The following is a 57,671-nucleotide window of genomic DNA, read 5'->3' on the forward strand; positions in this document are numbered from 1 at the left end:
GCTTTGCCCCCAAAATAATGCCTTATCCGTCTTGATTTTCTGCCTGAAAAGTCTCCTCTTCTGCCCCTGTCCTGTATGCTAAGGCTCTCAATCACTATGGCTTTTTGCTTCTCTTTCGCCATTTGTACTATCATGTGTGCATACTGCCACCTGTAATACTCTCTTTTTTCAAAGCTGCCACTTTCAAGCTTCTCAAGTGGTATCCTGCCATATCCCAGAAACTGTCCGTACTCGTCTGTTTCTACCCATGCAACATTCTTTGGATATGCATTAGTGTCTATCCCTATAACTCCATTCGCTTTTGTTATCTTAGCCTTTGGAAATTCCTCTTCAACAGTGAAATAGGCGTATACTACACCACTTTTAAGTTTCAGCTGGACAGAATAAGGCTGTCCAGAAATACTTATCGCCTCAAGAAGTTGATTTCTATCAATGTACGTTCCATCTTTTATCTTCCATCCAGGCTGTATCGTTGCATATACGTACTCCTTTTCTCCTACGTTGATTCTAAGTTTTGTACAATCTTCATCTATCTCAATCCTTGTATTGAGATTACCTTTCTTGCTCCTGTCTCCTCTTGAATACAAATTCCCCTTCCGCTTCTCCCGCCACTTACGTTGAAGTTTCCTGTATTGTTCGCCGTTTATGTGCCTCCTCTTTAGCTTTTCAAAAAGCTGCCTGCCACCAAAAATGACCTTCCTGGGATTTTCTCCTCTTTCTTTGCATGAGGTCAAAATGCTTTTTGCTTTCATTATCGCATCATCCACATACCTCGAATTTAAATTAAAAACCCCCTGCAGCTCTCTTTTTATTGTGTTTCTATCCCAGCCTTCTAAAAGCCTGTTATATGCGAATCTTACGCAGGATGACCATCTTCTCATTAAATCCAACACTGTTTGTTTGTCTTCCCTGCTTGGAAAAGTAAGTTTAGCTTGTATTGTTATCAACTCTTTTTGCCACCTCTTTTTATCTTGTTCAAAAGCATAAATTACCCTCTTCTCTTTTCATTTACCCCCACTTGCTATTTCATGTATGACTTCATGCTGCCATCCCTGGGAATTAGTGTATTCTTCAAGCCTTCTAATTTGATTCTTAAGATACTCTTCCTGTTTCTTTGTAAATACTCTTGCATACAAAACTACTTTGGTTTTTTGTTTTTCTTCCAGCATGCCTAATAATTTCTCTATATCTTCTTTTTTGTACCTTCTTCTCCCTTTTGGTGTCCTAACCGGAGTTATCAACCCTTCCTTTGCCCAATTTATTTTAATGTACTCCTGCTGATGCTGTATGTTTCTTTAACTCTTTGTATACTCTACAATATCTATAATCACCCAATCAAAATTATGTCATTTTGGTTATTTTCAACTGTTGTTACCTTCTGTCAAAAAACTCACATAACTATTTATTTCGACAAACTTCGTAAAACTCCTTTAAGAAAAATAGCAAAAAAAGAGGGCTTATAGCCCCCTTTTTTTGAATTATATACCAAGTTCAGCTGCTTCTAGTGAATTTATTGCCTAAACAAATCTTTTACTCGCGGATATATACTATTGTAGAGCTTGTAAGTCTTTCTGTAAACATCAAACAATTCTTTATTAGGCCTGCATACATCTACTTTTTGAATCATTGCATCACATGCTTCTTCAACTGAAGTATACTCCCCTGCACCAACAGCCGCCAAGATAGCTGCACCAAATGCAGGACCTTCTTTGGAATTTAACGTCCACACATCCATTTCAAATATGTCTGCCTGCATCTGTCTCCAGAGTTTGCTCTTTGCACCACCGCCAGAGACTCTTATTTCTTTTATCTCAATCCCCATCTCAACCAAGATGTCAAGACAGTTTTTAAGAGAAAATACAACTCCTTCCATAACAGCTCTTATAAATTCTCTTCTTGTATGCTTTGCTGTTATCCCAAAGAAAATCCCTTTTGCAAAGGGATCTAAGATTGGTGTTCTCTCTCCCATAAGGTATGGTAAAAACACAAGTCCATCTGCTCCTGGGTTTGCAAGCTCTGCTTCTTGGTCCATCAAGATGTATGGGTCTTTGTCAATAAACTCAAATGCAGCCTTTTCGATGTGAGCAAAGTTGTCTCTAAACCACTTTAAAGAAAGCCCTGCACCCTGCGTCACGCCCATAACATGCCACTTGCCGGGCACAGCATGACAAAACGTATGAACTCTACCCTCAGGGTCAATTCTAAAGTCATCTAAGTGTGCGAAAACAACACCGGATGAACCAATTGTTGACGATACAACACCTGTTCTTACAATTCCATTTCCAACAGCACCTGCTGCCTGGTCTCCTCCACCTGCAACAACAAGTGTTCCTTTCGCAAGACCTGTTATTTTGCTTGCTTCTTCTGATATCGTCCCTGTTACCTCTGGTGATTCATACACTCTACCTAAGAGTTCTTTGTCTATTTCAAGTTTTTGCAACACCTCATCAGACCAGCACCTATTTTTGATATCTAAAAGCTGCATACCAGAAGCATCAGATACATCTGTTGCAAATTCGCCTGTGAGCTTAAATCTTATATAGTCCTTTGGCAATAAAATCTTATAAACCTTTTCATAGTTTTGTGGTTCATTGTTTCTTACCCACAATATCTTAGAAGCAGTAAAACCTGTTAAAGCAGGGTTTGCTGTTATCTCAATAAGCCTCTGCCTACCAACTCTTTCTGTTATCTCATCACATTCTTTTGCTGTCCTCTGGTCACACCAAATGATTGATGGTCTTATGACGTTGTAGTTCTTGTCAAGCATCACAAGCCCGTGCATCTGCCCGGTAAGTCCCACAGCTTTGACTTCCTTGGGGTTTACCTTGGACTTTTCAAGCACAGCTTTAATTCCTTTAACACTTGCATCCCACCAGTCTTCAGGGTTTTGCTCAGCCCAACTAATCTGAGGCTGGTAAAGAGGATACTCAAAAGTAGCTGTAGCTAAGATGTTCCCTTTTGAATCCGTCAAAATGGTCTTCGTACCTGATGTTCCGACATCAATTCCAATAAAGTACATTTTGAACAACCTCCCCTTTCCAAAATAATTTCTTTTTAAGCAGACTCTCTCACAACCAGCTGAGTATCCAATACATACTCGCTTTCAAATTTTTTCTCAGGGTTATTTATTTTGTCAAAAAGAATATCACAGGCAGTTTTGACCATTAAATCAATTGGTTGACGAACTGTTGTGAGCTTTGGCATCTTGCTAAGTCTCAACCCAAATATATCTACATCGTCAAAACCCACAACTTTGATTTGCTGGGGAACCTTAATGTCCATCTCATTTAAAGCATATATGCTTGCATATGCCATTACATCATTTGCTGCAAATATGCCATCAATCTGCTGTAGGCAAACAAGCTTTTTTATATTCTCATATGCCTTTTGAAACATAAAATCTCCTTCAATGCAAAGTCTTCCATCAAATTCAATTCCAGCATCACTCAAGGCTGCTTTATATCCTTCAAACCTTGCAAGGCTTTCAAAAGAATCTGAGGGGCCTAAAATATGAGCAATCTTTTTACAACCTTTGTCTATTAAGTACTTTGCTGCCATGTATCCACCTTGGAAGTTGTTTACATTTATCCGCGGCACATCTGAATATTCGGTGTTATTCTCTGCAAGTACCACTGGCACATTGTTAGCTTTTAAAAGCCTCAGTGACTCTCTGTTAATGGTTTTGTATCCAAACACAATTATTCCATCAACCCTGCCGACAAGAAATTTAAAATAGTCTATATTGTCTGAAATTTGGCAAAATATTGCACCATAACCTCGTTTTGATATGTAATTGTTAAGAAGGTCAACCACCTCACCGTAAAACCAACCGCTCAGCGACTGGATTATGATTCCCACAGTTTCAGTTTTTCTCTTTGCCAAGTTCTTTGCAGTGACGTTTGGAGTATAGTTCAAAGCCTTTATTGCATCAAGCACAGCCTTTCTCTTTTTTTCTGATACATTTGCACTGTTGTTCAAAACCCTTGAAACTGTGGCTTTTGACACACCAGCCCTTTTTGCAACATCTTCAATTGATGGCAAAAATTTCACCCCCTAATTCTCTTTGTTTTCTCATCTTTATAAACATCAGATATTGTAACCGATTTCGATTTCTCTTTGTTATATACTTTATCACATTGGTAGTTGGTTTATCAACAAAATTTTTAAAAATAGCAAGTTAGGGTATTTTAATTTTTAACTATATATTACTAAAACATCCATTGATGTTTCTTTCTTTGATAAAGTGGAAATAAAGGTTATGGAGGTGATTAAGATGGAAAGCGAATGGCTTCCAATTGGAAGTGTAGTCGTTCTAAAAGGTGGAAATAAACCATTAATGATTTATGGTCGAAAACAGTTCAATTCACGAACGGGTCATGAATTTGATTATGTTGCTTGTTTTTATCTTGAGGGAAACTTTTCGGCTGATTACAACATTTTCTTTAACAAGGAAGACATTGATAAAGTACTATTCAAAGGTTACGAGAATGAACTTGAATTTGAAATGAGAAAAATGCTAAAATAAGGGGAGATAGACAAAGTTTTGAGTTTAGTATTGGTGGCATTACTGTCGAAGTTGGTGGAAAAGGTTATGCTGGTGCGTGGGGAGCAGAAGGTAAACTTAAATTTTTATCAAGCGGAATATCAATAGGTGGCGGGCTTGCTGCTAAAGTAGGTGCTGGAGTTTTCATAAATATTAGATGGTAATAAAGTTCTTTGGAGGAAAACTGTAAAATGAATGAAAAATTGTTGAGAATTTATAGGATTTTCTTTTACATACTTGTTATATTAGCTACTATTGGCTCTGTAATCAGTTCAATTCTTGAAAAAAATGCTTTTTATATAGTTGGAACAATTGTTCTTGGTGTATTTTTGATTTTAATTGTAGAGTTTATTCTTTTCCCCTTTGTTTTTGGAACAAAGTCTGCGAAAAATTTTAAAAAATTTTTAGGGCTATTTTTAGCTTTTGGTATAATTTTGAGTATTATTGTGTTTTTGATTGTAGGAATTACAAGCAAGAAATTTTGAGATAATATATTTTGGCGTTCCATTATTGGTCTTAAGCCTTGCTGTAGTCTACAAAGTTTGGATAAGGTAAATTTTGCTATTGAAATTTCGTAAATTTACGAATATAATGAAATGTAAAATTGAACATAAATCTCTGTTCAATGTCCATCCTTCGGGGCGGGGTGAAATTCCCCACTGGCGGTAAAAGCCCGCGAGCAAAAGCCTTTCTGGCTTTTGCAGAACCGGTGGAATTCCGGTGCCAACGGTTACAGTCCGGATGGGAGAAGGAATGGATGTGTAAGGATGATTTTCTTATACATCTTGTAAAAGATTGCAAGCCTCGAAGGTGGAAAAGCACTTTCGAGGCTTTAATTTTTTGTGTATCAATTTTCGTTGGAGGGGAGGATATTATTGAAGTGCCTATCGCACAGCTATTACATGCACATAGCACTTGAGCTGGCAAAGAAAGCTTCTCCTTTGGTGCTGCCAAACCCAAGAGTTGGATCCGTGATTGTAAAAAACGGAACAATAATCGGAAAGGGATATCACCAAAAGTATGGTGAAAAACATGCTGAAGTTTTAGCAATCGAGGATGCAATAAAAAATGGCCATAGTCTCAAAAACTCAACAATGTATGTCTCTTTAGAACCCTGTTGTCATTTTGGTAAACAGCCACCTTGTACAGACGCAATTATAAAAAGTGGCATTAAAAAAGTTGTGGTTGCCACCAAAGACCCAAATCCTCTTGTCAATGGCAAGGGCATACAAATTTTAAAACAGCACGGAATTAAAGTTGTAGAGGGCATTTTAGAAAAAGAAGCAGAAAGTGTAAACAAAGAATTTTTTAAATATATGAAGACAGGCATTCCTTATATCGCTATAAAAGTTGCCCAGAGTATTGACGGCAAAATTGCAAAACCGTCAGGTGAAAGATTTATATTTAACACAGAAGATGAAAACGTCTTTGTACACAGTCTTCGGCAAAAATATATGGCAACAATGGTTTCTGTAAATACTGTAATTTCAGATAACCCAATTTTAAATGCAAGGTATGGCCAGATTGTAAGACAGCCCATAAGAGTTGTGCTTGATTCAAAGCTTCGAATTCCTGTTGAATCCAATATTGTAAAAACTTCTGATGAATATTCTACCTACACTGTGTGCAGCGAAAATGTAAATGATACTCAAAAAATAGAATTTCTTTCTCAAAAAGGAATAAAAATTATCTTTGCAAAGTCATCAGAAGATGGCCATCTTGACCTTTTAGATGCACTTTCAAAACTTGCACAGCAAAAGATAGTATCAGTACTTGTTGAGGGAGGAAGCTTTCTTAATTTTTCTCTTTTGAAGCAAAGAATTGCAGATTACTGGTATTCATTGATATTCAATGTTTTCATAGGTGGACAGAACACAAAAGGTGTAGTTGGTGCAGAAGGCTTTGAACAGTTTTTCCCAAAGCTTGCAAATACAAAAGTTACAACATTTAAAAACTCAACTATTATTGAAGGAGAAATAAGTTATGTTTAGCGGCATTGTTGAAGAGGTTAGCAGGGTTGTTCTAATGAGAAAAATTGAAGATATTGTAAAGCTGAGTATAGAAGTGAAAAAGATAGATGCAAAAATTGGTGACAGCATAGCAGTTGATGGTGTGTGCCTGACTGTTACAAATATCTCGAGTGGCAAATTTGACTTTGACCTGTCACCTGAAACAATTGAAAGGACCACGCTTAAATTTTTAAAAGAGGGGATGCCTGTAAACCTGCAGCCTGCTTTGAAGATGGGAGACAGAATTGGCGGTCACATTGTCCTTGGTCATGTTGACTGTATTGGCACAATCTGCATGCAAAAAATTCGGGGAAAAAGTAGAATAATTGGAATAAAACCATCTGAAGATTTTAAAGGCCTTGTTATCAGAAAAGGTTCTGTTGCAATTGATGGTATTTCTCTTACAGTTGTAGATGTCTTTGACACATACTTTACAATATCTTTGATTCCACACACTATCGAAAATACTACCTTGAAGTACAAAAAGGTAGGTAGCTGGGTAAACATTGAATTTGACTACATTGCAAAGATTGTAAAGGAGAATTTGAGGTGATAGACATGTATGATTTAAAAGATGTAATACAGAACTTTAAAAGTGGAAAGTTTGTAATAGTATTTGACAGCCAAAACCGTGAAGATGAGGCAGATTTAATTTTGCCTGCTCAGTTTTCAACACCAGATAAAATAAGCTTTGTTTTAAATCACGCTAAAGGAATGTTCTGTGTGGCCATAGACAAAGAAATTCAAAGGCGCTTGAATTTATACGTTCCTTACAATACTCAAAACACCTGCACTTTTACAGTTACTGTTGACCACAAAGACACAAAAACAGGTATAACTGCTATCGAGAGAAGCAAAACAAGCAAAGAACTTGCAAACCCAAAAGCAACGGCTTCTGACTTTAAAATTCCTGGGCATGTAAATCCTGTTGTTGCTCATGAAGGAGGTGTTCTTGCAAGAAAAGGTCATACAGAAGCTGCTGTTGAACTTTGCAGAATCTCAGAGCTTTTTCCTGCTGCAGTGATGATTGAAATCTTAGACGAAAAAGGAGATAGCCATAACAAAGAGTATGTAAAAAATTTAGCAAAGAGATTTTCAATACCTATTACCACAATTGATGAGATTGAAAAATATATTTTATTAAACCGGCCCACAGTCCAAAAAGAAGCTGAAGCAAACCTTCCCACACAGTATGGAAAGTTTAAGATTTTTGTTTTCAAAAACTATTTTTCGCAAAAAGAACATGCTGTGCTGATAAACCAGACTTTTAACCCAAGCCAGCCTGTAAATGTTAGAATACATTCTTCGTGCAAAACAGGAGATGTTTTTCACAGTTTGAGGTGTGATTGTCACCAACAGCTTGAATTTTTCTTGCATTTTATGGCAGAGAATAAAAACTGCATGCTCATTTACCTTGACCAGGAAGGAAGAGGAATTGGATTTGCCAATAAGATTAAAGCTTACGCACTTCAAGAGCAAGGCTTTGATACCTATGAGGCAAACAATCTACTTGGCTTTGACGACGATTTGAGAGATTACTTTGATGCTTTGCATATTTTAAGGTTCTTTGGAATAAAGAAAATAAATCTTGCAACATCTAACCCTGAAAAAGTTTCTTTTTTGCAAGACTTAGGAATCGAGATTTTAAAGAGAATATCTATTCCAATCGTGATAAATCCATATAACAGGAAATATATACATTCGAAAATATTAAAGAAAAAGCATGAAATCTTAATAAAAGGAGAGGATGGCTTTGAGAACTTTTGAAGGAAGCTTTTGTGGAAAAGATTTGAAATTTGCAATTGTGGTCTCAAGATTTAACTCATTTATTACAGATGAACTTTTAAAAGGGTGCTTGGATGGTCTTTCTCGGCATGATGTTGACAGTGAAAATATTGATGTGTATTATGTACCAGGTGCTTTTGAAATACCACTTGTTGCTAAAAAGCTTGCAAAGTCAAAAAAATACAATGCAATAATTGCACTTGGTGCAGTAATTCGCGGCAGCACACCACATTTTGAGTATGTAAGCGCAGAAGTATCAAAAGGCATTGCAAACGTCTCTTTAGAACAAGAGGTTCCAGTTATATTTGGTGTTCTGACATGTGACACAGTCGACCAGGCAATAGAAAGAGCGGGTACAAAAGCAGGAAACAAAGGATTTGACGCAGCCCTCTCTGCCCTGGAGATGGCAAATTTGATGAAAAATATTTCTGAATCTTAATTTGGCAATAGATTTTTTACAAATTCACAAATTTTTTGAGCAATTTCAAATGCTCTTTCTGCATCATCTTTGTTCGGCAAACCATCCGGAAGGCTTCCAAGAGGCGCGTTGGGATACCTTGAGGGAATGTAGAAAACATCTATTATGCGCGCCTCTTCTTTAAATTTTTCAAAATCTTTTTCAATATTTGCACACATCTCTATTAAATTTACTATACTATGTGTTCGGGGTGGATTTACACCATTATATACCAAAAACGCTTTCAAATATTTCTCAATTGCCTGCTGAGAATGGAAACATACTATATTATAAAGTTTTGAGTTTAACAGCTTTTCAGCAGCTTTTAGATCATTTTCTGCATACATTACCCATTGTTCAAATTCAGTTTTTCCTTTTTTCATAGAGTATAACTCCTTTTTTTAAAATTTCTTCTGTGTAAAATAAATGGTTATTTTTTATAAATTCTTCTTCCTCTTCTGGAGTATAGACCAAAAAATCTACAGGTACTTCAGGTTTTACAGTCTGTGCAAGATGTAATAATCTCTCCATAAACCTAAGATTAGTAGGCATTATCACCACCAAGTCAATATCGCTCGATTCATTAAAATTTCCATTTGCCATTGACCCAAACAGTATCACCTTTTCAGGATTGAAATTTTCAATAATTATGTTCAATATTCTATCCAACTCATTCTTCAAAGAACTATTGAGAACCGAGATTGCCGGCATTGCAATCATCTCCTATTATTTCTTCAATTATTAGTATACCACAAAACTTATGTAAAAGTTTACAAGTTATCTTTAGACACTCAGTCACTTTGGAAAGTATTTCATTTGAGCTGAGTAAAAACCTGGCTTTATAATGAAAATATATTAAAACTTTTGAAAGAGGCGGGGTTTTTATGAAAAGTCTATTAAGGTTTTGGCTGTTTGTTACTACTGCTATAGTCTTATCCTTAGTCATAGTCTCTCCTTCGCTTGCCTCTGATATTAAAAAAGAAGAGGCTCTGTTTTTTGATTCAAATGGCAAGCTATCTTATATCACCATTATTAACAAAAGCTCAGTAGCTTATCTCTCTCCTCATGAACTTTCAAGGATACTGGGCGGAAGTTTTGCTTTTGATCCAAAAGACTATAACTTTCTTCAGTCAAAGCTTATCATTGACCAAAATGAACTTATATTCAAACTCGATAGCAATGTTGTTATGTTCAATGGGAAATATTTTTATATGGAAGGACCAATGCAAATTATACAAAATAGAATTTTTGTACCTTATTCTACTTTCAAAACTTACTTAAATTTATTTGAATTTCGTCATTATACATCCGGAAAGCGGATGATATTCAAGCCAAATGGAAATTACATAGTCTACAGTGTTCAAAGCGGTGATTCACTCTGGATATTATCACAAACGTTTAGAACATCTATTGAAGCTATAAAGAACTTTAATAATCTTACAAATGATACACTCTATGTGGGACAAAAGCTAATTGTAAAAAAAGTGAACCTCAATTTAGCTCAAATTACTGGAACAATAAAGTGGTGGACGTACGTAAAAGCTGCGCCTTCTTCATCTTCGCAAAACCTATTTTATCTTACTCAAGGGCAAACTGTAAATGTTGTTGGAAAGCAAGCAGATTTCTATAAAATTTCCACACAGAAAGGAACTGGCTATGTTTCAATATGGGCAGTAGATATAAAGCAAGACATTGCAGATACCTCAAAACCAAGCAGCTACTTTTACTCCTTTCTACCTGTTGATACTTCAGGTGACTATGTAAGCTATACATATTACAAGGTGCAAAGTGGAGATACAATATGGTCGATTGCAGTAAAATTTGGAATACCAGACTATGAACTTATGCAGGCAAACAATATAAACCAAAACTCATACATCTATGCAGGACAAACTTTAAAAGTGCCGGTTCATACAGTTGCTATGCATTCAAACGAAAATGGTGTCGAAATGCTTGATTGGTTTTCACAAGGCAATTATGTATTTCCCATCGGCAGTGTTGGTAAGTTTATTGACATCCAGACAGGAAAGTACTTTTTTGCAAAAAGAACAATGGGTGCAAGCCATGCAGATGTTGAAACCTTGAGCTTTAAAGACACTCAAATTATGAAAGAGATATTTGGTGGCAGCTGGAGTTGGGAAAGACGTCCGTTCATAGTTGAAGTAAAAGGAAGAAGAATAGCTGTGTCAGTTTCTGGTATGCCACATGCAGGAGTAGATGGTGTGCCTTACAACCAAAATGTTGCGAACAGAAGCGGTGGATATGGCTACGGTCCAAACCTTGATACAATTGTAAATGGAATGAATGGACACTTTGATGTGTATACATTCAACGGTCTTCGTCACAAAGATGGTCAAATTGACCCTCAGCATCAGCTGACAGCCTCGATTGCTGCAGGGCTTAGGTAAAAAAATTACTAAAAATGGGCTGCATAAAAATGTAAAATCCATATATGCAGCCCCATTTTGTTAAAGCGCTTTATTTTCATCTTAACAAGATTAAATCTGTGGCTCTGGAAGCATTCCATTTTGCGCAAAGCTATAGTATTCACCTTTCGCCACTATAAAATGGTCATTGACAGCAACGCCTATTGTCGAAAGAGCATTTACAATCTTTTGAGTTGTCTTGATATCATCCATGGAAGGCTTTACAGAACCACCTGGATGATTGTGAGCCAAAATCACGCTGCTTGCGTTATATCGCAAAACGCATTCAACCACCTTTCGTGGATATACAACAGCTTCTTTTACTGTTCCTTCAAAAAGTGGCACAGAATGAATAACGTTTAATTGAGTATCTAAACATATTACATAGAATACCTCATTCTTTCTTCCCACAAACAGACTTTTTATGTACTCTGCTGCCACTTCTACATTTTTAAGCTGAAATGTCTTTCTCGTTTTATCAGCAAGATACCTTCTTGCTATTTGGGATATAAGAGAGATTAAAATTGCTGAGTTTTCACCAACTCCCTCTACTTTTTGAAGCTCTTTTGGGTGAGCCTCAAATACATTTGAAATACTTCCAAAGGTAGAAATTAACCTGTGTGCTATTTCGTTTGTATCTCTTCTTGGAATGCTGAAAAACAAAAGAAGCTCTAAAACTTGATGGTCTTCAAAACTATCAAGACCTTCTTCAACAAATCTTCTTTTTAATCTTTGCCTGTGCCCCTCGTGAATATTCTTATTCATACTATCTTTCTCCACCATTAATTTAAAGAAGTAACCAATTTTTAATTATATTGTACATTTCCTCAATATATCTTTTCAAGCTTTAGCAAAAATAATTTCAAAAATCAAGTATTCCAATATAAATAGCACAAAACAAAAAATACCACATATCACAAATGCCCCACCAACTTTAAAAATCTGAGCAAATGTCCCTGCAATCAAGCTACCAATAGGGGTTGTACCAGCAAAAACTAAGGTATATAAGCTCATTACCCTTCCTCTGTACTCATCAGCAGAGGATAGTTGTAATGTTGAATTTGCTGTTGTTGTAAACAATATCATGAAAAAACCTACCGACGCAAACAGAAAAGAAGAAAGTTTATAATCCCTATTTATTCCTATAAAAATGAGAATCAAGGAACACATCACTAATGAAAAATACAACCTTTTTAAAGCAAGTTTTTTGCTTGTAGAGGCAACAAAAAGTGCACCCGAAAGAGCACCTATGCCCATCGAAGAAAGCAAAAAACCATAACCTGCTTCATCTTTATGTAAGACATATTTTGTATACAATGGTATTAATACATTGAAATTCATAATGAAAACATTCATTATTAAAATTAATATCATAGTTTGAAGTATGACTCTGTTATTTTTAGTATATTTTAGACCCTCCAAAATATCTTTGAACATTCCTCTGCTCTTTGTCTTACTCAGAGGTTTTAGACCAACGTCAATCAAAAACAGCCCTATTAAAACTGCAATGAAACTCAGTCCATTGAGAAAAAAACATACACTCATTCCAACATTTTTGAGAAGTATGCCTGCTATCGCAGGACCTATCACTCTTGCAAGGTTAAAATTCAGTGAGTTTAAAGCAACAGCATTAATTAGCAATTCTTGACCAGCAAGTTCAATTACAAATGACTGCCGTGCTGGCATATCAAAGGTGTTTATAATCCCCAAAGCTAAAGCAAATACAAGCAAGATAGGATAATTTATCACCTTTGTCCATATCAAAAATGAAAGTAAAAAAGCAACTATCATAAGCAAGCTTTGAGTTATAATCAATAACTTCTTCTTTGGAAAATGATCAATAATTGCTCCAGCAAATAAAGACAAAAATAATTGAGGAGTAAATTGCAGCGCATTAAAAAGACCGACTAAAAATGCTGACTTTGTCAGAGTAAGCACAAGCCATGAAAGAGCTGTATTTTGAAGCCATGTTCCAATTAATGAAATACATTGACCTATCCAAAAATATCTAAAATTTTTAGATTTCAAAGCTGCAAATGGGTTATTAACATCAATATATGTTGCCACCTTAAGTCTACTCCCTTCATCAAGATTTTGCTAAGAATTAACTGCATGTTGTTTTCTCAGCATTTTCAAAGATTTTTTATCAGCAAACTGGAGAATTCCAATTCCTAAAAGTATTACCAATGTCCCTAAAATTAAGTTTATAGAAAACTTTTCAGAAAGAAAAATACTTGCAAATATACTTGCCAAAATAGGTTTTAAGAAGAATATCATAGAACCAGCTCCTGCGCTTGTATATGTCAGACCTAAAAAGTATGTATAATAAGCTATCCCTGTGACAAAAAAGGTCAAATAAAACATTGGAAATATAGCTTTCAGCGGCATACTAAATAGAGGAAAGTGATTAAGCAGAATTATTGGCAATAAAAATATACTTCCAAATAAAAATGAAAACGAATTCATGATTATACTGCTACTTCTCTGTGTAAACTTCTTCCCCATAGTTGTGTAAACCCCATATGTTATTGCAGACAAAATCAAAAGAAGAATTCCCTTAATAAAATCTTTGCCAATGATTAAATCCTTATAAAATACTATTACAATTCCTCCAATACCAATTATCATTCCTATAATCTTTCGTATATTCAATCTTTCGTTCAAAATAAAATGTGCTGACAATGCTACAAATAGCGGATTTGAACTAAATATGACAGCTGCTAAACTTGCCTTTTTTGTGATATTTATTCCTAATTGTAAACATGACATACTGATTACTACATTAACTATACCGATTAAAGCAAGAAAAAATATGTCTCTTTTAGAAAGCTTAATTTTTTTGTCCTGTAAATTTTTTATTGCAATCGGCAAAAGAATAAGTCCACCAAAAAAGAATCTGATAAAGTTCAGCTGATATGGATTCACCATGCCTGCTAAGGTTTTTCCAACAACCTCATAAGAACTGAAAAAGATAAGAGTAATCATCAAATACAAGATTCCTTTTTTCATATTTCAAACACTCCTTCTTTTTTGACAAATTTTTTTACATTTTATAGTTATCAACTTATAAGTTATTGAAAAAATTGTAACTATCAAAGCTTGGGTTAAAAAATTAATAGTTACATTTTTATAACTATTATAGCCCTCAACATAAGTCAAGTCAAAATCAAATTTAAAGCTCTGTTTTATGGGTATAAACATATTAGAGAAAAGATTTTCTTATTGCTTTAATTTTACAGTAATGTTATAATCAAAGTGTGTTTTGTATGGTTTATATAATTATGCGTAAAAATTTTTAGCAACCTTACTATTCTAATTTGTACTTAATTTCTTCTGTGTTTTGTGCAAATTTAATCTCACCCCCCTCAAATTCCTATCAGTGGAGGTAAAACTGATGATAAAAAAAGTAAAATCTACAATATATTTGTCTGATATTAAAAGATTTGAAGCAGGTGAGCATTTTGAAAGCTATAAATTCTTAGGAAGCAGGGTTGTAAATTACAGAAGCAAAGTAGGCACTGTTTTTTGTGTTTGGGCACCAAATGCAAAAAGTGTATCTCTTGTAGGTGACTTTAATAATTGGTGTGGCGAAAATCACAAGATGATGAGAGTACATGGTAGCGGGTTTTGGTGGCTGTTTGTCGAAGGGCTTCTAGAAGGTGAGCTTTACAAATATGAGATTATTGGTGCTGACGGAAAAAGAGTTTTAAAAGCAGACCCTTATGCAATCTACTCAGAAGTCAGACCTAACACAGCATCAATTGTCAAAAATATCCCAGACTATGAATGGCATGACCATGAGTGGATGGAGAAAAGAAAGGTTACCCCTCCTTATGACAAACCCATCAATATTTACGAGCTTCATCTTGCTTCATGGAAAATGAAAAAGGATGGCACTGTAGAAAAAGCTGGTGAATTTTATAATTACCGTGAACTTGCTCACATGCTTGTTGATTATCTTAAAGAAATGAACTACACACACATTGAGCTTTTGCCAGTTTTGGAGCATCCTTTGGACATGTCTTGGGGATACCAGCCAACAGGATACTTTTCTGTAACCTCACGCTATGGCCGTCCTGAAGACTTTATGTACTTTGTCGACATTATGCACCAAAATGGAATTGGGGTTATTGTCGATTGGGTACCTGCTCACTTTTGCAAAGATGAGCATGGACTTTACAGGTTTGACGGGACATTCTTGTATGAATATGAAGATGAGCTTTTGAGAGAAAACTACACTTGGGGCACAGCTACATTTGACTTTTCAAAGCCGCAGGTGCAAAGTTTTCTTATCTCAAGTGCAATGTTTTGGTTCGATGTGTACCATATTGATGGAATAAGAGTTGATGCAGTCTCGCACATAATTTACATGAACAACAATCAGAAAAACAGGTATGGTGGACATGAGAATATTGAAGGAATTGAGTTTTTTAAAAAACTAAACAAAGCAATCTTTTCAAAATATCCAAATATTCTGATGATTGCGGAAGAGTCTACTGCTTTCCCACTTGTTACATACCCTACTTATGATGGCGGCTTGGGATTTAACTATAAATGGAACATGGGATGGATGAATGACACGCTGAAATACATGCAGTTTTACCCAGATGAAAGAAAACATCATCACAATCTCCTAACATTTTCTATAATGTATGCTTTTTCAGAAAACTTCATCCTGCCATTTTCGCATGATGAGGTTGTACATGGGAAAAAATCGTTACTTGATAAAATGCCAGGAGAATATAATCAAAAGTTTGCAAACTTAAGACTTCTTTATGGTTATATGTACACACATCCGGGCAAAAAGCTACTTTTTATGGGCAGTGAGTTTGGTCAGTTCATTGAATGGAGATTTTATGCATCTTTGGATTGGCTGCTTTTGGACTATCCCATGCATAGAATGCTTCAGCATTATGTCAAGAGTTTAAATAGATTTTACTTAGAGAATAAAGCTCTGTGGGAGCTTGACCATAAAATGGATGGTTTTAAATGGATAGATGTTCACAACTGGGAGCAAAGTGTCATATCATACTTGAGATTTTCAAAAGACCCTGATGATTTCCTTGTTGTTATTTGTAACTTTGGTCTTGTTTCATATGAGAGTTATAAAATAGGTGTGCCAAGAAAGGGTATATATTTGGAAGTATTTAACAGTGATAAAGCTGAATTTGGTGGTAATAATATAGTAAACACAGAAAAATTAAAAACTATTGATGAAGTTTGGCATGGATACCCCCAGTGCATTGAATTTAGATTACCATCTCTTTCATGTCTAATCTTCAAACCAGTTGAACTTTTTGAAGATACAAAAGAAAAAGCTACAGATGAATAAAATTGTTATACAAATAGAGGTGATTGGACAAGATGAACGGCCTTAAACGTGAAATCATAGCAATGATTCTGGCAGGTGGTCAAGGAAGCAGGTTAAAGGAACTTACTAAAGCAAATGCAAAGCCAGCGGTAGAGTTCGGGGGAAAGTACAGAATAATAGACTTTACTCTCAGCAACTGTACAAACTCATCAATTGACGTTGTCGGTGTTTTGACACAGTATCAGCCATTTACACTGCACTGTCACATCGGAATCGGAACTGCATGGGATTTGGATCGCACAAAAGGCGGTGTTTACATCCTGCCACCTCACACAAACGACAGTGGGGGAAACTGGTACAAAGGAACTGCAGATGCTATCTATCAAAATATGAACTTTGTCGAGCTTTTCTCACCAGAGTATCTTTTAGTACTGTCAGGCGACCATATCTATACTATGAACTATCAAGAGATGCTCAAATTCAATAAAGAGAAAAAGGCTGATGTGACAATTGCTTGTATAGAAGTACCAATACAAGAAGCTTCAAGGTTTGGTATCATGAACACCAGAGAAGATAATAGAATATACGAATTTGAAGAAAAACCAAGACATCCGAAGAACAACCTTGCATCTATGGGAATTTATATCTTCAACTGGGAAATTCTTAAGAGATATCTGAAAGAAGATGCAAAAGATGAAAATTCTGACCATGATTTTGGTAAAAATATTATCCCCAAGATGTTAAAAGGTGGTGAAAAACTATTTGCTTATCCTTTTAGAGGATACTGGAAAGACGTTGGAACGGTTGAGTCATACTGGGAGGCAAATATGGACCTTTTGAATGAAAGCTGTCCAATAGATGCTCCCAGCTGCTGCAGTTTAGACCTTTATAATGATGAGTTTAAGGTATATACTTCATCAATTGCCTATCCTCCCCAATACATAGCCCCAGGTGCAAATGTGAAAAAGTCCATGATAGTTGAGGGGTGTTGCATCTGGGGCGAAGTTTACAACTCGGTTTTGTCTTACAATGTCTACGTTGGTAAAAATGCAAAGGTCATAAACTCTGTAATTCTCAGTAATAGCCACATTGAAGATGGTGCGGTTGTTGAAAATGCAATTATATGCTCTGGAGCAAAGGTCTCAAAAGGATGCATTGTGAGAGGAAAGCCTGGTAAAATTGCTGTTGTCTCTGAGAATAAAAAGCAAAGTTCAAATTTAATTTTAGAATAAAATTTTGGGGGAGATTAAAATGCTTACAAATTACTTGGGCATTGTAAGTCTTACAGAAAACGATAGTAAATTAAAAAGTTTAACAGCCACAAGACCTTTAGGCGCTATACCTATCTTTGGAAGATATAGAGCAATTGATTTTGCACTCTCAAACCTTGTTAATGCAGGCATTACAAATGTTGGAATTTTAGCGCCAACCAAGTCAAGGTCACTTATTGACCATGTAGGAACAGGCAAGCCATGGGATTTAAATAGAAAAGTAGGTGGTCTTTACATCTTTAATTATTCTTATGATCCACCTTCAATCAGTGATATAAAGCTTTTGAAAAGCAATATGGAGTTCTTACTTCGCAGCAGAAAAGAAATGGTGATATTTACTTTATCACATATGATTTGCAATATTGATTTTGAAGAAGTCGCAAAATACCATGAAGAGACAAATGCCGATATTACAGTTGTTTACAAAAAGGTAAGCAATGAAGATGACCTTTTCTTAGATGCACCAACCCTGATTTTAGACCAAGACTCAAAGGTCGTGGGAGTTGGGAAGAACATTGGAAGGCGCATACTTGTTAATATTTCCTTGGACATGTTTTTGCTTAGCAAAGAATTTTTAATCGAATGTATTTTAGGCTGTTTGGAAAACGGCAATTGTGGTTCGTTTAGGGATTTTGTGTATAAAAACGTCCAAAATATGAATGTAAATGCTTATGAGTTCAAAGGATACGTTGGGTGTATAAATTCAATATCTTCATATTTCAAGGTATCAATGGATATGTTAAATGTTGATATTCAGTCAGAGCTCTTTTCAAAAGAAAGGCCAATTTACACAAAATCCAACGACTCACCACCAACTCGATACTTTTCTACATGTGATGTTGAAAACTCTTTTATTTCAAATGGCTGTTTAATTAAAGGAAAAGTAAAAAACAGTATAATTTCGCGTGGGGTTGTAATTGAAAAAGATGCGGTGGTAGAAAATAGTATAATATTTTCAAAGTGTATTATCAAAAGTGGAGCAGTTTTGAAAAACGTGATTCTTGACAAAAATGTTGTAATTGACTCAAACGCAACCTTGATTGGACATAACAAAAATCCTCTTGTGATGGAAAAACAAAGTAAAGTTGACTTTAGTGTTCTAAAAGAGGTGAAAAGACTATGAATGTACTTTTTGCTGTATCAGAAGCATTTCCGTTTGCAAAAACAGGTGGTCTTGCAGACGTTGCATACTCTCTTCCAAAAGCCCTCAGAAAGCTTGGTGTTGATATAAGGGTAATTATGCCCAAGTATGGTGATATTCCCTCTGATTATACAACAAAAATGAAACACCTTTGCCACTTTACTGTTCCTGTTGGATGGAGAAACCAATACTGTGGAATTGAATACCTCAATTTTGATGGAATACCCTTCTATTTTATTGACAATGAATACTACCTCAAAAGACCTGGCTATTATGGGTACTACGACGATGGTGAGAGATTCTCTTACTTTTCAAGAGCAGTTTGTGAAGCTATCTACCATCTTGACTTTGATGTTGACATAATCCATGTAAACGACTGGCACACAAGTGTAATACCAGTCTTACTGAAAGCTCATTACAGTCACTCTCCAAAGCACCAAAAGATAAAAACAGTACTTACAATCCACAATTTAAGATATCAAGGAGTATTCCCAAAAGAGGTCATGTATGACCTTCTTTCTTTGCCCGATGAATACTTCGACGAAAACAAGCTCAAGTATTATGATGCAATCTCATTTTTAAAAGGTGGCATTATCTTTGCAGACAAAGTTGTAACAGTTAGTAAAACATATGCCAATGAAATTAGGACACTTTCATACGGCGAAGGACTACATGGACTTTTGTCTGGAATTGGAGAAAAATTAGTAGGCATTGTTAACGGAATTGACTACGAAGTTTGCAATCCTGCAACAGACAAACTTATTTTTGTAAATTATGATGCAAATACGTTTGAGAGTCGTAAAAAAGAAAATAAGTTTAGACTCCAGCAGATGTTAAACCTGCCCGTTTCAGATGATATTGTACTCATCGGTATGGTCTCAAGGCTGACAAAGGAAAAGGGAATTGATCTTATTGAGAGAATCTTAAGCAGGCTTTTGACACTGCCTGTTCAGCTTGTTATCTTAGGGGCCGGTGATTATCACTATGAGCAGATGTTCAAATACTATGCTATAGCATACCCATCTAAGGTCTCTGCAAACATATGCTACAGTGAAGAACTTGCACGAAAAATTTATGCTGGATCTGACATATATTTAATGCCGTCTTTGACAGAGCCTTGTGGAATATCCCAGCTCATTGCTATGAGATATGGAACTGTGCCGATTGTGAGAGAAACTGGTGGGCTTAAAGATACGGTAAAACCTTATAATCAGTTTACAGGTGAAGGCTGGGGATTTTCATTTGCAAACTATGACCCAGCAGAGCTTTTTGCTATTATAAAGTACGCACTGTCTATTTACTCAGATAAAGCACAGTGGAGGTCTATTGTTCATCAAGCAATGACAAGAGACAATTCGTGGAATGCTTCAGCAGGTGAGTACAATAGAGTGTATGAACAGCTGTTAAAATAAATTTTAAAAAAGCAGGAGGAAAAACTTCAAATGGTTAATGGAATTGCAGGACTCAGCAAAGATGAGCTCAAAGAAAAGATAAAGAATGATTTTCAGCGAAAGATAATCTCCCTTTTTGCCATAGACCCAAAAGAAGCAACAACTTATCAGCAGTACCTTGCGCTTGGTGAGGTTATAAAGGAATATTCTTTTGAAAGATGGCTAAAAACAAATAAATACTACAAACAAAACGATGTTAAACAAGTTTACTACTTCTCTATTGAGTTTTTGCTCGGCAAGCTTCTTGTGAACAATCTAATCAACTTGGGAATTCGTGATGTGTGCAAAGAAGCACTAAATGAGCTTGGACTTTCACTTGAAGAAATTGAGGAGGCAGAAAGAGAGCCGGGCCTTGGAAATGGAGGCCTTGGCAGACTTGCTGCGTGTTTTTTAGACTCAATGGCTTCAATGGGTCTTCCTGGTCATGGAAATGGCATCAGATACCGCTATGGTCTTTTTGAGCAGAAGATTCAAAACGGGTATCAAATAGAAGTTCCTGATAACTGGCTTTCGGAAGAGTATGTGTGGGAGGTAAAAAGAAGCGATAGAGCTTGCATTGTAAAGTTTGGCGGAACAGTGCGTTTTGACATTGTTGATGGAAAACTGAAAGCCTTCCATGAAAACTATGAGTCTGTATGGGCAATACCTTATGATATTCCTATAATTGGATATGGCTGCAACACTGTAAATACTTTAAGACTTTGGAGTGCTGAACCGTTTGAAAATGTATTTGACTTTGCATCGTTTTCAAGAGGTGATTATATAAAGGCTGTTGAGTACAGGTACATGGTACAGTCTATAACTCAGGTTTTATATCCTGATGATACAAACGAACAAAATAGAATTCTTCGGCTAAAACAGGAATACTTCTTTGTGTCAGCCGGGGTTCAAAGTATTATCAGGACATTCAAAAAAAGAGGAAAGCCTATATATGAGCTTCCAAACTATGTAATGATACAAATCAACGACACACACCCAGCACTTGTCATTCCAGAACTTATGAGAATATTGATCGACGAAGAAGGTTTGGGCTGGGAAGAAGCGTGGGAGATTACTACTAACACTGTGGCATATACAAATCATACAATAATGGCTGAAGCTCTGGAAAAGTGGCCAATTGACATGGTTAGGACTCTTCTTCCAAGGATATATACAATTATTGAAGAAATCAACAGAAGATTTTGCAGCGAGATGCTTGAAAAAACAAACGGCGATTGGCAAAAAGTTTGCAATATGGCCATCATTCACGACGGTCAAATAAACATGGCACACTTAGCTGTCATTGGAAGTAAGTCAGTAAACGGCGTTTCAAAGCTTCATACTGAAATTTTGAAAAATGAAGTATTGAAATGTTTTTACACCTTATATCCAGAAAAATTTAACAACAAAACAAATGGAATTACACACAGAAGATGGCTGGTTGAGGCAAATCCAGACCTGGCAAGGCTTATCTCTGAGTGTCTTCAGACAGATAGGTGGATAAAAGAGCCAATGCTGATGCTAAAGTTCAAAGACTTTGCAGATGACAAACTCACCCAAGAGCTATGTAGCAACATTAAATTCAACAACAAGATAAAGCTTGCAAAGTATATAAAAGACAAGTACAACATAGTTGTTGACCCACGTTCAATCATCGATATTCAGGCAAAGAGGCTCCATGCTTACAAACGCCAGCTTTTAAACGCTCTTCATATTTTACATCTTTACAATATGTTAAAAGAAAATCCAAATTTAGATATTTATCCGCGAACTTTCATCTTTGCAGCAAAAGCAGCACCTGGTTATATCCTTGCCAAAAAGATTATAAAACTCATAAATTCCATTGCTGAAAAAGTCAACAAAGACCCAGATGTAAAAGACAAGTTAAAGGTTGTATTTTTAGAAAACTACTGTGTGTCGTTGGCAGAAAAGATTATTCCTGCTGCAGACGTGTCAGAGCAAATCTCAACAGCTTCAAAAGAAGCTTCTGGCACAGGCAATATGAAGTTTATGATGAACGGAGCAATTACCTTAGGAACTTTGGATGGTGCAAATGTTGAAATAAAAGAAGCTGTGGGTGATGAGAATATTGTGATATTTGGACTTTTGGCAGAAGAGGTTTTGGACTACTACAAAAACGGTGGATACAGTAGCTCTCAGCTTTACCAGAAGGATTTGCGAATTAGAAAGCTTATTGACCAGCTGATTGGAAACTTCTTTGATGTGCCAAAGGATGAGTTTATGGATATATATCATCATCTGATAACATACAACGATGAGTATTTTGTTTTAAAAGACTTTGATTCATATCATGAAGCTCAAATGAAAATTAATAAACTCTACCGAGATACAAAGCGCTGGCGAAAAATGATGATAATCAACATAGGAGCATCTGGAATTTTTTCAAGTGACAATACAATTCAAAAGTATGCTGATGAAATTTGGCATATTAAAAGGGTTGAAATACCTGATTGAAATCCATCTTGAACAATTTAAAATATAAAAATTGGGCAGGCAAAAATAAGAAAGCTACCCCCCCTTTTGCCTGCCCTGCTTTTATTCTTTAAAACCCTATTGCTTTCAAAAACTCGTTTGCAATTATCATATGACCTGTTAAATTTGGATGAATTCTGTCAAGCGCAAGTGAATATGAATGATAGTATTTTAAAAATCTATCGAAAGCCTCTTGAACATCCACAAAAATGGCACCATGTTTTTGTGCTATTTCCTTCATTGCAAACCTGTATTCATCCATCTTCTTTCTCATTGCGTCCTCTTTGTTGTCCTCTATAATAAATGGTGACATCAAAACAAGCCCTTTTAAGTCTGGCTTGGTCAAGTTTATAAGCTCCTCCAAGGTAGACTTGTACTCATCTAAATACACATGACATTCAGGAATAAGTGGATTGTCAAACTGGCGCCAAACATCATTTACACCAATCATTATAGAAAGCCAGTCTGGTTTTAAATCTAAAACATCTGTCTGCCAGCGCGCTTTGAGATGCCTTACTGTATCTCCTCCAACACCCATATTTATAACTCTTATTTTGCTTTCAGGATACTTTGCAAGAAGCTGAGCTGAAACAAGAGAAACATACCCGCTGCCCAAATTGTTCCAATGCAAACCTTCGCCAACCGGTCTTGCCCTTCCACAGTCTGTGATAGAATCACCAATAAAAAGAAGTTTTGAGCCTTTTTCAATTAACATCAAAAACTCACCTTCTTTTATAAGTTCTTTAAATCTGCTTTGCCAAAAGCGCAGCACCAATTATACCTGCATCATTTCCTAAGACAGCTGGAATTATTTTAGGAGGTGTTATTTGCTTGCAATAGAATTTTTCGTAAACATACTCTCTTACCGGTCCAAGCAGGTATTCACCCTCTTTGCTAACTCCTCCGCCAATGCAAATTACCTCTGGTTCAAATATATTGCAAACATTTACAAGCCCTTCTGCTAAATATTTTACATACCTATCAACAATTGCTGCACCAGTGCTATCTCCCATTCGCTTTGCATCAAAAGCTGTTTTTGCATCAATCTTAGAAATATCGCCCCCTACAAGTTTCATGATAGTGCTGTTTATATCCCTTGCAGCAGCCTCTCTTGTCATTCGAATAAGAGCTGTTGCAGATGCGTACGCTTCCCAGCACCCTCTTCTACCGCATGTGCACTGTTCACCATCAACACAAATAACCATATGCCCCAGCTCTGCACCTGCATGATGTGCCCCTGTGTATATTTTTCCGTCAATTATAATTCCACCGCCAATGCCAGTTCCCAATGTGATTGTAACAGAAATCCTTGTGCCTTTTGCACCACCTGCTATATACTCTCCATATGCTGCACAGTTTGCATCGTTTTCTATGTTAACAGGCTTTGGAATGTATTTTTGAATCTCTTCTCTCATAGGAACGTTCAAAAAAGCAATGTTGTTGCTATAGAGAATCATTCCCTTTTCATTGTCAGGTGTGCCGGGGCTTCCAATACCAACTGAGTGAATGTCATCCAAAGAAAGCCCACACTCTTTTACAAGATTTAAACTCAGCTCTGCCATGTCTTTTAATATTTCTGAGTAGTGCCTGTGCGCACCTGTCGGAACAGTCCCTTTTTTTATGATTTTCCCTTCTTCATCAACAATTCCTGCTGCAATGTTTGTTCCCCCAAGGTCAATTCCTATGTAATACACCTTCTCTCTCCTTTCCAATTCTTAAGATTTTGATTTTATTATATCAACAAAAAGAGATTAAGTAAAATATACTTTTTAGTCTTTATTTTTAGATATTTTGCATAATAAGTTTGCATAAAAATTAAATATTTTTTGTTAGCTACAAGAATTGTTTTTTTTGATATTATGAAAAAAAATTTGCAACATAATAGAGGAGAAGCTATGAAGTTAATAGGTAAAATATTTGAGGTCTTTTTTAAATATTTTGTTTTAGTCCCTGCCTTTATTGGCTTTATTGGGGGTACTATTCTTTCCATTATTAACAAATCATTTGGCGGTCTGCTATTGATGTTAAGTGTTATAATTGTCTATTTGTTTTTACCCGAATTAGCATTGCTTATAGGAAGGTATGGATTTGAAGATATATGGAAACAATTTGGAGTCCAAACAAAACCTGACTTTACAAGACCATGGAACCTAACTAAAATAGCATTATTAATATCTTGTTGCACAGCAGTAATTATTTCCATTTTAAAAATAATTGAAACAAAAAACTTCTTCTACCTTTTCGGTATCCCAATCAGTGGTTTGTTGTTTTATCTGGTATTGATAGCAGATAATTTAATAAACAGAGTAATATATAACAAAAAGAGCTAATCAGCGTGTTAAAAACATATCTGATTAGCTTTCTTTTTTATTTTTAGTTTACAAACGAGTAATATTTAATTGTAAAGCCTGAAATTTTGATAGTTTAACTTTACATTATTATCCATTTTCTTATTACCTGGCTCTTCAAACATATAAAACCCCTTTATTTTTCTATTATTCTCTACAATTGCTATGCCTTCAGAAATATTTAAAAAGAGGTAAGGTTTTTTGACTTTAGCTTTTATATTATTTTCCCTATCAATTACCATCGAGTAATCTCCTTTTTGGACAATAGCCAAACCATCAATAAAGTCAGTTGCATAATCATATTCAAACGGTATAACTTCTTTACCCTTTGCATTTAAATATCCGAACTTATCCCCTTTTTTAGCAACTGCTAAACCGTCAAAGAAATATCCTATAGAATCATACTTAAACTCCACAATAATTTCTCCGTTAATATTTACAACTCCAACCTTTCCACCAAAAGTTGCAGGTGAAAGCTCATTTACGAAAAATCCTAACCATGAATAACTTGGACTAATAATTATTCTACCACTTTTATCAATAACGCCAAATTTGTCTTCTTTAATTACCATTCCTCTTCCCTTATAAAAAGAACTCACGCCATCAAAAAATAAATTGGTGATAAAATTTCCTTTTTTATCAATATAAGTCCACTTTCCGTTTACTTTTACAGGTGCAATACCTTCAGAAAAACTTCCTGCCGCCTCAAACCTAACAGGGATTACAAGTTCGCCCTTTGAATTTATATAGCCCCATTTTGAGCCCTTTTTGACAGCCGACAAACCCTCGCTCATACTGCTTATTAAATCATATTGATATTTAAATGTGCTAATTTTCCCTTCTTTAGGTTCTATATAATACCATTTATTTTTTTTCTTCGAAAGAAATCCTTCTGCGAACTTAACACCAAAACTATCAAAAACACAAGGAATTATCTCATGTCCTTTTGTATCTATATATCCCCATTTACCTTTTTTGCATATATTTGCAACACCCCCATCAAAAGGGAGAGCACTGTCAAATATAAAATTTGTAACCTTATTTCCTTTTTTATCAATATAGCCATACTTACCATTTAACTTTACTGCCACTTTTCCTTCAGAAAAATATGACAAATCGTCAGCAACATATCTTTCATTTAGTTCAATAAACAAAGGACTGTTTTTAAAAGCAAATGAAAATATGCTAAATAAGAATAATGTAAAAATTAAGAATAATGCTGCTAATGATGTTATTACAATATATTTGTTACAAAATGGGATTTTTCTTCTTTTCATGCAAACTCACTCCATTATCCATAAACCTGTACATGCGTGTTAGGTACTTTTATTAGATTAGTAAATTGGCGTTATATCTATGGAAGCACCATTTATACTAAATGAAATGCTTGGTGTTACACTTCTTGTATATTTTGCATAATGTCCATATGCATCAGCTACAGTTGTATTTGATACATTTGCTTTAATTCTTAAAGCCATAAAAGCTCTATTATTAATTTGTGTTTCGTACGTTTGGATAACAAATGCGTATCCTTGTGCACTTTTCTCATATGCTGACCAATAATAATCATACTGCCCCGGTTCATAGATACCTAAATTAGATGAATATAATGTATATTCGTGTCTTAAATACTCACTATCTTTAATTACATATAGGCCATCAAATTTGCGTTATCACATTAGCTTATTTAAAAACTACCTCTATTTTTTAACCTTTAATTTTATTTTAATCTACAAAAATAAAATTGTCAATATTTTTTAAATTACACTTACAATTTAATTTTGTAATATAATAAACAAAAAAAGGAACTGCCTTCACTGTTAAAAAGACAGTTCCTTTCTTAAATTAAACTAATAACAAAAACCTTTACCTTCTAACTGCAATCTTATACTCTTTTCTAAACTTAAACTCCTCTTGCTTGCCCTTGTTCCAGCACTGAACGGGTCTGTAGTAGCCAACAACTCTTGAGTAAACCTCACACTCTTTGCCGCATGTCGGACAGCTAAAGTGCTCACCTGCAACATATCCGTGGTCTGGGCATACAGAGAATGTGGGTGTTATTGTATAATACGGAATTCTATAGTTATAAGCAATCTTTTTGACAATCTCCTTGCAAACTTGAATGTCATCAATCTTTTCACCAACAAAGCCGTGCAAAACAGTTCCGCCTGTGTAGCGAATCTGAAGCTCTTCTTGATGGTCCAAAGCTGTGAATATATCATCTGTGTAGTCAACAGGCAGCTGGGTTGAGTTTGTGTAAAATGGCTCGTCTTTTCCTGATGTAATTATATCTGGGAACATCTGCTTGTCTTTTCTTGCAAGCCTGTATGATGTTCCTTCTGCAGGTGTTGCTTCTAAGTTGTAAAGTATTCCTGTTTCTTCTTGGTACTTTCTTATTCTTTCTCTCATAAAGTCAAGCACTTTGATTGCAAACTCTCTTCCCTCCTTTGTATCAATTCCAACACCCATGAAGTTAAGCAGGCTTTCGTGCATTCCAACAATTCCAATTGTATTGAAGTGATTCTTCCAATACTCTCCAAATCGTGCATAGATGTCGCGCAGATAAAATCTGGAATATGGATACAAACCTTTCTTGGTAAGATCTTCTAATACCTCTCTTTTTATTTCAAGGCTTGTCTTTGCAATATCCATAAGTCTTGCTAATCTTTCAAAGTATTCATCTTCGGACTTTGACAGGTATCCTATTCTTGGAAGGTTGATTGTAACAACTCCAATTGAGCCTGTGAGCGGATTTGCACCAAAAAGTCCCCCGCCACGTTTTCTGAGCTCACGATTGTCAAGTCTAAGTCTGCAACACATTGACCTTGCATCTTCAGGTTTCATATCAGAGTTTACAAAATTGCTGAAGTAAGGAAGACCATACTTTGCTGTCATCTCCATGATTTTGTCAACAACAGGACTGTCCCAGTCAAAATCCTTTGTTATGTTGTATGTTGGAATCGGGAATGAGAAAATCCTGCCTTTTGCATCTCCTTCCATCATAACCTCGGCAAATGCCATGTTGAAAATATCCATTTCACGTTGAAACTCTTTATAGGTCCTATCCATAATCTGACCGCCAATGATAACAGGTTCATCTTTCAAAGTGGAAGGTGGCACCAAGTCCAACGTAATATTTGTAAACGGGCTCTGGAAACCCACCCTTGTTGGCACATTTGTATTGAACACAAACTCTTGAAGTGCTTGTTTTACATCAGAATATGTGAGTTTGTCATAGTATATAAACGGTGCAAGGTATGTGTCAAAGTTAGAAAATGCCTGTGCACCTGCTGCCTCACCCTGTAGAGTATAAAAGAAGTTTACAACCTGACCAAGAGCGCTTCTAAAATGTTTTGCCGGCTTTGATGCAACTTTGCCTTCAACTCCTGTAAATCCGTTTAAAAGAAGGTCTCTCAAATCCCAGCCACAGCAGTATACGCCTAAAACACCCAAATCATGAAGATGAAAATCACCGTTTATATGCGCCTCTGCAACCTCTTTTGGGTATATCTTGTTTAGCCAGTACTTTGAAATAACCGCTGTTGATATGTGGTTATTGAGCCCCTGGAGAGAATAGCTCATGTTGCTGTTTTCATTTACTCTCCAGTCTTCTTTCCCAATATATTGGTCAACTGTATTCTCAATGTCCAAAAACAGGTTTTTGAACTCTCTCATATCCTGATGCTGTTTTCTGTAAAGGATATAAGCTTTTGCTGTCTTTGCATGACCGTTTTCTATCAAAACCTTTTCTACTATGTCCTGAATGTCTTCAACATGAGGGATTGAATAGCCAAACTTCTTTTCCAAAAGCTCTATGACCTGGTCAGTAAGCTTTTCAGCAATTGAATAATTAGAACCTCCAACAGCCTTTGCTGCCTTAAAGATCGCATTTTCTATCTTTTTGCGGTCAAAGTCAACAATCGTCCCATCCCTTTTCATAACCTTTGTTATCATTTTTCTTTACCCCTTTCACATGCCAATCTTTAAAATACTCATTTTAAACAGCCTTAAAGATTTTATACCACTATATATTGTGTCTAAAACATTTCCTGAACACAATATATTATATTCCAATACCATTTTCAAGTCAATGCAGAACAAGAAGAATTATAATTGAAATTAAGGAAATATAAGTAATAAAAGAGCAAAAAATAAAAAGCAGTTCTTCAAAATGCTGCTTTTAATCTAAGCTCACAAGAGCATCCTTAGGACATACCTTAGCACAAGTTTCACACCTTATGCAGTTTATACTTTCCACTATTCCGTTTTCTTTAAAAGAGCAAACCTCTATCTCCATTGGACAGTTTTTATTACAAAGCTTACACTGAACACATTTACTTACATCTATTTCAATAGGTCTTTTCCTTTTCCCTACCAAACCACTTATTGTTCCCATCGGGCAGACAATACACCACGTTCTTGGCTTGAACAAAATTCCACCAATTATTGCCAATAAAGAGGTAAGCCACAAAAGCAAAACTACTCCCTTGCCAAACTTATATATATCCCCACCACTTCTTATCACATTCAAAACTATCATAAGCATGAAAAATACAACCCAAAATGCCTTTGAAAAACCTGACTTCAAAATTTGTGGAACTGACCTTTGAAAGCTGAGTTTAGAGATGAATTCGTCCAAAAAAGCACCTCTTGGACAGAATCTGTAACACCAATATCTTCCTTTATAGAAACTCAAAACTACTGCTCCTGCCATACATACAAATGCGAAAAGTCCCATTAGAGGACAAAACAAACCAGCTATAATAACTGTCGGCAACAAAAGTGCAACAAACGGCTTGTAGTTGAGTTTTTTCGCTCCTGTTTTCTTTTTATTGCCTTTTTCTAAACCTTTCTCTAAAATCTCCATTCTGTCTATACCCCCTTGCCTTTGTTTTTTGTAAGTCGCAATTTTCAGATATGATATATACCATAGGTAGGTATTGTAGGTCAATTGGAAAAGTTAAATGAAATTTTTCATGGTTTAAAAGTTCCATTTTTTAATTGTGCATAAGCTATGGTTTGTAAAAGCTTAGTGTAAAATATTTATTAGGAAAAACTTAAGTAGTTGTGTTGCTTTCAATTTCTTAAATGTAGGGATATTCTGATAAAAAAATTTTTCGAAAATTCTCCACACTATATAAAAGCATATTGCCCTTTCAAATTTTTATTGATTTATGTTAAAATATCACTAACACATTAGTTTTGAATGTTTCTATTTCATTGGAACCAAAATAAATTACCACTAATTTACAAGAAAAATAACACAGAAAATATAAATTTGTGATTTTTGAAGGAGGTAGATATTAAATGGAAAGCTTTATTCAGAACATGTTTGCAGAGCGAATTGGTGGAAGCAACTTTGGAAAAGAGACAGTTTTATATAAGTTCGAAAAAATTAAAAGAGCAAAGGCTAAGGCAAAAGAGCTTCACCCTGATATGGAGCTAATTGACATGGGTGTTGGTGAGCCGGATGAGAAAGCAGACATGGGTATAATTGGAACTTTGGCCTATGAAGCTGGAAAAGATGAAAACAGAGGATATGCTGATAATGGAATTTATGAATTCAAAGTAGCAGCTGCAAAGTATTTAGAAAGAGTATATGGTGTAAAGGAAATTAACCCTGACACAGAGGTCAACCATGCAATCGGTTCAAAGTCAGCATTGGCGCTCTTGCCATATGCATTTATAAACCCTGGTGATGTGACAATCATGACGGTGCCAGGTTATCCTGTGCTTGGTACAATCACAAAGTGGCTTGGCGGAGAGGTTTACAACGTTCCACTTTTGAAAGAGAATAACTTCTTGCCGGATTTAAGTTCTATTCCTGCTGATATCAAAAAAAGAGCAAAACTGATGTACTTAAATTATCCAAACAACCCATGCGGTGCTGTTGCAACAAAGGAATTCTTTGAAGAGGTTGTTGAGTTTGCTGCAAAGAACAACATTATAGTTGTACATGACGCTGCATATGCTGCTTTAGTGTTTGATGGATACAAACCTTTATCTTTCTTATCTGTTGATGGTGCAAAAGAGGTTGGAGTTGAAATTCATTCACTTTCAAAAGCATACAACATGACAGGTTGGAGACTTGCGTTTGTTGCAGGAAACGAACTGGTTGTAAAGGCATTTGCAGCTGTCAAAGACAATAACGACTCTGGTCAGTTTAAGGCAATTCAAAAAGCAGGTATTTATGCTCTTGAGCATCCTGAAATTACTGAGAAGATAAATGAAAAATATTCCCGCCGTCATGACCTTCTTGTGAAAACATTGAGAGAGCTTGGTTTTGATGCTCAAAAACCAAAGGGGTCTTTCTATTTGTACGTTGAGATTCCAAAGGGAATTAAAAATGGCCGAAGGTTTGAGACAGCTGAAGAGTTTTCGGAATACTTAATCACAGAAAAGTGCATCTCAACAGTTCCATGGGATGACGCAGGACATTTTGTGAGATTCTCAGTCACATTTGAGGCAAAAACACCTGAGGATGAAATAAGAGTTATGGAAGAGCTCAAGAGAAGACTTTCTGATGTGGAATTTGAATTTTAGGAGGTTTTTTTGATGATTGTTACAACAACTCCCTCTATTGAGGGCAAAAAAATTGTGGACTACAAAGGAATTGTGAGCAGTGAAGTAATTGTAGGAGTCAATCTTGTAAAAGACTTTATAGCTTCTATCACAGACATATTTGGCGGAAGGTCCGGAACATACGAAAATGAACTTATAAGGGCAAGAGAAGAAGCTCTGCAAGAACTTCAAAACAGGGCTGCAATGCTTGGTGCAAATGCTGTAGTTGGAATTGACATTGATTATGAGGTTTTGGGAACAAACGGAAGTATGCTAATGGTCTCTGTCACAGGAACTGCTGTTGTAGTTGAATAAACTTCTTAAAAGGTGAAGATACGATGAAAGACAAACTTTTAGTTGTTGATATTGGAAATACAAACATTGTGTTTGGGGTTTATAAAGGAAAAGACCTTCTTGCAAGCTACAGGATGAAGACAGACAAGGAAAAGGCAGCAGATGAGTTCGGAATCTTGATGACTCAAATGCTAAGCTACAGTGGTATATCACCATCTGAAATAATGGATGTTATAATATCTTCTGTGGTACCACCTATAATGTACTCATTTGAAAGGGCCATCCAAAAGTACTTCAATTGCACACCGATTGTTGTAGGACCTGGAATTAAGACAGGTTTGAACATCAAAACTGAAAATCCTAAGGAGGTTGGCTCAGACAGGATTGTCAATGCAGTTGCTGTAAATGAGCTATATGGCGGACCTGCCGTGATAATTGACTTTGGTACAGCAACAACATTTTGTGCCCTGAGCTCTAAATCAGAATACCTTGGTGGTGCAATTGCACCTGGAATAAAAATATCAGCAGAAGCTCTTTTTTCCCATGCAAGCAAACTTCACAGAATAGAACTTCAAAAACCACCAACAGTCATTGGCAAAAATACAGTGCATGCGATGCAGTCAGGTATTATCTACGGATATGTTGGTCTTGTTGATTATATGGTAAACAAAATCAGAGAAGAGATGAATGAAAAGGATGCAAAAGTGATTGCAACAGGTGGGCTTGCAAGATTAATTGCTCAAGAGTCAAAGACTATCCAAATTGTTAATCCTATTTTGACGTTGGAAGGTTTGAGAATTATCTATTATAAGAACAAGCAGGTGATTCTATAGAAAGTAAAATGGGGCTACTAACCAAGTCTTCTGGTTTTGTAGCCCTTTTTTCTATATCTGCTTTTCCAACCATTTTATAAAGTCATAGTGAAAGTCTCTTTCGCTAATTACCTCGTTTAGCTTTGCAGTAAACACCTTTTCAGACCAGCTTTTCTTACCATTGTAATATCGGTTACACGTTTTCCAGTATCTATATGGAAAGAGCAGAATGATATATATCAGTTCAAGCTCATCTTTGCTCAAAGGCGAGATGTTTGAGTACCAGTTTATGATGCTCTCGCCTGTTTTTATATCCCAATGAATCCTTTTTAGAACCTTTTGCATAAAACTTGCGATATCAACTACTCTCAAATCATACGTAAGATAGTCAAAGTCAATTATATACACATCTCCATCTTGGGTATAGAGTATATTATGGTATGAATAGTCGCGGTGGATAAAACCTCTTTTTTGTCTTGCCTCTTCGCAAAGGCTACTATATTTAGAATTTTTAATCTTTTCGAAAGCTTCTTTAGCAAGCTCATAATAATACGAATATGTAAATAAATACTCATAATCAAACATGCTTTTTCTCTTTTCTGCCATTTTTCTCATACGCGAAAACTCGTTACACCTTTTTTCAAAGCGTGTCATGAGTTTCCCTAAATCGTCTCGTATTCTCGCACCTTGCGGGACATCTGTATAACCATAAGACGCCTCGTGCATGAGAGCAAGCTTTTCCGCTGCAGCTTTTAGCTCAATTGGATTTTCAAGCTCACACTCTCTTGCATCTATCCAGTCAGTGAGAACATAAATATCGTCATTCAAGATAACATATGGCTCACCAGCTTTGCTTAAGTTAAACCTGTCTATATCTAAAAATCCTCTTGAAACAAGGTGTTCCTTTCCACCGTGGATAAACAAAAGTGTCTCCACTGAATAGTCAACCTTTTTAAAGCATTTTAAGCCGCTGTCTGTGGACAGTACAAGAATGTCACGAATGGGCATAAAATAAAAAACCTCTATATCAAAAAACTGAGTTATTTCTTCTCTGAGCAAAATCATAAAAAACACCTCCCACTAAAAACTATATGAAAAATCCTAATATTTAATGCAGGGAGGTGAGAATTTTATGCTTGTATTCATCTTTTTCACAAATTCTATTTATCTTTTCTTCAAAACCTCTAAATGCCCACTCCAAATTTCCAAGCTTTAATAGCTTTTTGATCACGCTAAAATACTCATATGGCAAAAGCAAAAGTGCTAATATTAGTTTCTGCCTGTACTGGTCAAAAGATGTGATGTAAAAGCGTCCAATAATCTCGTCAAAATCCAAGTCCTTATTTCTTTTAAGTAAGCTTTTGACAAAGGTTGCAATGTCTTTTTCGCGAATGTTTAGCTCCACATCGAACATATTTAGAAGTCTTAATTTATTGTAGCTCCTTACTATATTCTGAAGAGTAAGTTTTCCATGAATAAACCTATTTTCTTGCATAGATCGTCCAATGATGTCAAGATATCTGTCATCCTCTAATATCTTTGTTGCCTTTTCTACATATTCAATATTTTTATCAATTGTCTTTAAAATAACTTTTTTTAAGCTGTCATTTTTGATAAGGTTAGGATTTTGTTTTACTTTCGTAAAAACCGAATACATGTTTCTCGCTGCAATTCTGTCTTTGCCGTAAGAAGCTTTATATCTTGCACCAACTGTTGAAGTAAGGTTAGTAGAAGCCGCGTGAAACATATTTATAAATTCTACACAGTTTGAGATTTCTTTATCAACAATCTCAATTGGTTCCTTTTTAAAATGTTCAATTAGGACATAAACTGATTTGTCAAACCTCAGGTAAGGACAACCATCCTTTGTTGGGAGAATCTTTTCAAAGCTTACAAACCTGTTTTCCTTCAAATGTTCTTGACAATGGTAAATAAAAACAATCTCTGCCGGAGACAACTTTACTTTTTTAGCAATGTACTCTGCTTTTGCAGTTTTTATCAAAAACTCATTTTGCAGTTGTTTCATACTCTTTATATTCATCCCATACTGAAGCGAGATTATATTTTTCAGTGCCAATTCAACTTCCCCCCTACAACCTTATTTACTATCATCTCCTTTCTTGTCTGTATTTCAATAGCGCCTTTTAGTCTTTTTAAAAAATACTCTTCAGTCCATGGCTGTTTTTCAAAGTAGTACTGAAGCCCAACCTGCCAAATCTCCTGGGGAAAAAGCATCAAAATCCAAAACACTTCAAACCAGAACTTTTTGGGAATACCTTTTTCCCTTAACAGTTTCAGATAAAACTTAAAAATGTCGATATTCCACTCATTTGTTTTTAAAATCCTCACACCTAAGTTGACAAAATCATGCACATCATAATCAAAAACAGCATAGTCAAAGTCTATGAGATATACATTATCCTCAGCGAAGATAAAGTTGTGATGAGCAGGGTCATGGTGGATAAGTACCTTTTGGTTCGACATTCTAAAATAACTACCTATTTTTTTCACAAAACATATACACTCAGCAAACCTATTCTCAAATCGATGAATGGTCTTCAAGAAACACTTATCAAATGTGCTATATACTTCTTTTTGATGTATAATATTCTCCATTGTTTTTATTTGTGAATACTTATTTTGAAAAATCTCTTCATAGCAAGGAAGGTGCATTCTATCTTCCTGTTTTGCAAAACAAATTGTAGAGGTGTGAAGATGGTCTAAAATGCTTACAATGACCTTCAAATCAGAAAATGTTTTGTAATCTGCTCCTCTACCATCAATCCATTTGCACAGAAGACAAACTCTTCCAAAGTTGTCTAAAAAATAAAAGCCACCATCTATTGTTCTTTCAAAGTCAATCAGGTGGCTTTTGAACGATGTTTTTTTCAGGTGTGAATAGACATCCATAATAAAGTCTACGCGCGATTTGTCCACTCTGCTTAGTTTTAAAAAATATTTCTTTTTATCCTTTGTTTTAATGAAATATGCATTTGTTTTAATTTGTTTTATTCTTTCAATCTTGATTGAATAATTTTCTTCTACTAATTTGAAATTTATCTTTTCCACGAAATTTCAAATTTACAAATGGCTCAATTTCATTATATGGCAAGGTTTATTTTTGTGTTAATCAAAAAGTACTGTAAACTTTTCGGCAAATTTAAATGGATGATAAGACATCTTTGCCTTTCTTATACCTTCTTTCCCTAAGTCCTCTTCTCTGTTGACAAATTCAAAGTTCTGCCAAAATTCTATAAGGAATCTGTTGTTGATAAAAGTATAGAGTCCTTCAACGTCGGGGTCAGCTTTTTCAATGTGAATCACAACTGTATTTTTATTTAAAGGCTCACCAAAGGTAAACGCTTTTACCTCACCATCAATAAAAACGATCATTCCCTCATATGAGAGTTTATCAAAGTTTTTGATTGCCCTTTCAATTGCCAACTTCTCAAATGTAAGGCCAACATCATTTTGTCCGTTTCTCTTTTCATACCACTCACATTCAAAATCCCAGCAAAGCCTGACAATCTCATCATCAATTTTTTTTACTTCATACCTTTCGCCATAAAGCCGTAAGAATTTATTTATATGATTCTTCTTTGCATGGTACTTTTTGCCTTTCAATTGTACCAAATCTTGAACCTTGTAAACATAGTCCGAAAGGTCCCTTTCTAATAAACTCTCAAATTTCATACCACATTGAGTTAACATATCAATTGTCTTTCGAGATGCTCTTTTTAGCATGAACTTATAACCTTGAGTTTCAAAATACTTCTTAGCCTTTTCAATTACAATAGGAAGCTTGTTGGTATCTACCCCTACAGGACCGTGCAAAAATGGTGGCTGGTTATAAGGTTTTGCCATAATTAATAAAAAACCATCTTCTTCTGTAAAGTTAATATCATAAAATGGATCCCACATAAATAGATTTGTAAATGTCAAGTCAGCAATCTCTGGCTGAAAAGCTTTGAAATATTCATCAAATATTCTTTTGTCAGAAATGTCTATCTTGTAAAACTTCATACTTTTACCCCCACATTGATATATAAAAATTTTGAATAAACCTAAAAGAAAATATATAATATCATATAGAATACTTTTGTAAAGTAGAGGAACAGAAAAGATGATTCAATACATAGTTTTGTATCCACTATACTTTCTCAAAGTATTTTTTCTTGTAAGCTTGATACTTAGCCTATTTGGTATAAGCTATAGTAGCAAGAAAATATTAGTTGTGGGCTTTATCCAAGGTCTGTGGGATACTATTGTATTCAACAATGGAATCAATTTAATGCTTGGTTTAATACTTATGACAGTATGCTTAATACTTTTATATATCATATATTTAAGGCTTCTACCCTTATATGGTATCATTTTGGGTCTTATTTCGCAATCCTTATGTCTTGCACTAAAGTTTGGAGGATATTCAATTATCAGTACAATTGCCTATAATCTTTATTTAACGCCGTCTGTACTTGCTTGTGATATTGCTACATTGGTAATAGAAATAACCATTATGAGTATTTTGTTAGCAGTTATTAAAAGCAAGAAATATTTTATTTGTGATATTTGCAAACTATTTCCAATTACATTTGAAAAAAGGAATGAAGCTGGCTATGAAGAAAAATGAACAGACAAAATTCCTACTTGCAATTCTTTTTCTCCTATTTCTCATTATATTTTTGTTGATATACTCAATTTATTTTATCAACACAGAACTGATAAAACACTTAAGAATTCCTCAATGGCAAAGAATACTTATTGTATACTCTTTTACTTTACTTGCTATTTTGAACTTGTACACTGTCAAAAACCTTTTTTCTGCACTCAGTACACTAAAGACAACACAGATTTATAAGGATAATATAAAATCATTGGACAATTTTATAAACATCTTAAGAGCACAGCGGCATGAGTTTAACAATCATCTTCAGATAATCTGGGGACTCATCTGTGTTGGAAAATATGATGATGCCGTGCGCTACATCGAACAAATTAGCGAAAATCTTAAATGCACTTCAAAGTTTTATGGGCTTGGCTGTGCTGAGCTATCAGCTTTGATATTTGCAAAAAGCTCCTTAGCTAAAAAGTATGATATTAATTTTGAATTTCATTACAATGTAGACTTTAGCAATTTAAAGTTTGATTCGATGGATTTAATAAATATCTGTGGCAATCTAATTGACAATGCATTTTATTATGCAAAGTGCTCACTTTCTAAATATGTAGTTCTTGAGATTAATGATACAGGCAGTCAGGTTGAAATTTCTATCACAAACTCTGGATCATACATTGATGATTGTAAAAAAGAAAAAATATTTGAGCTCGGATATTCAACAAAAAACTCAACAGGATTAGGACTTTTTATAGTAAAGTCCACAGTCGAAAAATATGGTGGTCAGATTGAGGTCTTCTCTGAGTACAAAAGCCAAGACAAATATGAAAAAGAAGGATATACAACATTTAAAGTAACTTTGCCAAAAAAAATATAACCTCTTCTTCATTCCATGAAGAGGTTATATTTTTATTTTAAAGTCCTTATTATTCTCTACTGGCGGAGAAGGAGGGACTCGAACCCTCGCGCCGGTTTTACCCGACCTACGCCCTTAGCAGGGGCGCCTCTTCACCACTTGAGTACTTCTCCGCATGGCTCAATAGACATATTTTATTATAGCTTAAATATTCTATTTCGTCAAGGCTGAACAATCACTTTAAGCTGTCTCTCATACCTGTTGTTAAGAGCTTGAGAAAGCTCTTCTAATGAAATTTTGTGGGTTATTATATGTTTTAAGCTAATTTTCTTTGCTCTAAGTAATTCAATTGCCAATTTTTGAGTAAACGGGTTTACAAATGACCAATAAACTCTTGCCTCTTTCTTAAACATCTCAAAGGGATTTATTAAAACATTTGTCTTTGGTGAGGGCACAGAAAATACAAGTAGTTGTCCACCTTTTTGAAGCTTTTCAAATGCCATCTCAATACTCTCTTTTGTTCCTGCACACTCAATTACAATGTCAAACTTTTCATCTGTATTTTCCTCAATTATTCCCTTTATACCCTGCCATTTGGCAATCTCTTTTCTAAACTCATCTATCTCATATCCATAGACATTGTAAGCCCCATAAAGTTTCAAAATCTCAAGCATAATAAGGCCAATTGGCCCAAGGCCAATTACCAGAACCTTATCTGTCGGGTTTATTTCAAGCTTTCTAATTCCATGTAGGCAGCAAGCAAGAGGTTCTGCCAATGCTGCTTCCTCAAATTCTATATCTTCAAACAATATTGCTTGCTTTTCAGGTACAATCGCATACTCTGCAAACCCACCGTTTAAATTTACACCCAAAGCTGTAAGACTTTCGCACAATTGTACTTTCCCACTTCTGCAAAATCTACATACCCCACAATAAATGTTCGGGTCAATACTTACTTTGTCCCCTACTTTAAAAAGTGAGCTTTTTGTTTCAACTACCTCACCACAAAACTCATGCCCTAAAATAATCGGTGGTGTGACCTTTGCTGAACCTTTTTCGCCATTAAATATGTGCACATCTGTTCCACATATTCCACACGCCTTGACCTTTACCAAAATTTCGCCTTGTTTTAACGGGGGCAAATCAAATTCTTCTACTCTCAAATCTCTTTTGCCATAAAATACCGCCGCTCTCACTTTTATTCTAATCCTTCTCTAAAGAAAATTTCATCTAATATTCAGTTTACCACTACCAAGCAAGATTTTTCAATCGAATTTTATCTTTTCTTTATTGAACTTTGCAACGCCAATGACAGTATCTGCACCACCATAGTAAACCCAAACCTCATCGCCAACTTCTGCATGACCACAGCTGAAAACAACGTTTGGTATGTATCCATCAACTTCCCATGAAAGCTCAGGCTCTAATATTGGCTCAGAGAACCTTGACAAAACCTTTGTTGGGTCTTTGCTATCCAGCAGTACTGCACCAAGCCTATATACATTCTTATTATCAGCCGCGTGGTATATAACCAGCCACCCAAACTTGACCTTTATTGGCGGTCCTGCAACGCCAATTCGGCTGCTCTCCCAAGAATTTTCTCGTACCGTCATTATTTCAACATGATCTGTCCAGTGAATCAAATCGTCTGAAAATGCAAGCCACATGTTAGGATATCTTCTGTGAAACATCACATACCTGCCATTTATCTTCTCTGGAAAAAGAGCTGCGTCTTTGTTTGGTTCGTCAAGTGCAACTCCTATTCTCTCCCACTTTATTAGGTTCTTTGACTTTGCTAACATTATCCTAAAATCGCCATCATATCTTCCGCCAAATCCAGTGTATGTCATGTAAAACGTCCCGTCAATCTCTACAATTCTTGGGTCCTCTATCCCTCTTCTTTCTTGATCATTCTCAGCAACCATTACAGGTTTGTCAAGTCTATAGAAGTTAACACCATCTGTTGACACGGCATAACCAATTGTTGAAATATACTCACCATAGTCCTTGTGAGGTGGAATATTAGTTGCCCTGTAAATTAAATGAAACAGCCCTCTGTGATATATAGCTGCTGCATTGAAAACTGCAGCCCTCTCCCACTCATTTTCCTGTTTTGGTCTTAGCACAGGCTTATTTGTCACCCTTTGGAGTTTGAACATAAAAGTATCTTGCGCCCCCTTTGTTTTTTCTGCTATCAATTCTTCTTTTGAAGTTTCAACACATAATTTTAATTTAACTTTTAAAAATTGCAATTGAAAAAATATCCTGCATCCTTTTTGCGTTTCTTTTTGAAAATTGATATGTCAGATTTGAACAACAAAAGGCCCCCTTTCTTTGTCAAGGAGGCCAACATATATTTCACACAATTTTTAGTTTGTAAGTACATAAACCTTTACACGTCGAACCCCAAACTTATAGGCATCTTTCTCAACAAAAAGGTCTATTCTATTTCCTTTTATTGCAGACCCTGTATCAAGAGCTGTTGCAAACCCATAACCCTCAATATAAAGCCTTGTGCCAAGTGGAATCACACGCGGGTCAACAGCAACAACGCCCCGCCGAACTCTGTGCCCTGTTGCTGTTCTGCCATAGTCTGGATGACCTGGACTTTTTCCGGTGTCACTTGGTGTGAGGGAATACGCTGTTGCAATCATAGTGTAGACCTTTTTGTACCTTACAATCTCTCCTCTTGATGTCTTAAACCATCTTATTGCCCCAACTTCAATAATCCTCGGCTTGGGACTTTTTATAATCCTCTGCCCTATTAGCTTTCTCTCTACCTCTTTGCCATCTTCTACAACAATCTTAAACTTCTTTTCTAATATACCATCTTGACCTTGCTGGACAACTTTTTGTTTACCATGGTCCATCCTATAATTCGTCTTTGTTATTGTAGAAAATGGTATATTTTGTTTTTCAACTACTATCTTTTCCTTTACACGGGTAATTTTTATCACCGTGGGCTTGTCAAGAATCTGAGATAGCGGAAGGTTTACTTTGTCCGACTTTCCAAGAGATACACCTGCTTTTTTGATGGCATCTTCAACTGTGCCAGTTGGAATATATACAACCTTTTCCTCATCGTCTACCAAAATCTTTACTTCAAAAGCTCTTTTTATAACGATTTTAGTATTCTCATCAATCTTTGAATCTAAGCTCGGACTTATATAGTCATCTTTTGTAATGGTAATTCCATTTTCCTCTAAAACTTCTTTGACTGTTGATTTAATTGTTTTATAATAAAAAGTTTTGCCATCGATTGTCACACTTACCTCTTTTATTAGTGCCTGTGCTGTCATTGCGCCAAGTAGGATGGACAGGACAAATACAATGACAAAGGCAAGGACGAGTTTCTTCAAATCCCTTGGCTTTGCCACAAGGCACCTTAATTTTTTCATAACCAACCTCCCATAAAGTGGATATTTTTTGTCCTAAACTTCTTTGTTATTTTAATTTAAAAAAATTTTTTTGTCAAATGACCTGAAAAGTCAAGAAATTTTCTTAACTTTCACACCATTTATATTTGAATTTTATACTCTTTGCATACAAGTTATACACAAATTTTATTAAGTTTCACCTAACATTTTTTCTATCAACTGGCCATTGTGTATTTTCTTTATTGCCTAAGCAGGAAGTGGGATATTAATAGCCATATAAAATTTTATTTGTGGATTTCCATAAACTTTTATTTTCTCTGTTTATTTTATGTCAAGAAGACTAAAATAGATATATGAAAAAAGTTTTTTCAAAGAGATGATGTAATTATGATTAGTTTCCTGAAATATCTGGTTGAGAGGTTTGGACTTATTGGAATATTCTTAATTTTGTTCATAGAAGGGCTTGGAATACCATTCCCAACGCAGATAGCTTATCTTGGAGCAGTAGCGCTTATAAACCTTCACAAATACAGTCCTTTTACATTGATTATGGTAATCTCACTTGGAAACCTATGCGGAAATCTTACGATTAATCTTCTTCTTAGAAGTGGCAGAAGTTCTATTATCAATATTTTTGAAAAGATACTTAAAATAAAAAAAGAAACCCTTTTGTCTGTCAACAATTTTTTTGTAAAGTATGGAATCTTTGCCGTGCCAATTGCAAGAATAATTGGTGTGCCGCGCACACCTGTAATTTTTTTGGCTGGAATTAGCAAAATGAATTTTTATGAATATGTCATATCCTCATTCATTGGTGATACAATCTGGGCAACTTTTTATGTATACTTTTACTGGTATGGGTTTAGTCTTTTTAAGTTCTTGTACAAAAAGGATATAAACCTCTTTTGGCTTGCAATTCTTCTTCTGGCTACTATTGTAGTATTAGTGTGGGCAATTGTTCTAAAGATTTTGACAAAAAAGAAAAAGGTGTAGGACCAAAAACCTATTTAAACACCTTTTTTACTCTCCTTCCAGGAGTTCAGGAAGTGTGACATTTAAAATTCCGCCAGAGAGATTACAAACCTTTCTAAATCCATTTTGCTGCAAGATGTTTTGTGCTATATTTGAGCTGACTCCACTGTTACAGTACACAATTATTGGTTTATCTTTGGGAAGTTGATTTATTTTTTGATATATCATCTCAAGCGGGATGTTTATCGCACCTTTTATATGTTTTTTCTGGTACTGCTCAGGCGTTCTCACATCCAATACAACAAAATCCTCACCATTTTTTATCTTTTGAAGAAGTTTTTCCTGTGTACAATTGAACTTTTTTTCATCAAGTAAGTTTGACATAACCATTCCCACATAGTGAATAGGGTCTTTTGCTGACGAAAACGGCGGTGCGTATGCCAAATCAAGCTGAAATAGGTCATCTACAGTCAAACCAGAATAAATAGCTGTGGCCAATACATCAATCCTCTTGTCAACCCCTTTTGTACCTACAATCTGCGCACCTATGATTTTCCGTGAACTTAGCTCTGCCAAGGCTTTTATAGTCATCTTTTCCGCACCAGGATAAGCTGTTGAGATGTGCGGCTTTGTAACATGCCCAATCTCATATTCAATCTCATCCTGCCTTGCCATCTTTTCTGTATACCCTGTCTGGGCAATTGTCAAATCAAACACCTTAAAGATTGAGGTCGCTAAAATTCCGTTAAATCTCAAATTTCCGCCTGTTGCGTTCTCCCCAGCAATTCTTCCCATTTTGTTTGCTGTTGAGCCAAGCGGCACATACATAGTCTTACCATTTAGCTTGAAGTACACAGCTGCACAGTCACCTGCTGCAAAGATATCTTCTATGTTTGTTCTCATATACTCATCAACCTTGATTGCACCATTTTCCAAGAGTTCAATGCCAGAGTCCTTTAAAAACTCTGTATTTGGGCGTACTCCAACAGAAATCAAAACAAAATCGGCAGGGATTTTACTTTTATCGCTCAAAACTGCTTCTTTTACTTTGCCCTCACCTTCAAATCGCAAAACAGAAGAATCATTCCTAATTTGTATTCCCTTTTGCAAAAGGTAGTTTTCAACAAGCCTTGCCATGTCATCGTCAAGGTTTGGCAAAATATTTTTCTGCTTTTCGACAATCAAAACTTCCATACCCAAAAGAGAAAGTGCTTCTGCCATCTCAAGACCTATATACCCACCACCGATTATTAAGGTTTTCTTGGGACTTGTTTTTTCAATATACCCTTTTATCCTGTCCGCATCTTTTACATTCCTGAGCGTGAATATTCCATCAAGGTTTATTCCCTCAATCTTTGGAATGAAAGCCTGAGCACCTGTTGCAATTATAAGTTTGTCAAACCTGTCTTCAAACATATTACCTGTCGAAAGGTCTTTTACAAGAACTGACTTTGTCTTTGTGTCAACCTTCAAGACCTCATGACTTGTTTTTACTTCAACATTGAACTTTTTGAAATACTCAACATCTCTTGGAACAATGCTTTTTCTGTCTTTTATGACTCCTGAGATGTAATACGCAAGAGAACAGCCAGAGTACGAGATGTCTGTGTCTTTGTCATAAACTACAATTTGTGCTTTATCGTCGTTCCGTCTTATCTTCATTGCAGCTGTCATCCCGCCTGCAACAGCCCCAATTACAATATACCTCATTTTTCAAAATGCCCTCCCTTCAAAATCTTAATTTCACTGTTAATATACCCCTTTAAAGCGAAACACAAAACACTTTTAATTGTAAATTCTTGCCTTCAAAATATTTTTACAATTTTGCAACAGAAAACTCCAATTTGTGTGGAATAATATAAAGTGAAAGAAAGCATTCTATAAAAAGAGGTGATAAGTTTTGAGAAAGTTTAAAGTAATTATTGGGATTGTTTTAATTGCAGCTTTAGTGTTGAGTGTAAGCCTTGCGTTTGCAGGAGGAAGCAAAGCGGCAAAACCAACCATTTTAAAAGCTTCCTTGACAAAGCTTTGGTTTGGTAAGCAAGGCAAAGGCTGTGGAGTTGACCTTAACATCAGTAGCACCATTGAGAGCATCTTGGGAATGAAGAAAGAGGACATTCAAAAGCAAATCCAAAGCGGAAAGACATTTTTGGACATTTTGAAAGAAAAAGGGTTGACATTAGAACAGTTTAAGGTAAAGCTTTTAGATGCGCTATATGCTAAAATTGATGAAGCCGTCAAGAGTGGCAAGATAACAACTGACCGCGCAAATCTACTTAAACAAAACATCAAACAAAAACTTGACAGCTGGGACGGGAAAACACCTTTCTTTGGTTTTAAAGACAAGGCTTTTGGCAGAGGATTTTTGGGACTTGACATGATGAGCGATATTGCATCTGTGCTTGGTATGACAAAGGATGAGCTTTTGAACGAGCTAAAAAATGGAAAGACATTGCAGGATATCCTAAAAGCAAAGAATATTTCTGAGCAAGATTTCAAAAACAAGCTCATTGCAATGGAAACAGCGAAGATTGACAAGCTGCTGTCAGATGGAAAAATCACAAAAGATCAGGCTGATAAGATGAAAGAAGCTATCAAGACCAAAATTACAAACTGGGATTTGTCAAAAAGATTTGGATTTAAAGGATTTAGAGGTTTTAAAAAGGGTAGCTGTATGGGTTTTGGCAAGATGCATGGTTTTTGGGGCAAGTTCAGAGGCTTTGGAAGCGGTCAAATTCCTGGCCAGAATAACAGCACAAATAGCTCAGCAACAAATCTTACTTTTTAAGTCAGCATGTTAAATTTTGAAATGAAAACTAATAAAAATGGTCTGGGAGGCTTTGGTCCCAGACCATTTTTTATTAAAAATCATAAAAGCAAGAGCCACCAATAAACTCTCTTATGATTGATTGTGGAGGAATCTCACGTTCATCATCAACAGAGAGTATAAAGCTTAAAAAATGCAAAAGCCGTTGTGCTTCAGAGTATTCCTCATCTTCTTTTGTAATTGTTTTAAGAAGCGGCACTGCATACTTTTTCAAAACAGCAAGTTCATAAATCAGAGCAGAGTTAAACATTGTATCAGCCATCTCTTGGTATGGAAAAATATTTTTTTCTTCGCCATTTCGTACAGATGGCCACATTGAAATTGTCCTTTTTGCAGAGGCACCTCTTGTACGAGCATCTCTGACAATTCGCCTGAGTATCCTATAGTCGGTTGTTTGAATACGGTTGTGTTTGTCAAGGTTCAAATGCGTAAGTGAACTTACATATATCTTAAATTTATTCCTATCATCTATCATTGGTGTAAGCCTACTATTTAATCCATGAATTCCTTCAATTATTATAATATCATTCTCCTCAAGTTTAACTTTTCTTTGAAATGTGCGTTTTCGGTTTATAAAATCAAACTTGGGCAAAACAACTTCTTTGCCCGAAATTAAATCTATCAGTTGTGTATTGAAAAGCTCAATATCAATTGCCTCGATTGATTCATAGTCAGGCTTTCCATTCTCGTCAAGTGGCACCCTATCTTCGTAAAAATAGTCATCAAGACCAATGTAAATTGGATTTTTTCCGTTCACTCTAAGCTGAATTGCAAGCCTATGCGCAAACGTTGTCTTTCCTGATGATGACGGACCAGAAATCAAAACTACTTTAATATCCGGGTTTTTAGAAATCTCATCAGCAATATATGCAATCTTCTTTTCATGAAGAGCCTCTGATACTCTTATAAACTCTCTTATCTTACCACTTGCAATTACTTGGTTAAGCTCACCAACATCTGTTACTTTCAGAATCTTGCCCCAGTTTTTGTATTCATGATACACAGCAAATAGTTTTTTGTTCTCCACAAACTCTTGAAGTTTGAATGGGTTAGACTTGTCAGGGTACAGCAAAACCATTCCGTCTTGGTAGCGAATCAAATCAAAGATTTTAAGATACCCAGTTGATGGTACCATGTGTCCGTAAAAATAATCTACAAAATCGCCACAGTAGTAAATATAGACGTGGTCGTTTTCAGAAAACTTTACTGTCCTTGCTTTATCCAAATACCCCATACTTTCAAAAAGTTTAACTGCTTCCTCTCTTGTAACCTTTTCTCTTCTAAAAGGAATATCTTTTTCTATTATCTCCTGCATCTTTTGCCTGATTAGAAGTATGTCCTCATCAGACAGTTTCCTATTTTCAACCTCACAATATAGTCCTTTTGAAAGTGAATGCTGAACATTCACAGCTTCTTTAAACAGCATCCTTGTTGCCACAATTAAAACAAAAATCAAACTTCTTCTGTAAATCCTCATCCCATCTTCTTGGGTCATGTCAATAAACTTTATCTTGCAGTCTTTTGAAACTACATACTTTAGCTCTTTTATCTCATTGTCAACCTTTGCAGCAATAATTGGAGATTTAAAAAGTATCTGGAACTTAGGTACTAAATCCAGAAGTACAGTACCAACTGGAACTTCCTGATATTGGTTTACATCCACAAAAAATACATTGGCAGTATCTTTTTTCTCCTGCATCATTTACTCTCCCCTTTGTTTTTCAATTTTTCCTCATACATTCGCATATCTGCAATCTTCAAAAGTTCATCCAGGCTTTTCGTATCATCAGGGTACACTGCAACACCACAGCTAACTCTTATCTTTTTGGGAAGCTGTTTTTCCGACTCTTCTTCAATAAGCTTTTTTATGTTTTTTATTCTATCTTCTATATCTTCTTTGCTGCAGTTTTTAAATATCACGGCAAACTCATCTCCACCAAGCCTTGCCGGAACATCAGTCTTTCTGATATTGTCCTTTATAGCCCTTGCTATCATCCTTATTGCCTTGTCACCCATTGAATGCCCATAAAAGTCATTCAGAAGTTTTAAATTGTCCATATCAAAGAAAGCTAAACAAAACTTGCCACCATACCTGTCACACGAAAGTGACTCCATAATTAATTCTTTGATAAAATATCGTCTGTTGTAAAGGCCAGTTAGCTCATCCTCTGCTGACAAGCTTCGTATCTTTTCTATTCTCTCTATTTGAGACAAAAGTGCTTGTGAAAAGTTTTTGAATATCAAAAGCCCATCTATAAGCTCATTGCTGAGCTTGAAATTCTTAATCTTTGTATAACAAATCAAAAGGGCAACAATTTGGTTTTGCCTATAAATTGGAACAACTGCTGCATTTTTGTAAACGCTTGAAATAGAAAAATACTCATCCTCTTCCAACTGGAGAAATTCTTTAAGTCTTGGAATATTAAAAACTTCAATGTCCATTTTTGAATCACTAAAGTATTCACTATTTAACTTTAATATCACTTTTTCTTGAATGTCTTCAACATCATCATCACCTTTTGTTGTTATAAGCTTAAACACATTTTCATGTTGAAGATAGTAAAAGCAGATTTTTGAAAAAACCTTAGAGTATATCTCATACACAAACTCAACAAGTAGATCAAAACTCTTCCTAATGTCAAGCTTTTCTTTCAAAACCTCACTGCTAAACAAAGAAAGCTGGCGTAAAAATCTAAATTGATGTAAGGTAACACTTAAAAATATAGCAATAAAAAGATATAAGAGTGCAAAGTTCTGTAACGCTTCTGTTAAAAGTATTCCATTTCTCTTTGTAATGATCAATATACCTTCACCAAAACCAAATAAAATTAAAAATAGATTCAAACTCTTCAATTGTCTGTAGTTTACGTTTGTAAAAAGCGAAAAAACAGACAGTAAAATCCCTATCATAATTAATATCTCACAAAATGTGTAAAGATGTGTTAATGTCTCTTCTGAGAGCAAAAAGGAACCTTTATAGCCTATGCTTATACTGCCAAAAAACCAAATTCCATACACTGCTACAACAACGTTAATGGCAACAACCCATTTTTCCCAAAGAGACCTAAGCTTATCTTTAAACACTATTGAAAATAACAAAGAATAGATAATTAAAAGTTTAAATAAAGCATTCAAAAAATCAGGACCCTGTACATTTCTAACATTATCTATAATGTCTTTATCTAAACTCAGGACATACAAAAATTTCAATATAGTAAGGCTTAAAAAAGCTTTTCCGAAACTGTAAAGCAAAGTATTCTTTAATTCATTGCCTAAGGTAAGAGATACGGTAAATACTCCACTTATTGCCACAAGTCCTGCAATTTTGAAAGATTTGTAAAGATAAAATTCAGTTAACTCTTTTGACAGATTAAATTGTGCAAATACTAAGGCAGGCATAAAAGTCAAACAGGTTGTAATTGTAAAACTTGTACTCTTTTTCATATCTGATGCCCTCATAAGTATTAATTTTACCTATATATTAATTTATTCCCCTGTTTGCGAGGGATGATTTAATTATACCCCATTTTATCAAAAATTTAAAAGGGAGACTTTTCAAATCTCCCTCTGCTTTTCTCCCTCTTTATAGTTTTTCTTTTTCACAAATGTACATCTGGTGGTTGAGAAGAATATACTCGCAAAGTTCAAACACGCTGTTACCTTCCTTCAGAACATCATATAAAAGCACCTTTTTACCAAACTTCAAAGTCTCAACCCAGTTTCTAAACAGAAAAAGATTCAAAAAATTCTTTTTCATAGCAGTTACATCAACAAAAGCAATCTCAAAGCTATCCATGCAAAAATGAATGTAAACGTTTGGAAAGAGAAGTTTTTTAAGCTTCAAATAGGTCTTTTCATCACCAAAAAAGGAAAATTCTTTGAGTCCCATAAGATGAGTCAAAACTAAGACACTTGAGATAAGATGAGCCTCGCCTATGTAAGGCTTCAGAACTGCTGTCATTTGGGAGGTCAAAAGCTGCTGTCCTTCTACGATTATCATTTGTGGCTTATCCTCCCTTTGTAAGCCTATGCTATATTTTTCTATATTATATTCTATAAATAAGTATGTGTCAATAAAATTATTAACTTTTAGATTAATCTTCCTGGAAAGAGCAAACAATAAATGGCTGTGCAACCAGCTTCGATATAACCCTCCTGGTGAAATAGTAAGCCAGCCAGGCTCCTGTCATGCACCCCTGCGGCACACGCGAAAAACTGCTTACCGTTGCTTCCTTCCGGACCTGGCGGGGTTCACAGCCGTCGCGTTGCGCAGGACACAACCATCCTCGCCCCTGGCTTACCCTCAATGCCAACAGGGTTATACCTCATGCTGGCTATTCGACCCCGCTGTAGCGGATTGCGGGTTACAGGGCACCGCTACCTCCCCATCATAGCACAGCCAAACTTTTATTTAGTTTTTTTATAAAAGCTTTCTCTATAAGTTAAATTATACTCCCAAAATGCATTAAAATCAACCGTCAAAAATTTACTCACCGTTTGCCTGGGTCAGCCACACATGCGCAAGCTCAAGTGCCTTGTACAAGTTGTCTGCTTCACCTTTTTTAACAACCCTCTCTTTTACAGTAAGTTTTGGGTTGTTTATCTGAAGCTCAACAGAAAGTGGTGATGAGATTTTATAACCCTTGTACTCTTCAGTTCCCAAAACTACAAGCACAGCTATAAACTTATCGTTAGGCCGTCCGTAGTGAATGAGATTATTTTTTATCTTGTAAACCTCTCTACCTCTATATTTAAAAATCTCAGGTAGTTTCATGGCAAAATCATCTCCTAACAAGTTTTTTTACAAAATCCCCATAGTGGATATGATACTAAACTTAAAGTCTTATTTCAAGCATTGTTAACAAAATTCTTTTTACGCCTTGCTAAACTTTCCCGTATTTCGAATGTTATATCCTTATTAAGAGGTTCTGGAAGGATAATAAAAACGCCTTCGCCCTTTTTCGCTTTTCTCATGGCCACAGAAATCAGTGCTATAACATCTTCAAAAACCTTTATATCCTTGTAAACAATCCTTTCTCTATCTTCTACAAAATCTATTAAATCCTTTTTAGTACTATCACATACAAATAAAAGCTTACAAATCCCTATCTGCTCAAGATTTTCGATAACAATCTTGACATGTTCCTTTTTTTGAATATCGTCAATTATAACTTTAACCCCATTGATATCAAAGATGTTAAACTTACCAGGGTTTTGATGAGAGTCGTTTTTATACTCAATCAAGAACTTGTAAATGATCTCAGGATCAACACCGAAAAAGTAAAGTGCTGCCACAACTTGCAGGATATTTTCTATTGCAAATTTGAGTTTCCCATCATATGAATACGGAATTTCTTTTATGCTACAAAATTCAAATGTTTCTCTCCCATCAAAGATTATAATTGAATCATCTTCAAGATACACACAAGGTTTTTTCAATTCAATATGAGCCTTCAGGTCAGGATGGTCAAATTTAGCTGAAGTAAATACAATTTGGCACTTTGCTTTGCTACTATAGAGGTATTTAAAAGGGTCGTTTATGTTTAAAATAAGGTATCCATTTTCTTTTATACTTCTTGAAAATAGTATATTTCTTTCTATTTGATTTTCATTTAAGGTATTTGCTATTATTCCTATGCATGGTTCAACCTCTATTTCTTCAATTTGATCTGAGGGATTGAACTCAATCAGTTTTACATCTGAGGTATCAGAAATATTTCTAAGATAAAAATTGTTTATATCAAAGTCTATTGTAGTCTCAACACCGCATCTTTGCAAAATATATCTTATAATCTGGAGAATTGTGCTTTTTCCAAATGTTCCTGAAACAGCAATTATCGGTACAGACGGGTTTGGCATTTTTTCAAAGTATACATCCAGGATTGCGCCATATACATCAACATTGCAGTTTTGACAAAATACCCTCAAATCGGCGTTCGTCTCTATATCTACAATATAACCACCAATTGTTGTATATGGCAAAGAGATATTCTCTGTTACAAAGTCCAAAACTGCAAACTGGTAACCAAATTTTTGTACAACATTGCAAAAGAGCTGCTGATTTGTACATGCTACCTGCTCTGTTACATCCTCTACAATACATCCATTTTTAAAATTTGTGGCCTCTTTTAAATATATACTCATTCCCCTTGGTAAAATGTCATACAGATTAAAACCCTGTTTAAGTATATTCTTCTGAATCTGTTTATTTTGCCTCTCTGCCTCACTTAGAAGCTCTAAAATCTTCTTTTTTCCATCTCCTATAATATAAGGCGATATCCTTTTTATAGCAGCAACCATCCTGCCATTTACAACCAAAACCTTGTAACTGTTTCCCAAGACAAACCTCTCTACCACTACTCTGTTTTCAAAGTTTTTTATTGTATTGAAAGTCTCTATTGCCTGTTGGTTTGTTCTTATATTTATAAAATTTGGTGAATTCTTACAACAACCTTTTATTGAAAGAGGAAAACCAAGTTCTTTTACTGCTTGCACAAGCTCATTTTGTGTAAATACAACTCTGAACATTGGAACCGGAAAACCATTTGCCTGCAAGACTCTCTTTTGCAGCTCTCTGTCAAAAGACAAACTCAATTGAGCAAAGTCATGATCACTCAAAAGACCTGAAAAAACCTTCGCCCACTTCCCTTCACCCAATACACATGTGTCTGTATAACCAATCCTTGTAAATCTTATACCTCTTTTCTGGCATGCATTTTTCAAAAGCCTTGTATTAGGACTCAGCTCTGTCTCAATTGTGAGCTTTTTCAGTTTCAAGATCTTATCCTGACAATCCTCAATTTTTAAATTATTGTTCACAGCTTCAACAGCAAGTTCTATTACTTGAGAAATTACCTTTGGATTGTCATGTTCAATAATCACTTTTATCTTGTCTACCTCTTTTATACAGTCATAAAACTCAATCAGGTTATACCCAATCAAATTTTGAATCTGGATACAATAGGTTGCAAACTTCTGTGCCTTTTCAATATCGCATTTGACATCTACCACAGCCACTTTTTTGTCAGAATAGATATTCTTATTGTTGTAAACCTTTATATTTTCTATCTTCATCATAGGTTTTAAAAATCTTTTCTCCTTTTTTACATTAATTTCTATATTCAGTATTTTTCCCTCTTCAGAAGAGGATGATACCTCAAAAAAAAATAGCAGGGAAGAGTCCCTACTTCCCTGCCACAGTCTTTTCTTCCATCTTTTTCTGTTCAATCAGGTTTTTGGCTGCGTTCTTTACATGAAGCTTCATATACTCCTCAGCCTTGTCAGGGTCTTTATTTACAATTGCCTCAAATATGAGCTTGTGCTCTTCCATAGCCTCTTCAAGCCTACCGGGTGTTTCAAATGACGTTGCTCTTGCTCTTATAATATAGCTATGAAATGTTGACAAAACATGCTCGAGCGGTTTGCTTTTAGAGGCCTTGTAAATAAGCTGATGAAACTGTGAGTCTGTTTTCATCACCTTTGGAATATCTTTTTTTCTTGTATAAAGCTCCATAAGCGTAATTATCTCTGTCAGCTCATCTTCTTCGTCTTTTGTAATCTTCTGGGCCGCCCAGCGTGCAGCAAGTCCATCTAAAAGCATCCTTATTGTGTATATGTCCTCTATGTCTTGAGCAGTAACACCAGCAACAAACGCACCTTTGTGAGGTATAGAATACACAAGCCCTTCAAGCTCAAGCTGGCGCAGGGCCTCTCTTATAGGTGTTCGTGAAACACCAAGCTCTTCTGCAAGTTTTACCTCAACAAGAGGGTCGCCCGGTTTTAAAATACCCATTAAAATCCTTTCTTTGATGATCTCAAATATTTTTTCATAAAGTGGTGAATATCTACTTTCCCTCTCATCTGAATGATTGTAAACCATCCAAAATCACCTTCATAAAAGAATTTAATTTTTTATAGTCTTTCCATCTCACGAATAACAGCATCAGCAAACTCTTTTGTACCAGTTGAACCGCCAAGGTCATATGTAACCTCTTTCCCTTCTTTTATAACTTTAGCCACTGCCTTTTCAACTCTGTCAGCAGCTTCAAGCTCGCCTAAGTACCTCAGCATCATAACACCAGAGAGGATTGTTGCGGTCGGGTTTGCCATGTTCTGTCCTGCTCTTTTTGGGGCAGAACCATGAATTGGCTCAAACACTGCCCCATCCTCTCCAATGTTAGCACCTGGTGCTATCCCTAAGCCCCCTACCAAGCCTGCTGCCAAGTCAGAAAGAATGTCACCATACATGTTTGGCATAACTAAAACATCATAGTTTTCTGGACTTTGAACAAGTTTCATGCTCATCGCATCGACAATCATGTCTTCAAACTCTATATCAGGATAGTCTTGAGCTACCTTTCTTGCTACATCCAAAAATAGGCCATCTGTGAGCTTTTGGATGTTTGCCTTGTGAACAGCTGTAACTTTTCTCCTTCTTTCTCTTCTTGCAAGCTCAAAAGCATACCTTACAATCCTCTCGCTTGCCTTTCTTGTTATTATTTTAACACCAACTGCTGCATCATCGCCTGCCATGTACTCAATGCCTGCATAAAGGTCTTCTGTGTTCTCTCTGACAATTATTAAATCTACATTGGTATACCTTGCTGGAACACCTTCATAAGACTTCACTGGTCTTACATTTGCATAAAGATTTAGAGCTTGACGAAGAGCAACATTTACACTTCTAAAGCCTGTCCCAACAGGTGTTGTAATTGGCCCTTTTAATGCAACCTTATTTTTCTTTATACTCTCAAGGACATAGTCTGGAAGTGGTGTGCCATGCTCTTGCATAACCTTTTCACCTGCTTCAACAACTTCCCATTCAATTTTCACACCAGATGCATTCAAAACTCTTCTTGCAGCATCTGTCACTTCAGGCCCTATTCCATCGCCAGGTATAAGAGTAATTGTATAGCTCATCTGTCATCCTCCTCAAAGCAAATTTTTAATTATATAGAGGGGACTTTGTATCCCCTCTTCTTAAAAATTACTATTTACTATACTTTTTAGTTCATCCCTTTTGCCTTTGTCAGGTTCAAAAGACCTCCATGTAAAATCATCTGACGTTGTCTTTCTGTGAGATTCAAAACCATTCTATACTTCAAGCCCTTTGTGACATTTTCTATTATCAGCACATCACTCTTCTCAATCTGATCTCTTGCATTTTCAATTTTTAGCTCATCCATCTCTTCAATTGTATCATAATCGTTCGGATTTTCAAACACCATAGGAATAATTCCGTTGTTAATTAAATTTGCCATGTGAATTCGTGCAAAGCTCTTTGCTAAAACCCCTTTAATTCCTAAATAAAGCGGAACAAGTGCTGCATGCTCTCTTGAGGAGCCCTGACCGTAGTTTACTCCACCAACAATAAAACCGCCACCATTTTCGCGCGCTTTCTTTGGAAAATCCGGGTCACATGGTGTCAAACAGTAGTCAGACAAATATGGGATGTTTGACCTGTATGGCAAAAGCTTTGCGTTAGACGGCATAATATGGTCTGTTGTAATATTGTCACCAAGCTTTACCAAAACTTTGCCAACTACTACCTCTGGTAGTGGCTTTCCTTGTGGGAATGGCTTTATATTTGGTCCTCGTATAACCTCAACTTCATCTGGATTTTCAGCAGGTGGTACTATCAAGTTGTCATTTATAAGAAAGCTTTTTGGCATCTCAACCTGAGGTTCATCGCCCAAGGTCCTTGGATCTGTGATGTAGCCTGTTATAGCTGATGCTGCAGCAGTCTCAGGTGATACAAGATAAACCTTTGCAGAAGGTGTTCCGCTTCGACCTTCAAAGTTTCTGTTAAATGTTCTGAGTGAAATTCCATTTGTCCTTGGTGCTTGACCCATACCAATACATGGACCACACGCACACTCTAAAATCCTCGCCCCAGCTGAAACCAAAGACGCTAAAGCTCCATTTTGTGAAAGCATGCTCAAAACCTGTTTTGAACCTGGTGATATAACAAGTGATACATGCTCAGCAATTGTCTTTCCTTCTAAAATCTTTGCAACCTTCATAAGATCTTTGTACGATGAGTTTGTACAACTTCCAATTGCAACCTGGTCAACCTTTATACCTTTTAGCTCACTCACAGGCACAACATTGTCAGGGCTGTGTGGACATGCTGCGAGCGGCACCAAGCTTGACAAATCTATCTCAATCTCCTCATCATATACAGCGTCAGGGTCTGGTAAAATTTCAACAAAGTCTTTTTCGCGACCTTGAGCTTTCAAAAACTCATATGTTATTTCATCAGATGGAAAGATTGATGTTGTTGCACCAAGCTCTGCACCCATGTTGGTGATTGTTGCTCTCTCCGGAATTGACAAAGTTTTTACACCTTCACCTGTGTATTCAAAAATCTTGCCAACTCCGCCTTTGACAGTAAGCCTGCAAAGAAGCTCTAAGATGATGTCCTTTGCGGAAACCCAAGGCTGAAGTCTTCCTTTTAGATTCACTTTTACAATCTTTGGCATAATAAAATAGTACTCGCCACCACCCATTGCAACCGCAACATCCAAGCCGCCTGCCCCAATTGCAAGCATACCTATTCCGCCAGCTGTTGGTGTATGGCTATCCGAGCCCAAAAGAGTTTGACCTGGTACCGCAAATCGTTCTAAATGAACTTGATGGCAGATTCCATTTCCAGGTTTTGAGAAGTAAATTCCATACTTTTTAGCAACCGTCTGTATGTATAGATGATCATCTGCATTCTCTGGACCTGTTTGAAGTGTGTTGTGGTCAATGTATGCAACAGACCTTTTTGTTTTTACTCTGTCAATTCCCATTGCTTCAAATTGAAGGTATGCCATTGTACCTGTTGAGTCTTGTGTTAAGGTCTGGTCAATTCTGATAGCTATCTCTTTTCCGGGTATCATTTCACCTTTGACTAAATGCTCTTTTATAATCTTCTGAGCAACACTCAAACCCATTGTGTTTTAAAACCTCCTGCCAACTTGATTTTGTTTTGGGATACCCTATATATTATATCATCAAAGTATACTTGTATACAAGATGAAAACAAAGTACCATATTAACTTTTCTGCTCGAACGGTTTTTATTATTGAACCCTATCCCAATTCTATTGGTTTATACCAAATGTTGTTCTCAAAAGAGTAACGTACTCTTCGTTTTCAGTTTCGTCAAGAAAGCTGCCAATTATTTTACTGCCGTCTATACACAAAATATAAGTGCCTGCGTCTTTTCCATCTTTTTCGACACAATAACCGAAAATAGTTAAAGTTTTCCTTTTATACGCCTCAAGCTCAAATACTTTAATTAACCTTTTTATTTTAGAATGCCTTTCAAATTGAGAAAGATTTTTGGGCAAAACAATTTTATATTCAAATCCACTATTCACCTCTATAGCATAACCTTTTTTCTTGACAAAATCTGCTGCAATTTCAGCAGTGTCTCTGCTATTTTTGTTACTTTTCCAAATTCCACATTCTAAAACTATAATAAGTACAATTCCAATCAACATTATACAACTTAAACTAATCCACACCTTTGACCTTTTCATTTTCCATCACTCCAAAAATCTATAATTTTCTTTACATTATCACAAGAGTTATTATTTGTCAATATTATCATTGTAATATTTTGAAACATTTGCACTCCTTAAGTGAAAAATATTTGATAATTGTATCTTTGTTTGGTATAATATAGAAGAAATTAAATAACAGAATTGGTTAAATACATAGATTTTTTGCTTTGAAGAAGGCTGAAAAAATGGAAAAAAGGATGCTATATAAATCTTTTAATCTGACAAAATCTTTTGGAAAAAAGGTTGTATTTGAAAGGTTGTCTTTTGAGATATTTGAAGGTGAGTGTGTATTGATTGAAGGGCCAAATGGAACTGGAAAGACAACCCTGTTAAATATACTATCAAAATTTGATATAGACTACCAAGGAGAAGTACTTTTCAGAGGAGTTGACCTTAAAAAAGAGAATTTAAAGGATTTGCCGATTTCTTTTTTACCAGATGAACCTATTTACTATGAAGCACTTACAGTAAAAGAGCATATGAAGCTGGTTGCAATAACGTATGGATATTCAAAAAAAGAAGCACAGTCACTTATTGATTCTATCTCTGTCGTTTTAGATTTAAAAACTATCACAACTTCTTTCCATCTTGG

At 35.7% G+C, this 57,671-nt stretch carries 50 protein-coding genes, 1 tRNA gene, 1 other RNA gene, 2 pseudogenes and 1 riboswitch (1 of these 55 running past the window's edge); of the genes and pseudogenes, 21 read left to right on the top strand and 33 right to left on the bottom strand.

What is annotated here, in order from left to right; genetic code table 11:
• The 4 genes and pseudogenes from H964_RS07420 to H964_RS07435 all read right to left on the bottom strand — a co-directional run.
• Nucleotides 1–947, bottom strand: a pseudogene (locus H964_RS07420) (IS200/IS605 family element transposase accessory protein TnpB); the annotation flags it as partial.
• 44 nt (nucleotides 948–991) lie between these two features.
• Nucleotides 992–1,309 (bottom strand): annotated as a pseudogene (locus tag H964_RS07425) (MerR family DNA-binding transcriptional regulator); the annotation flags it as partial.
• A gap of 201 nt (nucleotides 1,310–1,510) precedes the next feature.
• The gene (gene xylB, locus H964_RS07430; protein WP_039766249.1) at nucleotides 1,511–3,019 is read right to left on the bottom strand and encodes a xylulokinase; all 1,509 of its coding nucleotides are present in this window, start codon (nucleotides 3,017–3,019) and stop codon (nucleotides 1,511–1,513) included.
• A 35-nt stretch (nucleotides 3,020–3,054) separates the two neighbouring features.
• A complete protein-coding gene (locus H964_RS07435) occupies nucleotides 3,055–4,050 on the bottom strand; it encodes a LacI family DNA-binding transcriptional regulator (protein ID WP_237738237.1) in 996 nt (331 codons plus the stop codon).
• A 223-nt stretch (nucleotides 4,051–4,273) separates the two neighbouring features.
• Here H964_RS07435 and H964_RS07440 point away from each other — a divergent pair, with 223 nt between their 5' ends.
• From H964_RS07440 to ribH, 6 genes are all read left to right on the top strand, one after another.
• Nucleotides 4,274–4,525, top strand: a complete 252-nt coding sequence (locus tag H964_RS07440; protein ID WP_011916364.1) for a DUF4176 domain-containing protein — start codon at nucleotides 4,274–4,276, stop codon at nucleotides 4,523–4,525.
• A gap of 209 nt (nucleotides 4,526–4,734) precedes the next feature.
• Nucleotides 4,735–5,028: a hypothetical protein gene (locus tag H964_RS07445; RefSeq protein ID WP_011916363.1), complete on the top strand. Its 294-nt coding sequence runs from the start codon at nucleotides 4,735–4,737 to the stop codon at nucleotides 5,026–5,028.
• 143 nt (nucleotides 5,029–5,171) lie between these two features.
• Nucleotides 5,172–5,300, top strand: a riboswitch (FMN riboswitch).
• Nucleotides 5,301–5,418: 118 nt separating this feature from the next.
• Nucleotides 5,419–6,534: a bifunctional diaminohydroxyphosphoribosylaminopyrimidine deaminase/5-amino-6-(5-phosphoribosylamino)uracil reductase RibD gene (gene ribD / locus H964_RS07450; RefSeq protein WP_039766255.1), complete on the top strand. Its 1,116-nt coding sequence runs from the start codon at nucleotides 5,419–5,421 to the stop codon at nucleotides 6,532–6,534.
• Nucleotides 6,527–7,105: a riboflavin synthase gene (locus tag H964_RS07455; protein WP_011916361.1), complete on the top strand. Its 579-nt coding sequence runs from the start codon at nucleotides 6,527–6,529 to the stop codon at nucleotides 7,103–7,105. Before ribD ends, H964_RS07455 begins: the two co-directional genes overlap by 8 nt.
• A gap of 5 nt (nucleotides 7,106–7,110) precedes the next feature.
• The gene (ribA, locus tag H964_RS07460; protein WP_039766329.1) at nucleotides 7,111–8,319 is read left to right on the top strand and encodes a GTP cyclohydrolase II RibA; all 1,209 of its coding nucleotides are present in this window, start codon (nucleotides 7,111–7,113) and stop codon (nucleotides 8,317–8,319) included.
• Nucleotides 8,306–8,776: a 6,7-dimethyl-8-ribityllumazine synthase gene (gene ribH / locus H964_RS07465; RefSeq protein WP_039766258.1), complete on the top strand. Its 471-nt coding sequence runs from the start codon at nucleotides 8,306–8,308 to the stop codon at nucleotides 8,774–8,776. The genes ribA and ribH overlap by 14 nt, the downstream gene beginning before the upstream one ends.
• On the opposite strand, the gene H964_RS07470 is transcribed toward ribH, so the two are convergent.
• Nucleotides 8,773–9,177, bottom strand: coding sequence for a HEPN domain-containing protein (locus tag H964_RS07470; RefSeq protein WP_039766260.1), 405 nt, complete (start codon nucleotides 9,175–9,177; stop codon nucleotides 8,773–8,775). The genes ribH and H964_RS07470 overlap by 4 nt on opposite strands.
• Nucleotides 9,158–9,505: a nucleotidyltransferase domain-containing protein gene (locus H964_RS07475; RefSeq protein ID WP_011916357.1), complete on the bottom strand. Its 348-nt coding sequence runs from the start codon at nucleotides 9,503–9,505 to the stop codon at nucleotides 9,158–9,160. Before H964_RS07475 ends, H964_RS07470 begins: the two co-directional genes overlap by 20 nt.
• Nucleotides 9,506–9,678: 173 nt before the next feature.
• Between H964_RS07475 and H964_RS07480 the strand changes: the two genes are divergently transcribed.
• On the top strand, nucleotides 9,679–11,202 hold the full coding sequence (locus tag H964_RS07480; RefSeq protein ID WP_039766261.1) for a LysM peptidoglycan-binding domain-containing protein: 1,524 nt from the start codon (nucleotides 9,679–9,681) through the stop codon (nucleotides 11,200–11,202).
• A 90-nt stretch (nucleotides 11,203–11,292) separates the two neighbouring features.
• Here H964_RS07480 and radC read toward each other — a convergent pair whose 3' ends face one another.
• The 3 genes from radC to H964_RS07495 form a co-directional block, all read right to left on the bottom strand.
• Entirely contained in the window at nucleotides 11,293–11,985 is a 693-nt protein-coding gene (gene radC, locus H964_RS07485) for a RadC family protein (RefSeq protein WP_011916355.1), read from the bottom strand.
• Nucleotides 11,986–12,060: 75 nt separating this feature from the next.
• A complete protein-coding gene (locus H964_RS07490; RefSeq protein WP_039766262.1) occupies nucleotides 12,061–13,287 on the bottom strand; it encodes an MFS transporter in 1,227 nt (408 codons plus the stop codon).
• 30 nt (nucleotides 13,288–13,317) lie between these two features.
• Nucleotides 13,318–14,229: a DMT family transporter gene (locus H964_RS07495; protein WP_039766263.1), complete on the bottom strand. Its 912-nt coding sequence runs from the start codon at nucleotides 14,227–14,229 to the stop codon at nucleotides 13,318–13,320.
• Between the two features lie 385 nt (nucleotides 14,230–14,614).
• On the opposite strand from H964_RS07495, the gene glgB reads away from it, so the two are divergent.
• From glgB to H964_RS07520, 5 genes are read left to right on the top strand one after another with little or no spacing between them, the layout of a single operon-like run.
• Entirely contained in the window at nucleotides 14,615–16,552 is a 1,938-nt protein-coding gene (gene glgB, locus H964_RS07500; protein WP_039766265.1) for a 1,4-alpha-glucan branching protein GlgB, read from the top strand.
• Between the two features lie 32 nt (nucleotides 16,553–16,584).
• On the top strand, nucleotides 16,585–17,763 hold the full coding sequence (locus H964_RS07505; protein WP_039766267.1) for a glucose-1-phosphate adenylyltransferase: 1,179 nt from the start codon (nucleotides 16,585–16,587) through the stop codon (nucleotides 17,761–17,763).
• A 19-nt stretch (nucleotides 17,764–17,782) separates the two neighbouring features.
• The gene (gene glgD / locus H964_RS07510) at nucleotides 17,783–18,925 is read left to right on the top strand and encodes a glucose-1-phosphate adenylyltransferase subunit GlgD (RefSeq protein WP_039766269.1); all 1,143 of its coding nucleotides are present in this window, start codon (nucleotides 17,783–17,785) and stop codon (nucleotides 18,923–18,925) included.
• Nucleotides 18,922–20,355 carry a glycogen synthase GlgA gene (gene glgA / locus H964_RS07515; protein ID WP_039766272.1) on the top strand — a complete coding sequence of 478 codons (1,434 nt, stop codon included), beginning with the start codon at nucleotides 18,922–18,924 and terminating at the stop codon, nucleotides 20,353–20,355. The genes glgD and glgA overlap by 4 nt, the downstream gene beginning before the upstream one ends.
• Nucleotides 20,356–20,385: 30 nt before the next feature.
• Nucleotides 20,386–22,848, top strand: a complete 2,463-nt coding sequence (locus tag H964_RS07520; RefSeq protein ID WP_039766274.1) for a glycogen/starch/alpha-glucan phosphorylase — start codon at nucleotides 20,386–20,388, stop codon at nucleotides 22,846–22,848.
• An 88-nt stretch (nucleotides 22,849–22,936) separates the two neighbouring features.
• Here H964_RS07520 and H964_RS07525 read toward each other — a convergent pair whose 3' ends face one another.
• Nucleotides 22,937–23,581 carry an SGNH/GDSL hydrolase family protein gene (locus H964_RS07525; protein WP_039766332.1) on the bottom strand — a complete coding sequence of 215 codons (645 nt, stop codon included), beginning with the start codon at nucleotides 23,579–23,581 and terminating at the stop codon, nucleotides 22,937–22,939.
• Between the two features lie 28 nt (nucleotides 23,582–23,609).
• Complete coding sequence (locus H964_RS07530; RefSeq protein WP_039766276.1) at nucleotides 23,610–24,560, bottom strand: ROK family protein; 951 nt, start codon at nucleotides 24,558–24,560, stop codon at nucleotides 23,610–23,612.
• 201 nt (nucleotides 24,561–24,761) lie between these two features.
• Between H964_RS07530 and H964_RS07535 the strand changes: the two genes are divergently transcribed.
• Nucleotides 24,762–25,196 (top strand): hypothetical protein, encoded by a 435-nt coding sequence (locus H964_RS07535; RefSeq protein ID WP_039766278.1) that lies wholly within the window; start codon nucleotides 24,762–24,764, stop codon nucleotides 25,194–25,196.
• A gap of 65 nt (nucleotides 25,197–25,261) precedes the next feature.
• On the opposite strand, the gene H964_RS07540 is transcribed toward H964_RS07535, so the two are convergent.
• The 3 genes from H964_RS07540 to H964_RS07550 all read right to left on the bottom strand — a co-directional run bounded on the left by H964_RS07540 (nucleotide 25,262) and on the right by H964_RS07550 (nucleotide 30,081).
• Entirely contained in the window at nucleotides 25,262–26,491 is a 1,230-nt protein-coding gene (locus H964_RS07540; protein ID WP_051109318.1) for a WG repeat-containing protein, read from the bottom strand.
• Nucleotides 26,492–27,080: 589 nt separating this feature from the next.
• The gene (locus H964_RS07545) at nucleotides 27,081–29,168 is read right to left on the bottom strand and encodes a ribonucleoside triphosphate reductase (RefSeq protein ID WP_039766280.1); all 2,088 of its coding nucleotides are present in this window, start codon (nucleotides 29,166–29,168) and stop codon (nucleotides 27,081–27,083) included.
• Nucleotides 29,169–29,394: 226 nt separating this feature from the next.
• Nucleotides 29,395–30,081, bottom strand: a complete 687-nt coding sequence (locus H964_RS07550) for a 4Fe-4S binding protein (RefSeq protein WP_039766282.1) — start codon at nucleotides 30,079–30,081, stop codon at nucleotides 29,395–29,397.
• 440 nt (nucleotides 30,082–30,521) lie between these two features.
• Between H964_RS07550 and H964_RS07555 the strand changes: the two genes are divergently transcribed.
• The 3 genes from H964_RS07555 to H964_RS07565 are packed head-to-tail and all read left to right on the top strand — an operon-like array spanning nucleotide 30,522 to nucleotide 32,902.
• Entirely contained in the window at nucleotides 30,522–31,757 is a 1,236-nt protein-coding gene (locus tag H964_RS07555) for an LL-diaminopimelate aminotransferase (protein WP_011916338.1), read from the top strand.
• A gap of 12 nt (nucleotides 31,758–31,769) precedes the next feature.
• Nucleotides 31,770–32,090, top strand: a complete 321-nt coding sequence (locus H964_RS07560) for a heavy metal-binding domain-containing protein (RefSeq protein ID WP_011916337.1) — start codon at nucleotides 31,770–31,772, stop codon at nucleotides 32,088–32,090.
• Nucleotides 32,091–32,113: 23 nt separating this feature from the next.
• Nucleotides 32,114–32,902, top strand: coding sequence for a type III pantothenate kinase (locus H964_RS07565; RefSeq protein ID WP_011916336.1), 789 nt, complete (start codon nucleotides 32,114–32,116; stop codon nucleotides 32,900–32,902).
• Nucleotides 32,903–32,953: 51 nt separating this feature from the next.
• On the opposite strand, the gene H964_RS07570 is transcribed toward H964_RS07565, so the two are convergent.
• Genes H964_RS07570 through H964_RS07585 form a run of 4 tightly spaced genes read right to left on the bottom strand, consistent with a single transcriptional unit; the run spans nucleotide 32,954 to nucleotide 36,904 of the window.
• Entirely contained in the window at nucleotides 32,954–33,946 is a 993-nt protein-coding gene (locus tag H964_RS07570; protein WP_011916335.1) for a CotS family spore coat protein, read from the bottom strand.
• 43 nt (nucleotides 33,947–33,989) lie between these two features.
• A complete protein-coding gene (locus H964_RS07575) occupies nucleotides 33,990–34,958 on the bottom strand; it encodes a hypothetical protein (RefSeq protein WP_011916334.1) in 969 nt (322 codons plus the stop codon).
• A complete protein-coding gene (locus H964_RS07580) occupies nucleotides 34,949–35,950 on the bottom strand; it encodes a phosphotransferase (RefSeq protein ID WP_011916333.1) in 1,002 nt (333 codons plus the stop codon). The genes H964_RS07575 and H964_RS07580 overlap by 10 nt, the downstream gene beginning before the upstream one ends.
• Before the next feature lie 57 nt (nucleotides 35,951–36,007).
• On the bottom strand, nucleotides 36,008–36,904 hold the full coding sequence (locus H964_RS07585; protein ID WP_039766285.1) for a DUF2156 domain-containing protein: 897 nt from the start codon (nucleotides 36,902–36,904) through the stop codon (nucleotides 36,008–36,010).
• A gap of 100 nt (nucleotides 36,905–37,004) precedes the next feature.
• Here H964_RS07585 and H964_RS07590 point away from each other — a divergent pair, with 100 nt between their 5' ends.
• Both H964_RS07590 and H964_RS07595 read left to right on the top strand, forming a co-directional pair.
• Nucleotides 37,005–37,511: a hypothetical protein gene (locus H964_RS07590; RefSeq protein WP_011916331.1), complete on the top strand. Its 507-nt coding sequence runs from the start codon at nucleotides 37,005–37,007 to the stop codon at nucleotides 37,509–37,511.
• Nucleotides 37,498–38,373 carry a sensor histidine kinase gene (locus H964_RS07595; protein WP_011916330.1) on the top strand — a complete coding sequence of 292 codons (876 nt, stop codon included), beginning with the start codon at nucleotides 37,498–37,500 and terminating at the stop codon, nucleotides 38,371–38,373. The genes H964_RS07590 and H964_RS07595 overlap by 14 nt, the downstream gene beginning before the upstream one ends.
• Before the next feature lie 60 nt (nucleotides 38,374–38,433).
• Here the strand turns inward: H964_RS07595 and H964_RS07600 are convergent.
• From H964_RS07600 to H964_RS07615, 4 genes are all read right to left on the bottom strand, one after another.
• A tRNA-Ser gene (locus H964_RS07600) sits at nucleotides 38,434–38,525 on the bottom strand.
• A 48-nt stretch (nucleotides 38,526–38,573) separates the two neighbouring features.
• Nucleotides 38,574–39,548, bottom strand: a complete 975-nt coding sequence (locus H964_RS07605) for a zinc-dependent alcohol dehydrogenase family protein (protein WP_039766287.1) — start codon at nucleotides 39,546–39,548, stop codon at nucleotides 38,574–38,576.
• 69 nt (nucleotides 39,549–39,617) lie between these two features.
• Complete coding sequence (locus H964_RS07610) at nucleotides 39,618–40,511, bottom strand: glycoside hydrolase family 130 protein (protein WP_039766337.1); 894 nt, start codon at nucleotides 40,509–40,511, stop codon at nucleotides 39,618–39,620.
• A gap of 210 nt (nucleotides 40,512–40,721) precedes the next feature.
• Nucleotides 40,722–41,750, bottom strand: a complete 1,029-nt coding sequence (locus H964_RS07615) for a ubiquitin-like domain-containing protein (protein WP_039766289.1) — start codon at nucleotides 41,748–41,750, stop codon at nucleotides 40,722–40,724.
• A gap of 366 nt (nucleotides 41,751–42,116) precedes the next feature.
• Between H964_RS07615 and H964_RS07620 the strand changes: the two genes are divergently transcribed.
• Nucleotides 42,117–42,722, top strand: coding sequence for a DedA family protein (locus H964_RS07620; protein WP_011916326.1), 606 nt, complete (start codon nucleotides 42,117–42,119; stop codon nucleotides 42,720–42,722).
• A gap of 27 nt (nucleotides 42,723–42,749) precedes the next feature.
• Here H964_RS07620 and H964_RS07625 read toward each other — a convergent pair whose 3' ends face one another.
• Complete coding sequence (locus H964_RS07625; RefSeq protein WP_011916325.1) at nucleotides 42,750–44,411, bottom strand: FAD-dependent oxidoreductase; 1,662 nt, start codon at nucleotides 44,409–44,411, stop codon at nucleotides 42,750–42,752.
• Nucleotides 44,412–44,601: 190 nt separating this feature from the next.
• On the opposite strand from H964_RS07625, the gene H964_RS07630 reads away from it, so the two are divergent.
• The gene (locus tag H964_RS07630) at nucleotides 44,602–45,489 is read left to right on the top strand and encodes a hypothetical protein (RefSeq protein WP_011916324.1); all 888 of its coding nucleotides are present in this window, start codon (nucleotides 44,602–44,604) and stop codon (nucleotides 45,487–45,489) included.
• A gap of 73 nt (nucleotides 45,490–45,562) precedes the next feature.
• On the opposite strand, the gene H964_RS07635 is transcribed toward H964_RS07630, so the two are convergent.
• From H964_RS07635 to H964_RS07675, 10 genes are all read right to left on the bottom strand, one after another.
• The gene (locus tag H964_RS07635) at nucleotides 45,563–47,230 is read right to left on the bottom strand and encodes a nucleoside kinase (RefSeq protein ID WP_422653026.1); all 1,668 of its coding nucleotides are present in this window, start codon (nucleotides 47,228–47,230) and stop codon (nucleotides 45,563–45,565) included.
• The gene (locus H964_RS07640) at nucleotides 47,227–48,972 is read right to left on the bottom strand and encodes a GGDEF domain-containing protein (protein WP_237738239.1); all 1,746 of its coding nucleotides are present in this window, start codon (nucleotides 48,970–48,972) and stop codon (nucleotides 47,227–47,229) included. The genes H964_RS07635 and H964_RS07640 overlap by 4 nt, the downstream gene beginning before the upstream one ends.
• Before the next feature lie 139 nt (nucleotides 48,973–49,111).
• The gene (locus H964_RS07645) at nucleotides 49,112–49,528 is read right to left on the bottom strand and encodes a hypothetical protein (RefSeq protein WP_011916321.1); all 417 of its coding nucleotides are present in this window, start codon (nucleotides 49,526–49,528) and stop codon (nucleotides 49,112–49,114) included.
• A 127-nt stretch (nucleotides 49,529–49,655) separates the two neighbouring features.
• Nucleotides 49,656–49,927, bottom strand: an RNA gene (gene ffs, locus H964_RS12180) — signal recognition particle sRNA large type.
• Between the two features lie 87 nt (nucleotides 49,928–50,014).
• Complete coding sequence (locus H964_RS07650) at nucleotides 50,015–50,302, bottom strand: hypothetical protein (RefSeq protein ID WP_011916320.1); 288 nt, start codon at nucleotides 50,300–50,302, stop codon at nucleotides 50,015–50,017.
• A 74-nt stretch (nucleotides 50,303–50,376) separates the two neighbouring features.
• On the bottom strand, nucleotides 50,377–52,605 hold the full coding sequence (locus H964_RS07655; RefSeq protein ID WP_237738240.1) for a Mur ligase: 2,229 nt from the start codon (nucleotides 52,603–52,605) through the stop codon (nucleotides 50,377–50,379).
• Between the two features lie 106 nt (nucleotides 52,606–52,711).
• Nucleotides 52,712–53,407: a GntR family transcriptional regulator gene (locus H964_RS07660; protein WP_011916318.1), complete on the bottom strand. Its 696-nt coding sequence runs from the start codon at nucleotides 53,405–53,407 to the stop codon at nucleotides 52,712–52,714.
• A 32-nt stretch (nucleotides 53,408–53,439) separates the two neighbouring features.
• Nucleotides 53,440–54,447 carry an isocitrate/isopropylmalate dehydrogenase family protein gene (locus tag H964_RS07665; protein WP_011916317.1) on the bottom strand — a complete coding sequence of 336 codons (1,008 nt, stop codon included), beginning with the start codon at nucleotides 54,445–54,447 and terminating at the stop codon, nucleotides 53,440–53,442.
• 86 nt (nucleotides 54,448–54,533) lie between these two features.
• Nucleotides 54,534–56,465 carry an aconitate hydratase gene (locus H964_RS07670; RefSeq protein WP_011916316.1) on the bottom strand — a complete coding sequence of 644 codons (1,932 nt, stop codon included), beginning with the start codon at nucleotides 56,463–56,465 and terminating at the stop codon, nucleotides 54,534–54,536.
• A gap of 149 nt (nucleotides 56,466–56,614) precedes the next feature.
• Entirely contained in the window at nucleotides 56,615–57,055 is a 441-nt protein-coding gene (locus H964_RS07675) for a DUF4830 domain-containing protein (protein ID WP_039766295.1), read from the bottom strand.
• 209 nt (nucleotides 57,056–57,264) lie between these two features.
• On the opposite strand from H964_RS07675, the gene H964_RS07680 reads away from it, so the two are divergent.
• Nucleotides 57,265–57,671 carry the 5' portion of an ATP-binding cassette domain-containing protein gene (locus H964_RS07680; RefSeq protein ID WP_237738241.1) on the top strand. Its footprint extends 31 nt past the window's final position, so 407 of the gene's 438 nt are visible here — the first part of the coding sequence; the start codon lies at nucleotides 57,265–57,267; its stop codon lies off the right edge, out of view.

The organism is Caldicellulosiruptor sp. F32, assembly GCF_000404025.1.
GTDB lineage: Bacteria > Bacillota > Thermoanaerobacteria > Caldicellulosiruptorales > Caldicellulosiruptoraceae > Caldicellulosiruptor > Caldicellulosiruptor saccharolyticus.

Bases quoted from the DNA above. Each gene is read 5' to 3' on its own strand.
- xylB (WP_039766249.1), bottom strand. From the start codon at position 3,019: ATGTACTTTATTGGAATTGATGTCGGAACATCAGGTACGAAGACCATT.
- H964_RS07440 (WP_011916364.1), top strand. From the start codon at position 4,274: ATGGAAAGCGAATGGCTTCCAATTGGAAGTGTAGTCGTTCTAAAAGGT.
- H964_RS07445 (WP_011916363.1), top strand. From the start codon at position 4,735: ATGAATGAAAAATTGTTGAGAATTTATAGGATTTTCTTTTACATACTT.
- H964_RS07455 (WP_011916361.1), top strand. From the start codon at position 6,527: ATGTTTAGCGGCATTGTTGAAGAGGTTAGCAGGGTTGTTCTAATGAGA.
- ribA (WP_039766329.1), top strand. From the start codon at position 7,111: ATGTATGATTTAAAAGATGTAATACAGAACTTTAAAAGTGGAAAGTTT.
- H964_RS07470 (WP_039766260.1), bottom strand. From the start codon at position 9,177: ATGAAAAAAGGAAAAACTGAATTTGAACAATGGGTAATGTATGCAGAA.
- H964_RS07475 (WP_011916357.1), bottom strand. From the start codon at position 9,505: ATGCCGGCAATCTCGGTTCTCAATAGTTCTTTGAAGAATGAGTTGGAT.
- H964_RS07480 (WP_039766261.1), top strand. From the start codon at position 9,679: ATGAAAAGTCTATTAAGGTTTTGGCTGTTTGTTACTACTGCTATAGTC.
- radC (WP_011916355.1), bottom strand. From the start codon at position 11,985: ATGAATAAGAATATTCACGAGGGGCACAGGCAAAGATTAAAAAGAAGA.
- H964_RS07495 (WP_039766263.1), bottom strand. From the start codon at position 14,229: ATGAAAAAAGGAATCTTGTATTTGATGATTACTCTTATCTTTTTCAGT.
- glgB (WP_039766265.1), top strand. From the start codon at position 14,615: ATGATAAAAAAAGTAAAATCTACAATATATTTGTCTGATATTAAAAGA.
- H964_RS07505 (WP_039766267.1), top strand. From the start codon at position 16,585: ATGAACGGCCTTAAACGTGAAATCATAGCAATGATTCTGGCAGGTGGT.
- glgD (WP_039766269.1), top strand. From the start codon at position 17,783: ATGCTTACAAATTACTTGGGCATTGTAAGTCTTACAGAAAACGATAGT.
- glgA (WP_039766272.1), top strand. From the start codon at position 18,922: ATGAATGTACTTTTTGCTGTATCAGAAGCATTTCCGTTTGCAAAAACA.
- H964_RS07520 (WP_039766274.1), top strand. From the start codon at position 20,386: ATGGTTAATGGAATTGCAGGACTCAGCAAAGATGAGCTCAAAGAAAAG.
- H964_RS07525 (WP_039766332.1), bottom strand. From the start codon at position 23,581: ATGTTAATTGAAAAAGGCTCAAAACTTCTTTTTATTGGTGATTCTATC.
- H964_RS07535 (WP_039766278.1), top strand. From the start codon at position 24,762: ATGAAGTTAATAGGTAAAATATTTGAGGTCTTTTTTAAATATTTTGTT.
- H964_RS07540 (WP_051109318.1), bottom strand. From the start codon at position 26,491: ATGAAAAGAAGAAAAATCCCATTTTGTAACAAATATATTGTAATAACA.
- H964_RS07545 (WP_039766280.1), bottom strand. From the start codon at position 29,168: ATGATAACAAAGGTTATGAAAAGGGATGGGACGATTGTTGACTTTGAC.
- H964_RS07550 (WP_039766282.1), bottom strand. From the start codon at position 30,081: ATGGAGATTTTAGAGAAAGGTTTAGAAAAAGGCAATAAAAAGAAAACA.
- H964_RS07555 (WP_011916338.1), top strand. From the start codon at position 30,522: ATGGAAAGCTTTATTCAGAACATGTTTGCAGAGCGAATTGGTGGAAGC.
- H964_RS07560 (WP_011916337.1), top strand. From the start codon at position 31,770: ATGATTGTTACAACAACTCCCTCTATTGAGGGCAAAAAAATTGTGGAC.
- H964_RS07565 (WP_011916336.1), top strand. From the start codon at position 32,114: ATGAAAGACAAACTTTTAGTTGTTGATATTGGAAATACAAACATTGTG.
- H964_RS07570 (WP_011916335.1), bottom strand. From the start codon at position 33,946: ATGATTTTGCTCAGAGAAGAAATAACTCAGTTTTTTGATATAGAGGTT.
- H964_RS07585 (WP_039766285.1), bottom strand. From the start codon at position 36,904: ATGAAGTTTTACAAGATAGACATTTCTGACAAAAGAATATTTGATGAA.
- H964_RS07590 (WP_011916331.1), top strand. From the start codon at position 37,005: ATGATTCAATACATAGTTTTGTATCCACTATACTTTCTCAAAGTATTT.
- H964_RS07595 (WP_011916330.1), top strand. From the start codon at position 37,498: ATGAAGAAAAATGAACAGACAAAATTCCTACTTGCAATTCTTTTTCTC.
- H964_RS07610 (WP_039766337.1), bottom strand. From the start codon at position 40,511: ATGTTCAAACTCCAAAGGGTGACAAATAAGCCTGTGCTAAGACCAAAA.
- H964_RS07615 (WP_039766289.1), bottom strand. From the start codon at position 41,750: ATGAAAAAATTAAGGTGCCTTGTGGCAAAGCCAAGGGATTTGAAGAAA.
- H964_RS07620 (WP_011916326.1), top strand. From the start codon at position 42,117: ATGATTAGTTTCCTGAAATATCTGGTTGAGAGGTTTGGACTTATTGGA.
- H964_RS07625 (WP_011916325.1), bottom strand. From the start codon at position 44,411: ATGAGGTATATTGTAATTGGGGCTGTTGCAGGCGGGATGACAGCTGCA.
- H964_RS07635 (WP_422653026.1), bottom strand. From the start codon at position 47,230: ATGATGCAGGAGAAAAAAGATACTGCCAATGTATTTTTTGTGGATGTA.
- H964_RS07640 (WP_237738239.1), bottom strand. From the start codon at position 48,972: ATGAAAAAGAGTACAAGTTTTACAATTACAACCTGTTTGACTTTTATG.
- H964_RS07645 (WP_011916321.1), bottom strand. From the start codon at position 49,528: ATGATAATCGTAGAAGGACAGCAGCTTTTGACCTCCCAAATGACAGCA.
- H964_RS07650 (WP_011916320.1), bottom strand. From the start codon at position 50,302: ATGAAACTACCTGAGATTTTTAAATATAGAGGTAGAGAGGTTTACAAG.
- H964_RS07655 (WP_237738240.1), bottom strand. From the start codon at position 52,605: ATGATGAAGATAGAAAATATAAAGGTTTACAACAATAAGAATATCTAT.
- H964_RS07660 (WP_011916318.1), bottom strand. From the start codon at position 53,407: ATGGTTTACAATCATTCAGATGAGAGGGAAAGTAGATATTCACCACTT.
- H964_RS07665 (WP_011916317.1), bottom strand. From the start codon at position 54,447: ATGAGCTATACAATTACTCTTATACCTGGCGATGGAATAGGGCCTGAA.
- H964_RS07670 (WP_011916316.1), bottom strand. From the start codon at position 56,465: ATGGGTTTGAGTGTTGCTCAGAAGATTATAAAAGAGCATTTAGTCAAA.
- H964_RS07675 (WP_039766295.1), bottom strand. From the start codon at position 57,055: ATGAAAAGGTCAAAGGTGTGGATTAGTTTAAGTTGTATAATGTTGATT.